Origin of the sequence: Bremerella sp. P1, from assembly GCF_028748185.1 — a bacterium.
In the GTDB taxonomy this organism is placed as follows: Bacteria; Planctomycetota; Planctomycetia; order Pirellulales; family Pirellulaceae; genus Bremerella.
The window spans coordinates 4,669,407-4,727,077 of record NZ_CP118164.1 but is presented as its reverse complement, the minus strand read 5'-3'; the positions used below and the strand labels follow the sequence as shown (position 1 = coordinate 4,727,077).

Annotated in this window: 51 protein-coding genes and 1 tRNA gene (2 of these 52 cut by a window edge); 29 read left to right on the top strand and 23 right to left on the bottom strand. The window is 56.6% G+C overall.

All coding sequences use genetic code 11. The features are described from left to right. The 3 genes in view from PSR63_RS19825 to PSR63_RS19815 are tightly spaced (at most 25 nt apart) and all read left to right on the top strand, a layout consistent with a single transcriptional unit that may run on beyond the window. A protein-coding gene (locus PSR63_RS19825) for an FAD binding domain-containing protein (protein WP_274327415.1) crosses the window boundary here: on the top strand, positions 1 to 296 show its 3' end. 595 nt of this gene lie to the left of the window's left edge; 296 of the gene's 891 nt are visible here — the last part of the coding sequence; the start codon falls outside the window, past its left edge; it ends in the stop codon at positions 294 to 296. A 25-nt stretch (positions 297 to 321) separates the two neighbouring features. Continuing rightward, complete coding sequence (locus PSR63_RS19820) at positions 322 to 876, top strand: (2Fe-2S)-binding protein (RefSeq protein ID WP_274327414.1); 555 nt, start codon at positions 322 to 324, stop codon at positions 874 to 876. Positions 877 to 888: 12 nt separating this feature from the next. Next, the gene (locus PSR63_RS19815) at positions 889 to 3,156 is read left to right on the top strand and encodes a xanthine dehydrogenase family protein molybdopterin-binding subunit (RefSeq protein WP_274327413.1); all 2,268 of its coding nucleotides are present in this window, start codon (positions 889 to 891) and stop codon (positions 3,154 to 3,156) included. A gap of 13 nt (positions 3,157 to 3,169) precedes the next feature. On the opposite strand, the gene PSR63_RS19810 is transcribed toward PSR63_RS19815, so the two are convergent. Continuing rightward, positions 3,170 to 5,149, bottom strand: coding sequence for a vWA domain-containing protein (locus PSR63_RS19810; RefSeq protein ID WP_274327412.1), 1,980 nt, complete (start codon positions 5,147 to 5,149; stop codon positions 3,170 to 3,172). 217 nt (positions 5,150 to 5,366) lie between these two features. Here PSR63_RS19810 and PSR63_RS19805 point away from each other — a divergent pair, with 217 nt between their 5' ends. Continuing rightward, positions 5,367 to 6,956 (top strand): hypothetical protein, encoded by a 1,590-nt coding sequence (locus PSR63_RS19805; protein WP_274327411.1) that lies wholly within the window; start codon positions 5,367 to 5,369, stop codon positions 6,954 to 6,956. Here PSR63_RS19805 and PSR63_RS19800 read toward each other — a convergent pair. Next, a complete protein-coding gene (locus PSR63_RS19800; protein ID WP_274327410.1) occupies positions 6,953 to 7,912 on the bottom strand; it encodes an ornithine cyclodeaminase family protein in 960 nt (319 codons plus the stop codon). The two genes, PSR63_RS19805 and PSR63_RS19800, sit on opposite strands and share 4 nt — an antisense overlap. A 24-nt stretch (positions 7,913 to 7,936) precedes the next feature. After that, entirely contained in the window at positions 7,937 to 9,409 is a 1,473-nt protein-coding gene (xylB, locus tag PSR63_RS19795; protein WP_443111101.1) for a xylulokinase, read from the bottom strand. A gap of 440 nt (positions 9,410 to 9,849) precedes the next feature. Here xylB and PSR63_RS19790 point away from each other — a divergent pair, with 440 nt between their 5' ends. After that, positions 9,850 to 10,986 carry a glycosyltransferase family 4 protein gene (locus PSR63_RS19790; protein WP_274327408.1) on the top strand — a complete coding sequence of 379 codons (1,137 nt, stop codon included), beginning with the start codon at positions 9,850 to 9,852 and terminating at the stop codon, positions 10,984 to 10,986. A gap of 435 nt (positions 10,987 to 11,421) precedes the next feature. Further along, on the top strand, positions 11,422 to 12,006 hold the full coding sequence (locus PSR63_RS19785) for a hypothetical protein (RefSeq protein ID WP_274327407.1): 585 nt from the start codon (positions 11,422 to 11,424) through the stop codon (positions 12,004 to 12,006). Here the strand turns inward: PSR63_RS19785 and hemG are convergent. Further along, positions 11,992 to 13,407: a protoporphyrinogen oxidase gene (hemG, locus tag PSR63_RS19780; protein WP_274327406.1), complete on the bottom strand. Its 1,416-nt coding sequence runs from the start codon at positions 13,405 to 13,407 to the stop codon at positions 11,992 to 11,994. The two genes, PSR63_RS19785 and hemG, sit on opposite strands and share 15 nt — an antisense overlap. 103 nt (positions 13,408 to 13,510) lie before the next feature. Here hemG and fhcD point away from each other — a divergent pair, with 103 nt between their 5' ends. After that, positions 13,511 to 14,458 (top strand): formylmethanofuran--tetrahydromethanopterin N-formyltransferase, encoded by a 948-nt coding sequence (gene fhcD / locus PSR63_RS19775; RefSeq protein ID WP_443111100.1) that lies wholly within the window; start codon positions 13,511 to 13,513, stop codon positions 14,456 to 14,458. Positions 14,459 to 14,544: 86 nt separating this feature from the next. Here the strand turns inward: fhcD and PSR63_RS19770 are convergent, their stop codons facing one another. Together PSR63_RS19770 and PSR63_RS19765 are read right to left on the bottom strand one after the other, a co-directional pair. Then, positions 14,545 to 14,928: a hypothetical protein gene (locus tag PSR63_RS19770; protein ID WP_274327404.1), complete on the bottom strand. Its 384-nt coding sequence runs from the start codon at positions 14,926 to 14,928 to the stop codon at positions 14,545 to 14,547. Between the two features lie 673 nt (positions 14,929 to 15,601). Further along, complete coding sequence (locus tag PSR63_RS19765) at positions 15,602 to 16,231, bottom strand: glycosyltransferase family 2 protein (protein ID WP_274327403.1); 630 nt, start codon at positions 16,229 to 16,231, stop codon at positions 15,602 to 15,604. Between the two features lie 432 nt (positions 16,232 to 16,663). On the opposite strand from PSR63_RS19765, the gene PSR63_RS19760 reads away from it, so the two are divergent. From PSR63_RS19760 to PSR63_RS19740, 5 genes are all read left to right on the top strand, one after another. Continuing rightward, positions 16,664 to 17,503, top strand: a complete 840-nt coding sequence (locus PSR63_RS19760; RefSeq protein WP_274327402.1) for a hypothetical protein — start codon at positions 16,664 to 16,666, stop codon at positions 17,501 to 17,503. A gap of 363 nt (positions 17,504 to 17,866) precedes the next feature. Further along, on the top strand, positions 17,867 to 18,256 hold the full coding sequence (gene hisI, locus PSR63_RS19755; protein ID WP_274327401.1) for a phosphoribosyl-AMP cyclohydrolase: 390 nt from the start codon (positions 17,867 to 17,869) through the stop codon (positions 18,254 to 18,256). A gap of 64 nt (positions 18,257 to 18,320) precedes the next feature. Continuing rightward, on the top strand, positions 18,321 to 18,785 hold the full coding sequence (locus PSR63_RS19750) for a RidA family protein (RefSeq protein ID WP_274327400.1): 465 nt from the start codon (positions 18,321 to 18,323) through the stop codon (positions 18,783 to 18,785). Positions 18,786 to 18,949: 164 nt separating this feature from the next. Next, positions 18,950 to 20,060 (top strand): peptide chain release factor 2 gene (gene prfB, locus PSR63_RS19745; RefSeq protein WP_338000652.1). Its coding sequence is split into 2 segments (ribosomal slippage): positions 18,950 to 19,018 and positions 19,020 to 20,060, totalling 1,110 coding nucleotides; the frame shifts between segments, so codons are not numbered across the junction. Positions 20,061 to 20,078: 18 nt separating this feature from the next. Beyond that, complete coding sequence (locus PSR63_RS19740) at positions 20,079 to 20,672, top strand: hypothetical protein (RefSeq protein WP_274327399.1); 594 nt, start codon at positions 20,079 to 20,081, stop codon at positions 20,670 to 20,672. 3 nt (positions 20,673 to 20,675) lie between these two features. Here PSR63_RS19740 and PSR63_RS19735 read toward each other — a convergent pair whose 3' ends face one another. Continuing rightward, a complete protein-coding gene (locus PSR63_RS19735; RefSeq protein ID WP_274327398.1) occupies positions 20,676 to 22,313 on the bottom strand; it encodes a diguanylate cyclase in 1,638 nt (545 codons plus the stop codon). A 352-nt stretch (positions 22,314 to 22,665) separates the two neighbouring features. On the opposite strand from PSR63_RS19735, the gene PSR63_RS19730 reads away from it, so the two are divergent. The 3 genes from PSR63_RS19730 (at position 22,666) to PSR63_RS19720 (ending at position 27,916) form a co-directional block, all read left to right on the top strand. Next, a complete protein-coding gene (locus PSR63_RS19730; protein WP_274327397.1) occupies positions 22,666 to 24,588 on the top strand; it encodes a tetratricopeptide repeat protein in 1,923 nt (640 codons plus the stop codon). Positions 24,589 to 24,609: 21 nt separating this feature from the next. Further along, on the top strand, positions 24,610 to 25,740 hold the full coding sequence (locus PSR63_RS19725) for a polysaccharide biosynthesis/export family protein (RefSeq protein WP_274327396.1): 1,131 nt from the start codon (positions 24,610 to 24,612) through the stop codon (positions 25,738 to 25,740). 181 nt (positions 25,741 to 25,921) lie between these two features. Beyond that, positions 25,922 to 27,916 (top strand): redoxin domain-containing protein, encoded by a 1,995-nt coding sequence (locus PSR63_RS19720; RefSeq protein ID WP_274327395.1) that lies wholly within the window; start codon positions 25,922 to 25,924, stop codon positions 27,914 to 27,916. A 51-nt stretch (positions 27,917 to 27,967) separates the two neighbouring features. Here PSR63_RS19720 and PSR63_RS19715 read toward each other — a convergent pair whose 3' ends face one another. Together PSR63_RS19715 and PSR63_RS19710 are read right to left on the bottom strand one after the other, a co-directional pair. Next, the gene (locus tag PSR63_RS19715; protein ID WP_274327394.1) at positions 27,968 to 28,408 is read right to left on the bottom strand and encodes a hypothetical protein; all 441 of its coding nucleotides are present in this window, start codon (positions 28,406 to 28,408) and stop codon (positions 27,968 to 27,970) included. Between the two features lie 250 nt (positions 28,409 to 28,658). After that, positions 28,659 to 29,768 carry a hypothetical protein gene (locus PSR63_RS19710; protein ID WP_274327393.1) on the bottom strand — a complete coding sequence of 370 codons (1,110 nt, stop codon included), beginning with the start codon at positions 29,766 to 29,768 and terminating at the stop codon, positions 28,659 to 28,661. A 253-nt stretch (positions 29,769 to 30,021) separates the two neighbouring features. Here PSR63_RS19710 and PSR63_RS19705 point away from each other — a divergent pair. The 4 genes from PSR63_RS19705 to PSR63_RS19690 all read left to right on the top strand — a co-directional run bounded on the left by PSR63_RS19705 (position 30,022) and on the right by PSR63_RS19690 (position 34,000). Beyond that, positions 30,022 to 30,092 (top strand) — tRNA-Gly (locus PSR63_RS19705). A gap of 124 nt (positions 30,093 to 30,216) precedes the next feature. Next, entirely contained in the window at positions 30,217 to 31,137 is a 921-nt protein-coding gene (locus PSR63_RS19700) for a sialate O-acetylesterase (protein ID WP_274327392.1), read from the top strand. A gap of 208 nt (positions 31,138 to 31,345) precedes the next feature. Next, positions 31,346 to 33,376 (top strand): ABC transporter ATP-binding protein, encoded by a 2,031-nt coding sequence (locus PSR63_RS19695; RefSeq protein WP_274327391.1) that lies wholly within the window; start codon positions 31,346 to 31,348, stop codon positions 33,374 to 33,376. 147 nt (positions 33,377 to 33,523) lie between these two features. After that, the gene (locus tag PSR63_RS19690; RefSeq protein ID WP_274327390.1) at positions 33,524 to 34,000 is read left to right on the top strand and encodes a carboxypeptidase-like regulatory domain-containing protein; all 477 of its coding nucleotides are present in this window, start codon (positions 33,524 to 33,526) and stop codon (positions 33,998 to 34,000) included. Positions 34,001 to 34,088: 88 nt separating this feature from the next. Here PSR63_RS19690 and PSR63_RS19685 read toward each other — a convergent pair whose 3' ends face one another. The 3 genes from PSR63_RS19685 to PSR63_RS19675 all read right to left on the bottom strand — a co-directional run bounded on the left by PSR63_RS19685 (position 34,089) and on the right by PSR63_RS19675 (position 36,341). Then, the gene (locus tag PSR63_RS19685) at positions 34,089 to 35,174 is read right to left on the bottom strand and encodes a DUF1559 domain-containing protein (protein WP_274327389.1); all 1,086 of its coding nucleotides are present in this window, start codon (positions 35,172 to 35,174) and stop codon (positions 34,089 to 34,091) included. A gap of 272 nt (positions 35,175 to 35,446) precedes the next feature. Next, a complete protein-coding gene (locus PSR63_RS19680; protein ID WP_274327388.1) occupies positions 35,447 to 35,815 on the bottom strand; it encodes a hypothetical protein in 369 nt (122 codons plus the stop codon). 46 nt (positions 35,816 to 35,861) lie between these two features. Continuing rightward, the gene (locus PSR63_RS19675) at positions 35,862 to 36,341 is read right to left on the bottom strand and encodes a thiol-disulfide oxidoreductase DCC family protein (protein ID WP_274327387.1); all 480 of its coding nucleotides are present in this window, start codon (positions 36,339 to 36,341) and stop codon (positions 35,862 to 35,864) included. 281 nt (positions 36,342 to 36,622) lie between these two features. Here PSR63_RS19675 and PSR63_RS19670 point away from each other — a divergent pair, with 281 nt between their 5' ends. Continuing rightward, a complete protein-coding gene (locus PSR63_RS19670) occupies positions 36,623 to 38,287 on the top strand; it encodes a hypothetical protein (protein ID WP_274327386.1) in 1,665 nt (554 codons plus the stop codon). Positions 38,288 to 38,385: 98 nt separating this feature from the next. Here the strand turns inward: PSR63_RS19670 and PSR63_RS19665 are convergent, their stop codons facing one another. The 6 genes from PSR63_RS19665 to PSR63_RS19640 form a co-directional block, all read right to left on the bottom strand. After that, complete coding sequence (locus PSR63_RS19665) at positions 38,386 to 38,589, bottom strand: hypothetical protein (protein ID WP_274327385.1); 204 nt, start codon at positions 38,587 to 38,589, stop codon at positions 38,386 to 38,388. Between the two features lie 184 nt (positions 38,590 to 38,773). Then, on the bottom strand, positions 38,774 to 38,944 hold the full coding sequence (locus PSR63_RS19660; protein WP_274327384.1) for a hypothetical protein: 171 nt from the start codon (positions 38,942 to 38,944) through the stop codon (positions 38,774 to 38,776). A gap of 15 nt (positions 38,945 to 38,959) precedes the next feature. Further along, positions 38,960 to 39,979 (bottom strand): 2-oxoacid:ferredoxin oxidoreductase subunit beta, encoded by a 1,020-nt coding sequence (locus tag PSR63_RS19655; protein ID WP_274327383.1) that lies wholly within the window; start codon positions 39,977 to 39,979, stop codon positions 38,960 to 38,962. Between the two features lie 98 nt (positions 39,980 to 40,077). Beyond that, on the bottom strand, positions 40,078 to 41,943 hold the full coding sequence (locus tag PSR63_RS19650) for a 2-oxoacid:acceptor oxidoreductase subunit alpha (RefSeq protein ID WP_274327382.1): 1,866 nt from the start codon (positions 41,941 to 41,943) through the stop codon (positions 40,078 to 40,080). A gap of 807 nt (positions 41,944 to 42,750) precedes the next feature. Continuing rightward, positions 42,751 to 43,632: a hypothetical protein gene (locus PSR63_RS19645; RefSeq protein WP_274327381.1), complete on the bottom strand. Its 882-nt coding sequence runs from the start codon at positions 43,630 to 43,632 to the stop codon at positions 42,751 to 42,753. Positions 43,633 to 43,691: 59 nt separating this feature from the next. Continuing rightward, positions 43,692 to 44,507: an alpha/beta hydrolase gene (locus tag PSR63_RS19640; RefSeq protein WP_274327380.1), complete on the bottom strand. Its 816-nt coding sequence runs from the start codon at positions 44,505 to 44,507 to the stop codon at positions 43,692 to 43,694. 175 nt (positions 44,508 to 44,682) lie between these two features. Between PSR63_RS19640 and ribA the strand changes: the two genes are divergently transcribed. Then, positions 44,683 to 45,888, top strand: a complete 1,206-nt coding sequence (ribA, locus tag PSR63_RS19635) for a GTP cyclohydrolase II (protein ID WP_274327379.1) — start codon at positions 44,683 to 44,685, stop codon at positions 45,886 to 45,888. A gap of 3 nt (positions 45,889 to 45,891) precedes the next feature. On the opposite strand, the gene PSR63_RS19630 is transcribed toward ribA, so the two are convergent. Genes PSR63_RS19630 through PSR63_RS19620 form a run of 3 tightly spaced genes read right to left on the bottom strand, consistent with a single transcriptional unit; the run spans position 45,892 to position 47,432 of the window. Beyond that, on the bottom strand, positions 45,892 to 46,167 hold the full coding sequence (locus tag PSR63_RS19630) for a hypothetical protein (RefSeq protein ID WP_274327378.1): 276 nt from the start codon (positions 46,165 to 46,167) through the stop codon (positions 45,892 to 45,894). Positions 46,168 to 46,178: 11 nt separating this feature from the next. After that, on the bottom strand, positions 46,179 to 46,607 hold the full coding sequence (locus tag PSR63_RS19625; protein ID WP_274327377.1) for an RrF2 family transcriptional regulator: 429 nt from the start codon (positions 46,605 to 46,607) through the stop codon (positions 46,179 to 46,181). 6 nt (positions 46,608 to 46,613) lie between these two features. Further along, positions 46,614 to 47,432 carry a phosphoadenylyl-sulfate reductase gene (locus PSR63_RS19620; RefSeq protein WP_274327376.1) on the bottom strand — a complete coding sequence of 273 codons (819 nt, stop codon included), beginning with the start codon at positions 47,430 to 47,432 and terminating at the stop codon, positions 46,614 to 46,616. Positions 47,433 to 47,716: 284 nt separating this feature from the next. On the opposite strand from PSR63_RS19620, the gene PSR63_RS19615 reads away from it, so the two are divergent. Next, entirely contained in the window at positions 47,717 to 48,574 is an 858-nt protein-coding gene (locus PSR63_RS19615) for a hypothetical protein (RefSeq protein ID WP_274327375.1), read from the top strand. A 73-nt stretch (positions 48,575 to 48,647) separates the two neighbouring features. Here the strand turns inward: PSR63_RS19615 and PSR63_RS19610 are convergent, their stop codons facing one another. Continuing rightward, entirely contained in the window at positions 48,648 to 50,282 is a 1,635-nt protein-coding gene (locus tag PSR63_RS19610; protein WP_274327374.1) for a cation:proton antiporter, read from the bottom strand. 277 nt (positions 50,283 to 50,559) lie between these two features. Between PSR63_RS19610 and PSR63_RS19605 the strand changes: the two genes are divergently transcribed. Beyond that, a complete protein-coding gene (locus PSR63_RS19605; RefSeq protein WP_274327373.1) occupies positions 50,560 to 52,056 on the top strand; it encodes a rhamnulokinase in 1,497 nt (498 codons plus the stop codon). Between the two features lie 5 nt (positions 52,057 to 52,061). On the opposite strand, the gene PSR63_RS19600 is transcribed toward PSR63_RS19605, so the two are convergent. Next, complete coding sequence (locus PSR63_RS19600; protein WP_274327372.1) at positions 52,062 to 52,655, bottom strand: GNAT family N-acetyltransferase; 594 nt, start codon at positions 52,653 to 52,655, stop codon at positions 52,062 to 52,064. 186 nt (positions 52,656 to 52,841) lie between these two features. Here PSR63_RS19600 and PSR63_RS19595 point away from each other — a divergent pair, with 186 nt between their 5' ends. The 6 genes from PSR63_RS19595 to groL form a co-directional block, all read left to right on the top strand. Next, positions 52,842 to 53,885 (top strand): Gfo/Idh/MocA family protein, encoded by a 1,044-nt coding sequence (locus PSR63_RS19595; RefSeq protein WP_274327371.1) that lies wholly within the window; start codon positions 52,842 to 52,844, stop codon positions 53,883 to 53,885. Positions 53,886 to 53,956: 71 nt separating this feature from the next. Further along, positions 53,957 to 54,331, top strand: coding sequence for a hypothetical protein (locus PSR63_RS19590; RefSeq protein WP_274327370.1), 375 nt, complete (start codon positions 53,957 to 53,959; stop codon positions 54,329 to 54,331). A 126-nt stretch (positions 54,332 to 54,457) separates the two neighbouring features. Next, a complete protein-coding gene (locus tag PSR63_RS19585; RefSeq protein WP_274327369.1) occupies positions 54,458 to 54,766 on the top strand; it encodes a hypothetical protein in 309 nt (102 codons plus the stop codon). A 375-nt stretch (positions 54,767 to 55,141) separates the two neighbouring features. Continuing rightward, the gene (locus tag PSR63_RS19580) at positions 55,142 to 55,438 is read left to right on the top strand and encodes a hypothetical protein (RefSeq protein WP_274327368.1); all 297 of its coding nucleotides are present in this window, start codon (positions 55,142 to 55,144) and stop codon (positions 55,436 to 55,438) included. Between the two features lie 343 nt (positions 55,439 to 55,781). Then, complete coding sequence (locus PSR63_RS19575) at positions 55,782 to 56,114, top strand: co-chaperone GroES (protein WP_274327367.1); 333 nt, start codon at positions 55,782 to 55,784, stop codon at positions 56,112 to 56,114. Positions 56,115 to 56,184: 70 nt separating this feature from the next. Next, a protein-coding gene (groL, locus tag PSR63_RS19570) for a chaperonin GroEL (protein WP_274327366.1) crosses the window boundary here: on the top strand, positions 56,185 to 57,671 show its 5' portion. It continues 127 nt past the right edge of the window; the window shows 1,487 of its 1,614 coding nt (coding positions 1-1,487); it begins with the start codon at positions 56,185 to 56,187; its stop codon lies off the right edge, out of view.

The following is a 57,671-nucleotide window of genomic DNA, read 5'->3' as shown; positions in this document are numbered from 1 at the left end:
CTTACATCGAACTGGCAGATAACGGCACCATCAGCCAAGCACGCATCGCATTGGGTGCTGTGGGTCCCAAGGCAATTCTGGCAACCGAAGTAGCCGAGGGTTTAAAGGGTCAAACGCCCAGCGACGACTTAATCGAAGACGTTGCTCGCCAGGCCGCTACGTTGGCAACGCCGATCAACGACATGCGTGGCACGATCGAATTCCGCCAGCAGTTGGCCTACGTCCTTGTCAAACGAACGCTCCACACGGCCCTGCTTCGAGCCGCCGGCCAGGTCGTCGCCACTCATCCAAGCTGATTCACAACTCCGGGAAAGCCCAACCATGTCAGGTAAAGCCCCAGCGAAAATGGCCATCTCGACCACCATCAATGGCCAATCCTATGACTTCCTCTGCGAGCCGCGACAGAGCTTGCTGGAAGTCTTGCGGGACGTCGTGCAATTAACCGGCGCCAAAGAAGGCTGTAACAACGGCAACTGTGGCGCGTGCACGGTCCTTCTCGATGGCGAGCCGGTCAACAGTTGTATTGTCTTGGCCGTCGAAGTGCAGGGACGCGAGCTCACCACCATCGAAGGCATCGCCGACAAAGGTGCCCTGCATCCGATTCAACAATGCTTCCTGGAAGGTGCGGCGCTGCAGTGTGGCATCTGCACGCCTGGTTTCATCGTGGCGGCGAAGGCCCTGCTCGATAAGAAACCGAATCCCAGCGAAGAGGAAATTCGCTTTGCCCTGGCTGGCAATCTCTGCCGCTGCACCGGGTACGACAAGATCGTTCGTAGCGTTCAAGCCGCAGCCGAACGCATGAGCGCCGGCGATGCCCCCAAGCAGAATCCGCAGCCATCGCAAACCAGTCAACAGCAAGCCCAGCAGCAACAATAGGAAAGCCCTGCTATGAATGGATCTCCGATTTCCTATAGCGACAAGAAGTACAAGGTGCTGGGCACGCGACCGATCCGGCATGACGGAACCGACAAAGTCACCGGACGGGCCATCTACACCAACGACGTCCACTTTCCGGACATGGTGCACGGTAAGATCCTCCGTAGCCCGCACGCGCATGCCAAGATCAAATCGATCGATACGTCGGCAGCCCAGGCACTCGACGGCGTGGTCGCCGTCATCACCGGCAAAGACTGGCCACACTTGAAGGACAAGGTCGCCAATCTCGGCGAAGGTTCGGTGCACCTGTCAGACCTCAGCGAAAACTGCATGGCCATCGATAAGGCACTGTACAAAGGGCATGCAATCGCGGCCGTTGCCGCTCGCAACGTTCACATCGCCGAAGAAGCGTTGGCCTTGATTCGCGTCGAGTACGAAGTCCTGCCGTCGGTCCTGTGGGTGCAAGATGCGATGCAGGACGATGCTCCGATTCTGCACGAAGAGCTTCGCACCGATCACATGGGTACGAGGGGAGACAAACCGACCAACATCGCCAAGCATCTTCACTTCGAGCAAGGGGACGTCGACGCGGCCATGGCTTCCGCTGATGTCGTGATCGAGCGCGAGTTCAAAACGGCCACCGTCCACCAAGGCTACATTGAACCGCACAACTCGATCTCCCACTGGAACGAAGATGGCAAGCTCAAGGTCTGGACCTCGACGCAAGGTTCCTTTACCTGCCGCCAACAAGTAGCCGAGCTTCTGCAAATCCCTCTTTCTCGCGTCACCGTCACCCCATGTGAAATCGGCGGTGGCTTTGGCGGGAAGATTGCTGTCTACCTGGAACCGGTCGCGGCGTTGTTGAGCCGAAAGTGTGGCCGCCCGGTGAAGATGGTCATGCAGCGTGACGAGGTTTTAGAAGCTACCGGCCCGACGCCTGGTTCGTACATTCGCGTCAAAATCGGAGCCACGAAAGAAGGCAGACTCGTTGCGGGCGACGCTTACCTGGCGTACGACGCCGGCGCTTACCGCGACGGGGTGATTGGTCCTGGCTGCATGTGCATGTTCAGCTGCGTCGACTTACCCAATGCTCGGGTTCATGGATACGACGTCTGCCTGAACAAACCGAAAACCCAAGCGTACCGTGCTCCTGGAGCAACCCAGGCCGCGTTCGCCTTCGAGTCGGTCATGAGCGAATTGGCCGACCAGCTCGGCATCTGCCCGCTCGAACTGCGCCTGAAGAACGCAGCCAAGGAAGGAACGCGTCGGGTCGATGGCCCGGTCTATCCGCGGGTAGGGCTCGTCGAGTGCCTGGAAGCGGCCAAGCAGAGCGACCACTGGAACACGCCGCTAGAAGGGAAGAATCGTGGCCGCGGCATTGCCGCTGGCTTCTGGTTCAACATTGGCCTGAAGTCGAGTGTCTCGGCCACGGTCAACTCTGACGGAACGATCAACCTGCTGGAAGGATCGACCGACATCGGCGGTACCCGCACATCGATTGCCATGCAGCTTGCCGAAACTCTGGGCATCGCCGCCGAAGACGTGCACCCGAAAGTGGTCGATACCGACAGCGTGGGCTACACCGACGTCACCGGCGGCAGCCGCACCACATTCGCCACTGGCCTTGCGGCCTACGAAGTGGGACTCGATCTGCGAAAACAGCTCTGCGAACGTGCGGCCGTTCTGTGGGAGTGCGACGCGGAGGAAGTTCGCTTCGATAGCGGTACATTCCTTAGCGGCGACAAGACGATCACCTTTCGCGAACTTGCTGAAAAGCTGCCTGAGATCGGTCAGCCGGTCGTTGGACGGGCCTCGATCTCGAAGGATGTTTCCACCAATGGCTTCGGCGTGCACATCTGCGATGTCGAAGTCGATCCGGAAACAGGCAAGGTTCGCGTCCTGCGTTACACGGCCATCCAAGATGCCGGCAAAGCCATTCATCCCAGCTATGTCGAAGGACAGCTGCAAGGCGGAGCCGTCCAAGGGATCGGCTGGGCCCTCAACGAAGAATACTACTACCGCGACGACGCCACGATGGCCAACGCCTCGCTGCTGGACTATCGTATGCCCACGTGTTACGACCTGCCGATGATCGATACGATCATTGTCGAGGTCCCTAATCCGGATCATCCGTATGGCGTTCGTGGGGTGGGCGAAACACCGATCGTCCCGCCACCGGCGGCGGTGCAATCGGCGATCTATCATGCCTGCGGCGCACGGATGTTCGAGCTTCCCATGTCGCCACCGAAGCTGTGGAAGGCGATCTCGCAGCTAAGCTGATCTAAGCGCGTAATTAGAGTTTTGGAATCTGCACCGGCATCCGCGGTGGTCCGCCGGGTCCGACTGGCCGCGGTCGATTGATTCGACGCGTGTCGAAAAAGATCGGTTCGAGCTTCACCCCGAAGCCGCGTTTGATCTCCCAGCTGGCTCGCGTGGCCCACGGGGTGCCTTCGTGTTCTTGCATCACGAACTGCAGCACATCCCGCGAGAGGGAGATGTCGTCTTCGGTCTTGTCCGGGGCCGATAGCTCGTCGGCCGTATTCAGCCGCCAACCGCGGAATTCCATGTAGCCAGGCATTTGTGGTGGCACCGGAGGATTCTCGGCGAAGTTGGTCAGGTAGGCACCGTACTCATAGGCACGAGCCCGGTAGGCCAGCAGTTGACCGTACAGCAAGTCGTAGTTGGCATTCCAACGCAGCGAGTTCGATTCGTCTCGCAGATGCCGATTATCTTCCGCGGCTTGGATCGCTCGGTCCAGGTACGTGATGTAGGTGATCATCTTGGCTTGCTGCTGCCGGACCTGCTGGCGAAATCGCTGCAAGTCGTTGCTGAAGACCTGCTGAATCTCGATCACGTCGGCAACGCTTTCCTCGTATGGATTCAAATCGTAGATGATCTTGGTGACGAGGGTCTTGAGCGGATCGCTTTTGACTTCGCCGACCTGCTGCATACGCGAACTCAGGTTCGGCCGATACATGTCCATCGTCTTTGGTTCGTAGCGGCGATCGATCGCGTTGTTGATGTTCGCCTCTTCACCAGGCAGCATGAAGAAGATGCCGCCGGTCTCTTTCGCCATCCGGACTTGCTCGAACGGACCAAAGCCACTGGTCAGTGCATCGGTCCGTTTGCCGAACCCATCGGTCTGCAGTTGTTCGACCAGGGCAGCCTCCGGACCGCGGTCGACCGGCAACAAGTGAATCGTTCCTTCTTCGGGATGCATCCACTGCACATGGGCGAAGGGATAACCAAAGATCGCTTCACGCCCCAGGATGAAAACTCGCGTGTCGGTGGCCCTGGCGATCGAGATCGCTTTCTCAAGTCGTCCTTCGTTGTCTTGCGTGTTGCCACTCTCGTCGGTCACGACAATCAGTGCGACCTTACGATCGGCGATCTTGGCGTAGCGGCGATGTAGCGTCAGCACTTCGGCCACGGCCGAGCTGAACATCTCTTCGCCGGATGGATCGACCGGCACCGCGGCGATGGCCTCGTCGACTTCTTGAGGGTCAGCCGTTGGCGCCCTGGTATGCAGTTGAAAGCCTTGCCCGAAGCTGGCCACGCCGGTCGTCAGAGCATCTCCCTTGGCATGCTCGCTGAGCCCGACCTCGGCGTAGATTCGATGAATGCGCTGACGAATCTTCGCTTGATCGTCCTTCATGCTCTCCGACTGATCGAACAGCCAGATAACCAGGACCTTGTTCTTGGAAAGCATCCAGATCAACTCTTGCGAGATCTGGTCCATTGCTTCCTGGTAGTCTCCGACGACTGCCTGGACCGAGCCGACCGTACCGATCGGCATGTCTTCGATCAGCGAATCGACATCCTTGGTCAGCAGGGCTTCCGCTTGCAGGGCCACCAGCGGAGCGTTGGCAAACTCCGTGGGAGGCATCTCCAGCTGCGGAGCTTTGAGCGAGGCCTCGACCATCCCGTCCAGTCCTTGCTCGGTCGTGGTCAGATTCGCGAGCGTCATTTCCTTGGCGATTTTGTCCGACTCGTCGAGTTCGACTTCCAGCGGTCGGTCGCGGTCTTCGACGTCCGGCTCGAGCACGATCAATTCAATCTTCCGATCAGGCGGATCGATGATCGTGAACATCGCCATCGCCATGACCAGCGAGAAATGAACGATCAACGAAACCATGAACGATGCCGAGTTCTGGATCGTTTCAAAGCGAAGCCATCGGCCTGAGCCGCCGTGTTCTGCATGCTCTGCTAGCGCACCATCCCCGTCAGGCTGTTGTGGCGAAGACCAGTCGGCGGTAGGGGCAGGTCGATCCATGCTTACCGGTCAGCAAGGGAGGAATGGATTTCGTTGACTACTTAATCCTAGAAGAAGATCCCATTTACCGCCATGGATTTTCTCGGCCCTGGGCAGGCTCGTCCGAATTTGCTGGCATTTTCTCCCCCAACTGGTCTGGATGCATTTCCGCGGATTTGATACAGCACAACCAACTTGCGCAATTTTTTCGATAAAACTCGCTCCAGCCGAGGATGCCGTGTCCGTACTTCGTAATCTTTTGATCGTGGGACTCTTAGTCTGTGTTGCGTACAACGGGTACGTAATCTACCGCAATCAGATGGCCTCTTCGCCTTCCGAAGAATCTATGGCTGCTGAAGAAGCGCCGTTGTTTTCCGAGGAAGCTTTTACGGAACTGGCCGAGAATCGAAGCCAGGTAGCCGTGCAGCAAGTGCCCACGGTGCTAACGTCTGAACAAGCGACTCCGAAGGACGAGTTCGTCGCGAACCCGGTCCTCGAGAATCGCCCCGGTTCCACGCCAGTGATTCCGGTCTCGGCCAGCGGCCCAACCACCAAGCCGGCAAGCCGCTTCTCGGCAGACACCGTGGCGCACGAAGAGCCTCAGCCAGCTCCGGAAGAAGAATCGCTGGAAATTGAAGACATTACGCCCAAGGTCCTTTCCTTTGACGATGCCTGGGCTGAAATTGAACAATCCGAAGCTGCATTTACCTGGGCTACCGCGCTAGAGCAGATCCAGCGTCTGGCCTACCGAGAAGACCTTACCGACGAGCAGCGCGAGCAGGTTCTGGCCAAAGGGGACGAGCTTGCCAAAACGGTGATTTTCTCTGCCAACAAGCACTTAGCGAAGCCTGCGATGACGTTTCTGCCGGGCATGAACCTGGAAGAGGTTGCCCTGGATCATGAGATCCCGGAAAGCTTCCTACGTTCGATCAACGACTGGGCCGATGACCACAATCCGACGCCTGGCGATTCAATCAAAGTCCTGCAAGGTCCGATCAAGCTGCATGTCGACCTGCCGTCGAAAACGATTCGCGTGGCCATTGGCGATCTTTACGCCGGTCACATCGCGATTGGGCAGCATTCCATCGAGATTCCAGAAGAATGTACGCTTTCGGCCGACACCATCAATGAGATCACGCTGCTCTCCTTGGGTGAGGTTGCCGTGGTGATCGATACCGAAAACCAGATTCCCGACGCCAACTCGCTACTGGTTACGGCCGAAGATTGGGTACGGCTGCGAGCCCTCGCCGGCGAATCGGTCAAGGTTTCCTGGACCGATATTGTCGCTCCTACCGCACCGACTGTCGCCGCGACCGACCCAGTTCAAGAACAAATGCAAACGCCGGTTGCTGCCGAAGAACCGCTTGAGCCTGTCGATGCGTTGAAGATGGAGATCTTCACGCCGTCGGCCATCGCCATCCAAGGCAAACCGGTCCAGTACGGCATCGAAATCACCAACCTGAGCGATAAACCCAGCGACCTGGTGCAAGCCGTGGTCAATCTTTCCGAAGGGATCGAACCGATCAAAGTCGAAGGTCACACCGGCCGGATCGCCCCAGGCCAAGCCCTGTTCGATCCGCTGACCATCGACGCCGGCAAGAGCATTCGCTTGACCGTGACCATTGAAACGAAAGAAGCTGGACAGTTCCTGATCCGTCCTGAGCTGCAATGTGGTCGACCGGAAACACGCTATGCGACCGAAGTTCAGCTTCGCGTTGCCGCGGCCGAATCGATTTCCGCCGAAGCCGAAAAGAACGAAGTCGAGGCGACTCAGCCGAAACAGTCGATCGCGGAAGCCCCACAGAATCCAGCCAAAGAGATCCGCTAAAACGGCAGATCGATCCCGATCCCCGGATTCTCGGCGGCTCGCTGCAGAAACTTAGTGCCTAGCGCGACATCTTGAATCGCCAAGCCAACCGTTTTGTACACGACGATGCTGTCGGTATTGTTTCTGCCAATGACCGTACCGGCGATAACATCTGATAAGGAGACGGCGACGTCCCAGTCGAAGTAGCCTTCCTCTTGGGCGAGCAAGTAGTCGCCTGCCTCGCCCTGGCATGCTTCGATCGAGTCGCAAACCCAATTATCGGCGCGGCGAATGGTCACCACGTCGACTTCCCGCTTGAACGCCCAGTTCCCACCCATCGCGCAGACCAGGGCTCCCTCGGCAAGCAGATTGCCATCGAAGACGGGGTGTTTGCTGGTCGTGGCCGTGATCACCAGCGGAAGATCTTCCACGGCATCCTTGGGATCGTGAACCGGTACGATTTCAATCTGGCACTTGTCGGCCATTCGCTCGGCGAACGACTCTCGCTTCTCCTGATCACGCGAGTAAACAAATGCCTGGGTCAGGGGAAACTCGGTCGCCATGGCTTCCAGCTGGGATTCGGCCTGCCAGCCGGTACCAAAGAGCCCTAGCTGCGTGACCGGCTTTTTGGCGAGGTAACGAGCACCCACGGCGGAGGAAGCGGCGGTACGCATCTGACCGAGCTTATCGGCCTCGATCAACGCGACCATTTGCCCACTGTCGATATCGTAGATACCGACCATGAACTTGGCCCCGATCCGCGTGGTGCTGTACATCTTCCAGCCGGCGGTTCCCAGGTATTCCGCCGAAGCGTGCATGCCGTGCAGCACAAACCCTGGGGCACGGGCACGATGCCGAGGAACGTTTTCGGCGCCACCGGTACCGAGTTGCCGAAAACTTTCGTCAACCACTTCAATGGCTGTCGCCATATCGAGCAGTTGGTTCACTTCCTGCTCACGGTAAAATCGGCACGTCATGTCGCCACCTCATTTCAAATGAGATCAGTCGCTGAGGCTCCCCAGCTTCTTGAAGTCGTCTTTGAGCGACTGATACAAATCTTGATACACCGGGAATGCTTTATCGTAGTACTTCTTGGCCGCGCGATCAGGCTTCGTTTCTGCCACTTCGCTAATCGTTGCGGCACAGGCCTCTTGAATATTCTTATAAGCCCCAGCACCGGTCGCCGCCAACAAGGCAACACCAAACGCTGGTCCTTGCTCTGCATTCAGCTTAACAACCTTTTTGCCAAACACATCAGCCTGCATCTGTCGCCAGAACGGACTCTTGGCACCACCGCCACCTGCGCGAACCTGGCGAACGGGAATATTCATCTGGTCGAGCACTTCCAGACTTTCCCGCAACGAGTAGGTCACCCCTTCCATGATCGCTCGCGTCAGATGAGCACGCTCGTGCTTCAGCGTGATTCCGATAAAGCAGCCGCGAGCATCCGGGTCGGCATGCGGGGTACGCTCGCCGGCCAGGTACGGCAGGACCATCAAGCCTTCGCTTCCCGCAGGGACGGCTTCGGCCTGCTTCATCAGCGTCGAGTAAGGATCGCTCTTGCCGCGTGGACCACGCATCTCGGCGCACAGTTTCTGGACGAACCATTCCAGCGTACCAGCAGCACACAGCGTGACACCCATCATGTGCCATTTGCCACGAACCGCATGGCAGAAGGTATGCAGACGTCCTTCCGGGTCGGCGGCCATTTCGTCGCTATGCACGAACATCACGCCGCTGGTCCCCAGGCTGCTGGCCAGGATCCCTTTCTTGACGACCCCGTTGCCCAAGGCATTGGCCGCACAGTCCCCTGCCCCACCAACCACGACGCACTCGGTGGTCAGACCCAACTGCTTGGCAGCCTTCTTGGTCAGGTTGCCGGTGACATCTTCCGATTCGTAAACTTTGCCCAGCAGATCGGTGTCGAGTTCCAACTTGGAGAGTAGTTCCGTCGACCAGGCCCGCTTCGAGACATCCAACAGCAGCATGCCGCTCGCATCGCTGACTTCGGTCGCGTACTCGCCGGTCAGACGGCGTCGGATTTCGTCCTTGGGAAGGAGCACTTTCTTGAGACGCTCGAAGTTCTTTGGCTCGTTGTTGCGTAGCCATAGAATTTTGGGAGCCGTGAATCCCGTCAGGGCCGGGTTGGCAACCATCTTGATCAGTTTCTTCCGACCGCCGGCACGCGATTCGATCTCCGCGCATTCGGCAGCGGTACGCTGGTCATTCCAGAGCAACGCTGGACGGATCACCTCGTCGTTCTCATCGAGAAAGACCGATCCATGCATCTGCCCCGATAGACCGATTGCCTTCACGTCCTCAGGCTTCGCCTTGGCTAGCTGAACCACCTTCTTCACCGTCTTGACGGTTGCCTTCCACCATAGCTCCGGATCTTGCTCGCTCCAAAGGGGTTTGGGGTGCGATGCGGGGTAGCTAGCAGAGGCTTCAGCCAAGATCGAACCATCTTCGGACATGGCGATGGTCTTGGTGCCGGAAGTTCCGATATCGATTCCCAGGTAAATATTCACAGGGGCTAATCCTCAAGAGAGCTTGATGTAGGGGCGTCTTTACGGGAATTAGGACGAGTAGAAGGTCCTATTTTGCCCTATTTTCCCTACAGAACCAAGCCGATGGGGGTCTCATATGGCTCAGGTTGTTAACTTCTTACGCTAGTTGTGATTGCAGTCGGGTACTGCGGGTTCTACGGGCAAATAACTCTTATCTCAGATCGGTATTCCATGGCACCGATGAAACAGGTAGTCTCTCGTCGTCTGGGAGCTTCGCTTTCATCAACATTTATTGATACTGCAACTCCTTTTCCAGACATTGAGACTGCCAGCTGTGAAGGAAGCCAGCGCTGCTATCTCAAGGAAGAACGAACGACTCAGGCCGTCGTTCCCAATAACGCGACTCCATGCTCAATCCACCTCCACGTATCGTCCTCGATCTCGAGAAGTCTCGGAACGGCTGTTCCGGGCTGGGGCAATTTGCCCGCAATCTCGGACGTGCTCTGACCACAGAAATGAGCACTCGCGGCCTGCGACCGATTCCCTTTGTCACCGCAGCTCAGGCGAATGACTTCGGTACGTCAGATGCCATCGAGGCAAAGCCCTGGCGAAAAGAGATCTTCCAACGCTGGTATCGCTGGACCCAAATGGGACGTACGCCTGACTATGCGTTGTGGCATGCGACACACCAACAAGCGAAGTACCTGCCGCTGAATCCCAAGACGCGCGTCTTGTTGACGATTCACGACCTGAACTACTTGCGCGAGAAGAAGGGCGCCAAAATCGATCGCGAGCATCGTCGCGTCGCTCGACTAATCCGCCGCGCGGATGCCATCACGGTCATCTCAAAATTCGTGGCTGGGGAAGTGAAGTCGCATTTCGACCTACACAACAAGCCGTTGCAGGTGATTTACAATGGCCGGCCCGACGTAAATCAGTTCGTCGCTCATCAGCCAACATGGCTCAATGCAAGCCGCCCTTACCTGTTCAGCATTGGCATTATCGACCGGAAGAAAAACTTCCACGTCCTGCTCGATCTCATTGAGCGATTACCCAATCATCAGTTGGTGATTGCGGGCCAGAACCATTCCGAATACGCCATGGAGATGCGACAGATCATCCAGGAGCGTAACCTGGCCGATCGCGTTTGCCTGCCGGGACCGATTAGCGACGAAGAGCGGCAGTGGCTTTATGAAAACTGCGAGTCGTTCGTATTCCCGTCTTTGACAGAAGGGTTCGGACTGCCTCCGATCGAAGCCATGACGGTCGGTAAGCCCGTTTTCCTCGCCCGACGTACAAGCCTGCCTGAGATAGGCGGCCAGAGAGCTTTCTATTGGGACAACTTCACGCCGGATCACATGGCCGATGTTTATCATCGCGGCATGAGCGTCTTTAACGCGTCCCCCGAGTACCCTCAACTTCTACAGCAAGCCGCTGCACGATTCAGCTGGGAAGATGCCGCTCGACAATATGTCGACCTTTACCGCAGCATCCTGCAGCTGGAAAAAGTGGAATGCTTCCAGCCGACACTGGTTGCAGCGTAAAGAATTCTACCCCTAATTTGATGTAATGCCGTCCGGGGCGTCATTGCTACACCATTTTAGGGGATTTCCCTTGACTCCGCTCAAGTTGGGGGGTAATCTGCACGATAAGCAAGATATCACATTGGATGACTTCGAGTTTCAAGCTCATCGGATTGGCTTATCCAAGCCTGCCTGTGGCAACTCGTCTTATGAAACATAGAATTTGTTCCCATTACCTAGTCATAACCTCATTCTGGGGCAGGGTATCCTGAGATACCAGCTGGAGGTCGGATTGCTAAGCGATCGTAGGTAATGGGAACTTTTTCTTCTTCTTGACCACCCTGGTCCCCGCGTAACGTTTCTCCCCTCGCAAACCCTCTAATCGTTAAAGTCGGCACATCTGCCGAGTCGATACATCAAGAGACGGGGGGCTGTCACTACTGCAGGAATGCGCGGATGAATATTGCAACCGCTTTACCACTAGGGATCGGTGCGGCGTCGATGGCCGCCGGAGCGGCCAAGCAACTTTCCGAAGGGGTCTTCTCGCTGCTTCAAGGAGAAGCGGAACCGAGCCAGGAAACCACCTTGACCGATGCCGCCTCTCTCGAATCGTTCCTCGCTGCCAGTGGCCTTCTCGGTGGCAATGCCGGCGAGCTCCAAGATCAACTCGGGCGTTCGCTGGAAGATCTCGAAGACCTGCTGCGCCGCACGTTCCATCAAGCCGGACAAGACCTGCCTGATTCGTTCCAACTGCGAATCGATCCCAATGGGCAAATCGCGGTCGATGGAGCCGACTCCTTCGCGCAGCAAGCCAAAGCGCTTCTGCAACAGTCTGAAGAAGCCCAGCAGTTGCTCGCTCAAATCGCCGCGCAGACGTCCGCGATTCAAGCGGCCACCAACCAGCAAGCGTTTGCCCAACAGTACAACGACGACCCCGAAGCAGCGCTGACGGCGCTACAGAAAGCACGAGAAGAACACGCGGGTCTCGATCTCACCTTCTTGGAAGGCCAAGTCGCGAGCATCAACCTAGCGGCTGCTTAGATAATCCAACACGCGCTTCGCCGCCTGTTCGCCGCTTTGAATACACTGCGGAACGCCCACGCCTCGATAGGCATTGCCGGCCAGTTCGAAACCAGGCAGCCGGGCCGCTTCTTCCTCGAGCGTTGCGACCCGATCGAGATGCCCGAGATGATACTGCGGCATCTTTCCCATCCAACGCGTGACGAGGAACTTCTCAGGCTCACCATTCAGGCCAATCAACTCGCCGAGTTCTTTCATGACGACTTGCTTCATTTCGTCATCGGAAAGATCGGCCAGTTCAGGATGACAGGCGCCACCCACGAACACGCGGATGATCACCTTTCCTTCAGGAGCACGCCCCGGAAACTTGGCACTGGAAAAACTGCCGGCCAGGATCTTGCGGTTTTCGATCTCTGGCACCACGAACCCAAACCCAGCGACCGGTCGACCGATCTGCTTTTCATCCACCGCCAAGATCGCCACGCTGCATCCCGCGTAAGGAATGGCCGCGAGGTTCTCAGTAAGAACGGGAAACGCACCGAGGACTTTCGACGCGTGAGGAGCCGGCAGCGCCATGATGACCGCATCGAACGCGTACTTCTCGTCAGGCGTTTGCACAGTCCAATGATCGTCGGTCTTTTCGACGGCCGAGACCGGTGTGTTTAAGTGAATCGCTTGTCCTGACAGCCGCTCCTGGAGCCGTTGGATCACGTCTCCCATGCCCTGCTTCGGTGCAACGAACATCGAGTAGCGGGCACCACTCTCATTCTTTTTACCAGCGGCTTCCTTGCGTTGCGCAGCCTTAATCAAGCTGCCGTGCTTCTGCTCCATCTCCACGAACTGCCGCAAGGTTGCCTGGATGCTTAGCTTGGTTGGATCGGCCGTATAGATCCCGCCGATCAACGGCTGCACGAGCCTTTCGTACGCTTCCTTGCCGAGACGTCGCGTCACGAACGACTCCAGGCATTCGTCGGAAGTCTCCTCACGTATGGGAACGAAGTACTCCTTCGCTAGTCGCAGCTTTCCAGCCCAGCTCAAGATCGGAGTCGTAATCACCGACCACATCTTGCTGGGGGCCATCAGCACAAAACCGTCCGGTACCGGAAACAGCTTGCCATTGCGCACGACATACGCCTTGCGCAACGCTTCGTTGGTCGGCAGCAGTTCTTCTTCCATTCCCAGCCGGCGACATAGATCGAGGGCGTACGGAATATTGGTAATGAAGTTGTCCGCGCTGTTTTCCAGCAGATATCCATCGTCGGTCTTCGAGGTTTGCAGAACACCACCCAGGCGACTGTCCGCTTCAAACAGATGAATGTCGCACTCCGAGTTCAGTTCCAGCAGCCGATGCGCAGCGGAAAGTCCGGAAATACCACCACCGATAACCGCAACTCGGGGCCTGGGCGCTTGTTCGTCCATCATTCAATCGGAAAATCTGCGAGGGAGGGAATTCAACACGTATCCTCTATTGTAGATCGCGGACATGGATTTGGTTACCCAGGCCAAACGTAGTGCGGGGTTGGCAATGCTCTTTGGGCGGGGGAAGATAGAAGGTCTTGATCTCTTTCCGAACCCGGGGAATGCACCTGTGCAGATTGGCAACACGCAGATCGTTGATACCTTCGCCGAAGCGTTTGGCATGGTCTACACGCGGCTGATTATCACCGCCTTCGACGACCACTGGCTACGTGCGGCGACCACCGAAGTAAGTGGCTACGGCAGCAGCGTGATTGCCTGCGATGCTGAAGTGGGCGTCGAGCGACTGCTTTCCGCGGAAGAATCCCCCGACGGTCGACCGGGTGCTATGGTTCTGGCCTTCGGCTTCTCGGCTGATGCGCTCGCCAAGGCGATCACCAAGCGGGTTGGCCAATGCGTGATGACCTGCGCCTCGACGGCCGTCTTTGATGGAATTCCCGAGGCCGAAAAGCGCATGCCGCTGGGTAAGTCGCTTCGCTACTTCGGTGACGGATTCCAGAAAAGCAAGGTCATCGACGGCACACGCTACTGGCGAATCCCCGTGATGGACGGAGAATTTTTCTGCGTCGAATCGCTCGGCATCGAGAAAGGCGTGGCCGGCGGAAACATTATCTTTCAGGCCGTCGATCAGCAGGCCGCCCTGACCGCGGCCCGCCAAGCCGTCGAAGCGCTCGCTCCGCTGGCCAATGTCATCGCTCCCTTTCCTGGGGGCGTGGCTCGCAGTGGCAGCAAGGTCGGCTCGAAATATAAGAGCCTGATGGCTTCGACCTCCGATACCAACTGCCCTACCCTACGTGGCCGCGTCGAGTCGCAGGTCGTCGAAGGAGCGAACTGCGTGCTGGAAATTGTCTTAGATGGCACCAGCGAAGAAGCCGTCGCCGAAGGTATGAAAACGGCCATGCATGCCGCAGCCACTGATGGGGTACTCGTCATTTCGGCCGGTAACTACGGTGGAAAACTGGGCAAGTTCCACTTCCACCTGAAGGACCTGGTCTAGCTCAGGCAAGAAAGTAACGAACCCAGGCCGCATCCGAGCAGCCTGGGTACCAGGGGAAAGTTCGTTGTCCGAAGCGCGATTGAAACTTAGTCTCGCATCGCACCGACAATGGAATCACAGGAAATGCGCCGTTCGGCGATCTGACCAAGATCGTTCAACGAACGACGCTGGCCTACATTGTTCCAGGCATTGATGTCAGCCAGTTCCGGCATCAAGTCGACCAGCTGATCGACCAGCACCTCGGCCAGAATTCCAATGTTGGCTTCCTGGGTCCGTTCGGAAATGGCTTTGACCGTTTTCATAATCCGCACCAGCTTGGCACGCTCACGAATCGGCGACGAAAGATTGTTCTGGGGTTCTTCCAGAAGGTCCGCGATCGGCACATCCAGGATGTCGGCCCATTGCGAGAGTTGCGAGACCAAAAGGTCGGTGTCAGGCTTCTCTTCTTCACGCACCTGAGAAGCGGGCATGCCCAACTTTCTGGAGGCCGTGCGAAGCGAAACACCTTGTTGCTTGCGAAGTTCGCGGATGCGATGCAACTTACGAGGGGACCTGTTGCCCATCTCGGAAGGCGCGTACGCGTAAACCGCGGGGTCCATAGTAAATGGAACCGTTGCCATTAGAAGTCCTCCCTTGTTCCGGAGGCTCAACCGACTGCCGCAGGGCCATAGTCGATAGCAACGTAGAGACAGCACCACAGTGATCTCACTCGATAGCGCATGCGCCGAGAGTAAGTCTTCAATGGGAATGCTTCTTGTCTGTTCCGTTTACTGCGATCTAAGGCCGATTAGCTGGGGTGCCTAATCCCGTCTGCTAAGCCTGTGTTTTGAAGTCTAGCAACGCCCTCGAGGAGAAACAGGACGCGACCGAACTTCGTGATAAGTGTGCCTGAAAACGCTCCAAGCATCGGAATGATTCCGAAGCTGCCGTGGGGTCCCTCGCCAGCGATCAATGCCGGAAAGTTCACCATGGTTGGAAAATGAGGAAAATATCGCCTGAAACATTTTGAAGGCACTGGCTGATTCTATCGAATGGTTCCGATCGAATCAAGAGTTTGCAACTTTTATCGGAAAATAATTCGCCGCAACTCTAACGGTAAGGGGCAGCATCTGGACGAACCGCAAACCCTTCTCAAATTGCCTGTTATTCGCCGGTCGCGAATTCCTGGATGCGTCGTAAGAACCGAGGCATTTTCAGACGGGGTGCTGGCGGCTGAACCGCTTCGCTCGACGCCGCAGAGGCTGTTTCTTCGGGCACCGAAACTTCCGTAAGCGATTCCAGCTCGGCGATGTCCGCACCCCAACTCGACAATCGCGATAGCAGATCTTGCTCTAGCGGCTGCGGGTCGCCTGGCAGCAGCGGCTTGGCCGGCTGTGGCTTCGCAGGCTGAGCAATTGGCTGCTGCGGCATGACACCTGCGTGAGCAGCCGAAGCGTCGATATGCATCGCCCACAGCGATTGAATATCTTCGGTCGTCAACTTGCGATCCATATCCTGAATCATCACGACCTCGCCAGCGGCGGCGGCCAGTCCCAGATCGATCGCCGTTGCTTTACCTTGCTGGGGCGAATATCGACGCGAACGTACCTGCGGATAGCGGCACGAGATTTCATACAGGACTTCTTCAGTCCCGTCGGTCGAACCGTCGTCCACGATCATCAATTCAAAATCGGTTGTCAGATCGGCAACGATCTCCAACAAACGATCCACCTCGGCAACGATGCTCGACTGAACATTGTGGACCGGAATGACAATACTTAGTGACTTCTTCACGACGGAACCTCAGCAGGACATGGGGGGATCAACGATAGCTGGTGATGGGTGGTCCCAAAACGCCGCAGGGCGACCCAACAGTTATCGATTCGGCATCCTGCTTCCATTGACTACACCGCTAGCGAACACAGTCCGAATGTGCGGGGTCTTCTGGTCAGACCGATTGATCACGGCAGGCCAGATCTGCCGTTTGCATGGTGCTTTCGCGTGAGAGAGGACCAACCACGGATTTCACCGATGGTCACGGATAGAAAGTAGGGCCCGCGCCAGCGCGGGTCGCGAAGTGGGTACCAGGGTTCCGACTACAAAAAACTTCTCGCGCGCACTATCTCACTGAAGCACTCCGCTGATAGATTGCACGTACACCCAACGAAGCAATCTTGCTTCTTGGGCGTGCGAACTCGTAACCAATCATCAACACACAAATACGTCATGTCCCATCACCACGTCGCACAACTTGAAACGCACGGAGCAGGCTCAACTGAGCACGCTCCGCAGGTTGCCGTGCGCGATGGGAACCGGCTTCTGTGTCCCTGCTGCGGCGAAGTGTTGATGCATCTTGCGGTCGAAGAACCTTGTGAAGAACCCTCGCCGACGCCGGAACCGGCTTACCCTAAGCCGCCCGGCATGCGACCTTCCCCGTGGGAGGCAATCGCGCGTCGGCAAGACGCACTCAAAGAAGCAGCGTGGGAGGCGTTCCAACAGGCCGAGCGAGCCAAACAGGAAGCACGTCATGCCCAGTTTCTTGCGTCTGACGATCCTGGTTTCTGCGCCGACTACCTGACGGTGCCGATCGATCCCCATGTCGCGGCCTACGACTTCCCCGAGGAAGATCCACCGCAGTTGCCCAGTCCGAAGAGGACGAAACAAAATCGCGACGAAGACTCACCAACACGCCGCAAGCGGCCAAAACGCTGGAAGGATCTTCCCCTCGAACAGCCGTACACGTACCAAGAGAAACGGTACCTGGCGTGGTCCTTCTACCGGCTGAAGCTGCAAGATTTGGAACTGCAAGAGAAGATCCATACGAAGCAGACCAAGATTGAGTGCCTGCGTCGTGAGCTGGGCGCTTCGCACGAAGTGCCTGAGTACGAACCGTACTTACCCAGCGAAGACGTGCCGAAGGTTTGCCCTCATGTCGAGGTCGTGGAGTTCGATCTGCTGTACTGGATTGACCAGGTAAGCGTCGCACAACACGCCCAAGCAGACTTGGGCGTGGCACCCGGTCTGGCGCTCAACGAGAATCAACCCAACGAACGCGGCCCGCCATGAAGCTCTTGTCCCCTCTCCCTCGCAGAGCCAGGGTGAGGGTTTCCTGAGCGCCCCTTCACCAACATCGCCAGACATAAGTTCCGAACCGATCGGAACCCGGCTTGGGCATGCGCTGTCAACAAGCAATTTGCCCCCTCACCCTAACCCTCTCCCCATAGGGGCGAGGGGACCGGAGAATCTGGGTGCCACGCCCAAGTCTGCTTGGGCGTGCGGGCAAAGTTCGCGCATGCGCTCATCTTCTTGAGCGGCAACGACTAGCGTGTTGTTGTCGCTGGCTCCCCGGTTGCCGATTCACGCAGAAACAGCCACACTTAACCGAATTGATTCCCTTTTACTCGGCCCATTGTTGAAGAGTACCCTGCGATGTCCATCTCCCTCCCCCGCGAGCCCGACTTTGAAAAGGCCGGCGGTCTGGTGCCTGCGATCGCGCAAGATGCCGACAATGGCGAGGTGTTGATGATGGCCTGGATGAACCGCGAGGCCTTCCAGGAAACGCTCGCCACCGGCCGGGCAGTCTACTTCAGTCGCAGCCGCGGCAAACTGTGGCGTAAAGGGGAAGAGAGTGGCCATCAACAGCAGGTCCGCCAGATCCTGGTCGACTGCGATGCCGATACGGTTCTGTTGAAGGTCGAACAAAAAGGGGCTGCCTGTCACGAAGGTTACCGAACCTGTTTCTTTCGGGAAGTAGGCCCCAGCGAAACCAAGATCGTCGGACAACGTCTGGTGAACCCAGACGACGTTTATAAGAAATAACCATCCTGTTACCTCTGCCCACAGAGGCGAGGGGACAGGAACCTTTTAAACCGAAAGAATCATCATGAGCTTTGATGCCAACCTGGAAGCTTTGAACGTCGAACTGCCGCCAGCCCCGAAGGCCATGGGTCTTTACAAGCCAGCGGTCACGGTTGGGAACATGGTTTACCTCTCGGGACATGGCCCCTTGAGCCCGGACGGCACGCTTCAATTGGGCAAGGTGGGCGTCGATGTCGATCAGGAAGTAGGCTACGCCGCCGCACGCCAAACCGGCCTGGCCATGCTCGCAACCCTGAAGGCGCACCTCGGCAGCCTCGACAAGATCAAGCGCCTGGTGAAGACGTTCGGCATGGTCAACTGCGAAGATGGCTTCACCCAGCAACCGGCCGTGATCAATGGCTTCAGTGAACTGATGAAAGAGGTCTTCGGCGAAGATTGCGGCATCGCCGCTCGTAGTGCCATCGGCGTGAACGCCTTGCCGGCTGGCATGACCGTGGAAGTCGAAGCCATCTTCGAATTGAACGACTAGTTCCAAACCAGTCCCCTCTCCCTTCCCAAGGGAGAGGGCTAGGGTGAGGGTTGGAGAGCTGGTACCAGGTTCGCCCCCTCACCCTAACCCTCTCCCCGCAGGGGCGAGGGGAGCAAGAATTGCAGTAATCGATTTATCCCCCACGAACCTTTCTCGGATCCACTATGGAACGCGAGTTTTACGATCGAGCAGAAAGCATCCGACAGCGACTCCTTCAGTTAAAGGACTCTCTTTGACTACGCTGCCAAGCAGCAGCAGCTGAAGGATATTGAGCAGCGGATGTCCGCCCCTGACTTTTGGGACAATCAAGAGAAAGCCCAAGAGACGGTCGGGCAAATGAAGTCGCTCAAGAGCCTGGTCGAACCGTTGGACGCGTGCCTGTCCGGTATCGAAGATCTGGATGTGATGCTCGAGATGGCCGAGGAAGATGATTCCCTGGCCGACGAGGTCCCGGGCACGATCGAGAAGCTCGAGTCCGATCTCGAGACGCTGGAGCTGAAAGCCCTGCTCGACGGACCGTACGACAACTGTGGTGCGATCGTCACGATCAATGCTCGCGACGGGGGTACCGACGCCAATGACTGGGCAGAAATGATGCTCACGATGTATGGCCGCTGGGCGGACCAGAACGAGTACGACGTCGAACTGATCGATCGCACCGACAACGAAGAGGCCGGCATCAACAACGCCACCTTTGTCGTTCGTGGTCCGATGGCTTACGGCTACCTCAAAGGGGAAACGGGCATGCATCGCCTGGTGCGTATCAGCCCGTTCAACTCGGAAGGAAAACGCCAGACCAGCTTCGCGGCGGTCGATGTCTCGCCGGAAATTCCCGATAGCGAAGAAGTCGACATCGACGAAGAAGACGTCCGCGTCGATACGTACCGCGCCAGCGGTGCAGGTGGTCAGCACGTGAATAAGACCGATAGCGCGATCCGCCTGACGCACGTCCCCACCGGCATCGTGGTGCAGTGTCAGCAGGAACGAAGTCAGCATAAGAACCGGGCCCAAGCCTGGAAGATGTTGCGTTCGCGCATTGCTCGCGTCGAGGAAGAGCGCCGCGAAAGCCAGCAGGCCGAAAAGTACAAGACCCAAGCCAAGGTCGGTTTCGGCTCGCAGATTCGCAACTACTTCCTGCACCCCGATCAACGTGTGAAGGATGCCCGCACCGGCTTTTACATGGGCAGCTTCCATAGCGTGATGAACGGCGAAATCCAAGGCTTCCTCGACGCCTACCTGCGGTGGCGCGTCGGCCAGGAATCGCCGCAAAACTAGCAATCAGGAATACCATTCGTGTCAGAACCCTCACCTAACGCCGAGGCCTTTTTCGTGGAATCGATTCGCGAGGATGGCGTCGGTCTGTTCGTCAACTTCGTGAAGCAGAAGGACCGCTTCGGTCACATTATCGCGCTGGTCCAAGGGGAAGAGTGCATCCCGCTGTTCGTTTCGATCGAAGGAAACGACGAGGAGCCTTGGCCCGAGAGTCCTCCTTTCCAGGAGATTCACCTGGAAGAACGTAAGGTCGGCACGATTGCCCTGCTGGTCGGCATGGCAGGCGATAGCCACTGGTCGGCCGCCGTCGAGCCGATGGAAGAACCGGGCGGAATTCACTTTTCGGTCGCTTGCCGCATGAAGGATTACCCGATGCGGATCTGCAGCCATTATGGGTGCGCGATGGAAGAGATGATCGATCCCAAATTAGAACGGGACGGTCCCTGGGTGTGGAACATCAACGGCAGCGAAGTGTGTGTCGACGTGATTGCCCAGGAACAATTTCCGACGCCGGAAGTCCCAGCATCGGCCAGTGGGTTTGAGGTGAACGCGTCGCTCGATGGGGAACCTTTTCCCAAGACCATCCAGTGGCTGTATAAGATTTGGGTTCGCTAACGCTTAGAGTTCGGTCGCACCGAACGCAGCCCCAAGAGCCGTTGCTCCGCGACAGGTATCGGAACCGCCGCGTACGGCTTCCAACAGATCGGTCATCAGATCCTGCATCTTCGAGACCGTACCAATCACCATCGCGGCGTGTTCATCTTCCGAACGCACTTCGACGTCATTGGTAAGCTGGCGTGAGGTTTCGGACAGCAGCTTGGCGGCCACTTCCAGTCGCTTGGACGATCCGTTGGCGGTATCGCCTTCCAAGCCAGGGATTCCGTTGTGCTTCCACGTGGTGTTGGCGAGCCAACGGAGGATGCTTTGTCGGCTGAGAACCCCGAGCGTTTTGCCGTTTTCGGAAATCAAGACCGTACGAATCGAAACACGATTCAGGAATTCCCAAACGACACGCAGTGGAATGTTCGGCGGGTAACAGATTAGGTTCTTTCGCATCACTTCGCCGATGGTAATCTCGTGAGGATTCGGTCGGCAGGCAACCGACATGAGATCCTTCTCCGAGACGATACCCACCAGGTTGCCATCGTTATCGACGACCGGTGCGGATGGAATGCGATAGTTCAAGAAGAACTGACTGATTTCCACGACACTTGAATCAGGCGTCACCGTACTGACCACAGGGGTCATCGCGTCCGCGGAAACGGCACCACCAAAGACTAAGTCGAGGTGCCCTGTCGAGTCGCTGTTGATCGACTCTTGCAGTTTATTGAAGGAAACAACCTGGTTGCGGCCTTTTTGCTTAGCTTCGATCAGGCATTGATCGGCGATCTCGACCAGGTCGTCCAGTTCTTCCATTTCCGCCATCGCCTCGGCGACACCGAAACTGGAAGTCACATTCACCACGGCCGAGTCGAGAATGATTTCGGTTTCCGCGATTCGCTTACGCAGGTTCTCGGCCCAGATGCACGCTTGGGAGGAAGACGTTTCCGGCAAAACGGCACAGAACTCTTCGCCACCGTAACGGCAAATGATATCGGACTTACGAACTGAATCGGCGAACACCCGTCCGACTTCGCGTAAGACCTGGTCGCCGGAGGCATGACCATGAACGTCATTGATTCGTTTGAAGTAGTCGATATCGAAGATCACGCACGAAAGTGGCAATCGATAACGACGAGCACGGCTCCATTCCTTGGCGACCATGTCTTCAAACACGCGTCGCGTTGGCAGACCGGTTAATAGATCGCTATTGGCCAGGTGCGTCAGTCGCGTTTCCAAGGCCAGAATTCGCTGACCCGACCGCATACGGGCAACCAGTTCGCCGCGATCGATTGGCTTGGCCAGGAAGTCGTCGGCCCCGGCGTTGAGTGCCTGGGTCAGGTTCTCACGATTGCCGTGAGACGTGGCCATCACAATGTACATGTAGTGCGAGCTGACAACGTGTCGCACGTGTCGGATCAGATCAATCCCTGAACCATCGGGCAATTCCCAGTCGGTCACCAGGAACTTGAACTCGTGCTTTTCCTCTTCCAGCACTTCCAACGCTTCACGGCAATTCTCGGCGGTGACCACTTCGTACCCTTCACGCGTCAGAAACTCGCGAATGAGAGTTCGAATCAGCCTATCGTCGTCCACAACCAGAACTTGGCTGCGAGTCGCATCAGCATCGGGTTGAATTGCGGTGCCGGGTGTCAATGTAATGCTCTTTCACACGCTTTCAATGAAGCCGCTGAGTTGTTCAGCTCACCCAAAGGTAGATTACTTTTAAGGACGTGGGAAAAATTAAATACTATGAAAACCATATTCGCTTTTGCGGCCCCTTTCGGAAATCAACATGCAGGCCGAATTCACCTGTAACGATTATCCGGAACGTTCTCCTCCTAAGGCATGTATCAGGTATGACCTCGCACCCTTCGACGAGCATCGCTCACGTGCGTGGTTTGAGTGATTGCATTGAAATCAATTGGTCGATTTCGTGTTTAGGAATCGATGCGCCACTGCACGGATGGCAATGCGCTGCATCTCTTGACACTTCATGGATGGACCGATGGATCGACCTCTGCCCTCAACGAGCCGAGTTGGGATTGCACTGAGTTTGACGATGTTAATGATCGTCGGCTGTGGGCGCAATTCGAAAGTGGCCAACCATACCGACGAGAAGCCGGCGGCTAGCGCACCCAATCGCTTTCATGCGCCCGAAGACATTCGTCCCATGGCCCAGTTGGCCGCTCATCTGGAAATCAGTGAAGCGCACGAGAACATCGTTAACAACCCATACGCCAATCCCAAGCGTCTTCCGCCGGTTGCCAAACCCAAGTCCTCGGACAAGCCAACTTCGCTCGACTCGATTCGCTTTCCGCTGAAAATCGAAAAATCGAAACCATCGGAAAAGTCGCCACAGGCCACACCGCCCGCAAACCCGGCACCACCCAAACCACAAAAACCGGAAGAGCTTTTGCTCGAACCACCGGCACACATTCCGGCTCCGAAGAAAAGCATTGCCGAGTCCAAGCCGACACCGAAAGTGCCCGCAGTCGTCTCGCCTCCTGCGGCGAAGCCACTTGTCGAGAAGCCCGTCGCCAGGAAGCCGGAACCCACTCGCTCTGTGCTAGAACCTTCGAAGCCAATTGCTCCGAGTAAACAGCTCGAACCACTCGCGCTCAATCCACCGCAGATCGAAGCGCCGCGAAATGCACCGGCTCCGCAAGTGAAGCTTCCGCCTCCGCCAACGAAGATGCCTGTGGCCAGTGCACGACCGGATCTCCAACTTTTACCCAAGGTCGAAGACGAACACACCCCCGTCCCGACGATGCGTAAGATTCCGCAGTCGCCAGCCGTGCCCAATCTGGTGAACAACTCGACTCGCAAGACCGAGATGCCGTCGATCGCTGAGCAACTTGAACCACCGGCAGGTCCGCCGTCCAAGTTCGTGAGTCTCGCACCGAAGGCACCTCGGGAAGAAAGCTCGCTGAACCCGGCCAAGCAAGATGTCGTTGACGTCGCCGATATGCCGCTGCAGTCGCGCACCGGCACACCTCGCTCGGTCCTGATGACTCCGAACATGGTGGCTGGTCCGCCACGACCTGCCCAGATCGACCATGCCCTGCTGGCCGTTCGTGGACGCATGGCCAGCCTGGTCGACCATGGCTTGATTCTCGCTCAGCGAGGTGCCTATTACTCGGCACGTGCTGAATTCATTCAAGCTCTTCGCCTGGCCACACAAACGCTGGACACCGCCGAGAAGTCGCATCGTCACAGCGAAGCCCTCGCCGACGCGATCGCCGCCCTCGACGAAGCGGGCGAGTTCATTCCTGCCGGGGCCCAGCTGGAAGCCAATGTCGACCTGAACCTGGTCGTCGACTCGCACCGCACGCCGGTCCTCAAGGGAAAGAACCTGGAGTACGAAACGGCCCTTACCGCGGCTCAGGCGTACTTCTCCTACGCTCAAGAACGTCTGAACGTCGCATGCGGCGGCATGCCGGAAACGGCTCGGGCGCTCGTTGGCCTGGGGCGCATTCAGCAGTACCTCAACAACACCACCGGCGACAACCGCACCCTGGTTGGTCCGCGTTCGATCGCCTTGTTCCAAACTGCTCTGGCCGTTGACGGATCGAACTACGAAGCGGCCAACGAACTGGGCGTTTTGCTCGCTCGCTACGGACAACTGGAAGACGCGAAGCAGGCACTGCTGCAAGGGGTCAAGGCCTCGCCGCGTCCGGAAATCTGGCAGAACCTGGCCTCGGTGCACCAAACGCTGGGGGAAGTCGAAATGGCTCGACGTGCTTCCATCGAAGCCGAAGCTGCCCAGCAGTTCGCCAACATGAATGCCGGGCTGGACGCGGTTCGCTGGGTTTCCCCGGAACAGATGGCACAACACGGACGTGGAGACGCAGGCCTGAAGCAGTCGCAACCGCAAGACGTTGGACAGCCGGTTGCTCAGCGCCGCTCACCCTCTCGATCGACTCGATAGCTTGGTCAAGGATTCGACCTGATGCGAAACTATAAACTGATTCTCTGCGGCTTGATTGTTGCCTGCTTGACCTCGTCGGCCTGGGCACAAATGATGGCCCCGACCTGCAGCCCCCACGACCGACAAGTCCTGGTGGGTGTCGACTCCACCGATCCGGTCTGCGAAGGCGAACCCCATTGGGACGCACGCCGACCGATCCCCTGGCAGGTCTTTGCTCAAGGAGAATACGTCGGTCCCGCACGAACGGCTCATGTTCCTGAGTATCGTCTGCGTGTCGGCGACGACCTCGACTTCGTCTATCGCCTGACGCGACAAGAGACGACTCGTCCTTACCGCTTGGAAGTGGGCGACAAGGTCAGCATTGAATCGCTTACCGACCCGAATCTCGATCGCGACCTGGTCATCCAGCCCGACGGCACCATCACCGTTTTGCTGCTGGGCCAAGTCCATGCCGCTCGTCGTACGGTCGAGGAACTTCGAGCTGCCCTCGAAGAAAAGTACAAAGAGTTCTACAAGGTCCCCGCCATTACCGTAACGCCGCTGCAGGTCAACACCAAGCTGGAAGACCTTCGTGCGACGGTCGATGCCCGGGCTGGTACCGGTGGTCAAGGTCGTAGCAGCCGCGTGACGCCCGAAGGCACCGTTCAGCTTCCCGCCATCGGCAACGTGCCTGCCCAAGGGATGACGCTCGACGAACTGAAGCGTGAGATCGATCAGCGTTACGCCCAGGAAATCGAAGGGATCGAAGTCACTCCGGTCCTGGTCAACCGCGCCCCACGTTATATCTACGTGCTGGGCGAAGTCCCCAACCCAGGCCGCTACGAGTTGACCGGTCCCACGACCGCGATTCAAAGCATCGCCATGGCTGGCGGCTGGAACGTGGGTGCCAACCTGCGTGAGGTCGTCGTGTTCCGCCGCGCCGAAGACTGGCGTCTGGTGGCCACCAAGCTCGATCTGAAGGGTGCCCTGTACGGCAAACGCCCTGCCCCGTCGGACGAACTTTGGATTCGTGATGCCGACATCGTGATCGTGCCCAAGAGCCCGGTCCTGTGGGCGGACGAGTTCATCGAACTGGTCTTCACACGCGGGATTTACGGCGTGGTTCCGTTCCAAGGGGTTAACATCAGCGTCAACCGCCTGAGCAACTTCTAAGGCCCACCCGAGTCGACTAGTCCGTTTCCCGCGGACTAGGGCGACAATCTATCAGACAAGCGTTCTCATTGGCACGAAAAACCTGAAAATTTTAAGCTAGGCGAAACTTCTGGCTGTCCACTACAGTTTATGAAGTAGGAATTCGCTCGCCTGGCTTTGGGTTTTCTGGAGTGTTCACGCCGTGTATCGCCTTATCCTTGTCTTTTCGCTCAGTTGCCTACTGGTTTCCCCCGTCTGGGCACGGGAATCGAAGATCGAACCTCAACCGATCGGTAAGAAGATCGAAGGGTTCGAGCTGAAGGACTTCCGCGGCAAGACGCACAAGCTTTCGGACTACGCCGAAAGTGACGTCGTCGTCCTGGCGTTCATCGGCTGCGAGTGCCCCGTTGCCAAGCGGTATTCGGTAACGCTTCAGCAATTGGCCGGCGAGTTCAAAGATCGGAAAGTCTCGATCCTGGCAGTCGATGCCAACCAGCATGACTCGATCACCGAGATGGCTTCGTTTGCCCGAGTGCACTCCCTGGAGATCCCTTTCCTGAAAGACCTGGCCAATCGCCTGGCCGACGAGGTCGGTGCTCGGCGAACGCCAGAAGTCGTGCTGCTCGACAAGGAACGAACCATTCGCTATCGCGGTCGCATCGACGACCACTTCCTGGTGGGCAACATTCGCGACGACGCCACGCGCGACGACTTGAAGATCGCGATCCAGGAAGTCTTGGCTGGTAAAAAGGTGAGCGTGCCGGAGACCGACCCGGTCGGTTGCCACATCGGACGCATTCTCGAAGCGGATGAAACCTCGGAAGTGACTTACTCGAATCAGATCGCGCGCATCTTCCAGAAGCGCTGCGTCGAATGCCATCGCGAAAGCCAGATCGCTCCGTTCGCGTTGACCGACTACGACGAGGTAGTCGGCTGGGCCGAGATGATCGCCGAAGTGGTGGAAGACCAGCGAATGCCTCCCTGGCATGCCGATCCCAAGTACGGTCACTTCTCCAACGATCGACATCTTACCAAACAAGAGAAAGACACGATCCTCAAGTGGGTCGAAGCAGGTGCCCCGGAAGGGGATTCCAAGAAGCTGCCGGAGCCGGTCAAGTATGTCGAAGGCTGGACGCTTCCCGAGAAGCCAGAGCTCATCCTTGATATCACGGAAGAGCCGTACCAGGTCCCGGCCGAAGGGGAAGTGAAGTACAAGTACTTCGTCACCGACCCAGGCTTCACCGAAGACAAGTGGATCAAGGGTGCCGAACTCAAGGCCGGCAACTTACAAGTCGTCCACCACATCCTCTGCTTCGCATTGCCTCCGGGGCGTGATGGTCGCGAACTGGGCGGAGGTGCTCGCGGTTTCCTGGTCGGTTACGTGCCTGGCAAGATCGCGCGAAACTATCCGGAAGGAATGGCCAAACGCATTCCCGCTGGCTCGCGACTCGTCTTCCAGATGCACTACACGCCGATCGGTTCGCCGCAGGAAGACCTCAGTCAAATTGGCTTCAACTTCATGGACCCGAAGGACGTGAAGTACGAGGTCAAGACGACCAGCGCGGTCAATCCTCGCATCAAAATTCCGCCAGGCGATAAAAACCACAAAGAGGAAGCCAAGTCGGATCCCGCGCCCAACGACGACACAATGATCCTCAGCTTCATGCCGCATATGCATCTCCGCGGCAAGTCGTTTCGGTATATAGGTGTTTCGCCAAATGGGGAAGAAGAGATCCTGGTTGATATCCCTGCTTACGACTTCAATTGGCAGACGGCCTACGAACTGGCCGAGCCGAAGAAGATGCCCAAGGGTTCGTACGTGCGGGCCATCGCTCACTACGACAACTCGGAAGGGAATCTCTTCAATCCCGATCCGACCAAGACGGTCCGGTGGGGTGATCAGACCTGGGACGAAATGATGATTGGCTACTTCGACGTCGCCATTCCGGTCGATCCGAAGACCTTGGTCCAGAAGTCGAAGCCAGGCGAAGCATCGCAAGAGGTTCTCGACAAGGCAAACGAGCTGATCACCAAGTTCGATGCCAACCTGGATGGTGAAGTGGCCCGCGACGAAGTGCCTGAGAAAGGACACAACGTCTTCGATCGCCTCGACACCAACTCCGACAAAAAGGTCACCCGCCAGGAACTGATCAAGATCTTCCAGACCTACCCAGCCGTGATGCGGATGATTCGATAAGCATCATCCGGATGGCCCAGCATGTCGTTGCTGGGCCACCGAATGACCAGGTTAGCAAGGGCCGTTTTGCGCTAAGACATGCAGGAAACGGCCTCCGTTGTCATACCAGCCTTGCCGTGTGAATCGAGTCCACAGCAGGTCGGTCACCACCGAGGCACGGGCACCATCTTCCGCTTCCAGCGTCAGAATCACGCGTCGATACGGAACCGGCTCTTGATGGAAGAAGTCGATTCCGCGTTCGGTGATATTCTTTCCCACGACCACCGTCGATAGCTCGTTGAGCGGCTCGCCCGACGCATCGATCGGAGTGAGATACATCAAGTGCGGATAGGGATAGCGAAAATCCTTCCGCCGCTCGTTGGTGATCTTCTTGGGCAGAATCCGGCTGATGAGCTGACCTACCGTTGCACGCACTTTGGCTTCGCTCTCGTCAGAGCAATTGGGAACCGTCGTGAATGCAAATTCGGATGGGGTCAAAGCGCAACTTGCCATGGATTCAACCTGAAGAATTTGGGTCAGAAAAGAAACGAGGCCCGTGAAACAGATGGTTCACGAGGATATACGCGGAAAAGGAGGACGTTCAGAAGAGCAATTGTGGGCCGCACAAACGGAATAACCGATCCGCGCGGACCTTCCTCACAAAGCTTGCCCCGGAACTAATTAAATAGATAGGTCATGATTCGTCGATGGGCAAACGAAAACGGGCATTGCCCACGAGAATCGTTCGAGCTCCACGTGAGGACTAGCCTGCGGTGAGCTGGCGATACTGGCGACGCAGTTGAGCGACCGTCAGTGGATCGTCTTCATGGGCCGAGATGGCCAGACGCAACGCGTTCTTGGCTTCATACCAATCGCCGCGACTTGCCGCGTCTTGGATCCACTTCTGGTAAAGCGAACGAACTGTGTGACGACTGGACGTCAGATCGTCTTGCGTCTGAAGCAGACGTAAAGCCTCGGAGAATCGCCCTTGGTGGCACCACTGATCGATCACGGCATCGACGATCTTACTGCGGTTCAACTCCAGGTCGGGGTCATGAGGGCGTTGGTTTTCCATCCGCTTCAGGATATCGAGCGCCGTCTGGCAATCCTTCTGTCCGATACAGGCCACGGCCCAGTTATTCAAAATGGCACTTCGGTTGCGCATCGCGGCCGCATCTTGCGGATCGAGCGACAGAGCGAAGTTCAGATATTCGATCGCACCGGGGTAATCCCCTTGGGCAGCTGCCAGGCTGGCTTTGTTGTAGGGAATCTTCGCGGCCAAGCCACGAGTCGAAAGGGTTCGTGCCTCGTCCGCGGCTTGGACTGCTGGCGACTGACCTTGATCATGCGGTTCGAGCAGAAACCAGGTCGGACAGGTTGTTTCGACGTCGAGTTCCGGTCGACTCAGTAGACGGCACCAAACATGTCCGCGCGTTTGCATCGCGACGGTGGGCAAGCCTGCCCGGTCGGTCAGAATCTGGTACAGAATGGTCGCCGAAACGCAGTTGTAATTCCCTTCGAGCAGGGCCTTGCTGAGTGCGTTCTGGTTTTCGTCGTACTCGCCGAAGAGCAAGTGTTCGTGCATCGACTGAAAGACCCAAGCGGCACGTTCTTCGATCGAGTAACGTCCCCATTGCCGAGGAAGGTTCTCTTCCATCCAAGCCAGGTGCTTGGTCAGACGTTGGTGGGCGGCGGTCCGATCGTCTTCACTTAGGTTCCCTTCGGCGGCCCACGCCATTTCCAGCAGCGTTGCCGGGCGACTGGCCGCAGCCGAGCGCTGCAAGGTGGGCAGCGCGGCGACCGTCATGATCACCAGGTAAAACAGGATCAGCATCCAAAGGACGCGATCAGATTCCTTCCAAATTCGAAGCATACCGTCACCGGCCGGGATTTGGTTCTCGGGAGAGTTTCCCAATTGTGCGCGCTGGCTGGTGACAAGCGTCTTGCGCCGTTGTTTTTTTCTCACACGCAGCCATTGCCTAAACCTCAGAGGCCAGGAAACCGGTACGACCCGATCGCACTGCCCCAAGCGAACGATCAAAAGTTAGCCGCTTACCAGAATTCAAATTCAACGTGGCCAATCCTTGCTCGCCATCGTTGCCGGGTTATATTTAGAAGTACGTCACGCGGGTGTAGCTCAATGGTAGAGCCCTAGCTTCCCAAGCTAGTTACGAGGGTTCGATTCCCTTCACCCGCTCTGAAAGCCGAAACGCCGCGAAGGTTGCTCCTTTCGCGGCGTTCTTTGTTTCGAAGGCGTTTCCCAGGTACCATGGGAACATTCTGCCAATCCCACCCTTTGAACTTTTCACCGGTGAACTGCCATGCTCGTACGTATGCCTGCCCTGCTCCTTTTCGCCTTCGTGTTGTTTGCATCTTCGATTGCGACTGCTCAGGAAGCGGTTGACGTCTATATCCTTTCGGGACAGTCGAACATGGCAGGCAGCGGCAACAAGTCGCAGCTTCCCGAGCAATGGAAGACGACGTTGCCATCGGTCCAGTACTGGGATGGCAAGCAGTTTGCCGATTTCGATCCGATGGCATTGAATCTCAACGGCGGTGGTCGCTTTGGGCCGGAAGTCGGTTTCTCCGGCACGATGGCATCGCTGCACCCAGGCAAGAAGATCTACGTCGTCAAGTTCGCGCTCAGCGGTCAGCCACTGCATGCCGGCTTTAACGGAGCGAAGTGGATGGGAGAAGAACCGGGTCCCAACCGCAACACCTTCTATCCCGGGACCTCGCCAGAAGACCCCAACATGGGGAATCATTACAGACGTCTGCGAGATCAATTCACCAAGGCCTTCACCGCGCTGAAAGAGGCGGGCCTGAAGCCGGAGCTGAAGGGAATTGCCTGGATGCAAGGAGAAGCGGATGCCAAGCAGGAAATCTCAGCCACGACCTACGATCAGTCGATCGCCCTGCTCAAATCGCGAATGGAAGAAGACTGCCAAAGCGGTCCGGTTCCCTTTGCCATGGGTCAGGTCCTGCCCCATGTTCCGTGGATGGAACGCTTCACCCACCGTGCCGAGATCCGCCAGGCCCAGGACGACGCCGACATGCGAAACGGATCCGAGCGGGCAATCCTGGGCGTGTGGAACGTCCCTACCGACGGCATGCCGCTGCTAGCAGATACGGTTCACTACGACACGACCGGGCAACTGATGCTCGGGACTTCCTTCGCATTGGGGGTCTTGGAAGCGGCAAACCAGATGAAGATGGTCGCCGCGAAAGATGATCCCGAATAATCGATGCTAGCACCCCGCGGAATTCCATTCTGCCGACCCGACTGATATTGCTGGCAACAGCGAATCGTTGTAGCTTTCTTCGGTTCCTAATTCGCCGTAATGCTATTGCGCAAAGGATGTGCGTTTGCGACGGCGAGATTCCCAAGGGCACACCCAGTGGCCAACGGCCGCAAGGCGTGCTGCTTACCGAGATTGCACGACTCAAAGCATGAATTATCTGCTGCTCGCGATTCGCCACTGTGTTTCCCGTTACCGCTGGTCCATCATCGGTTCTGTCATCTGCTCGTTGATGGTGGGTTTTCTCTGGGGTGCGAATATTGGTGCCGTCTATCCGTTCGCCGAAATCATTTTCGACGGGCAAAGTCTGCACCAATGGGCCGAACGTGAAACGGTTAACTGCCAGGAACAGATTGCTCGGCTCCGCAAGAACATCGACGGCTACGACGAAGAACTCACCCGAACCGAAGATCCCGCCAAACGAGCCGAAATCAACCGGCAATTACGCCGCGACGACAGCGCGATGAACGGTTGGGAAGACAAGTTGGCTAACATCGAGAAGTCGCAGCCGTGGATCGACGCGTATGCGCCCGATAGCCCGTTCAATACGCTGCTTCTGATGGTCGGTTTCTTGATGGTTGGCACCTTGGTAAAAGGGGTGTTCCTTTCCATGAGCATGATGCTCGTTGCCCGGGCAACGCAGCTGACGACGCTCGACCTGAAGCACCAGGTCTTCGACAAACTGCTCGATATCCGTCTAGGCAAATCGAACATCACGACCGGCGACTCGACCACCCGCATGAACGGCGACGTCGGTTCGATCGGTGCGGCGCTCGAAATTCTATTCGGCAAGTCGATTCGCGAACCGGTGAAGATGATTGCCTGCCTGACCGGTGCGGCGTACATCAACTGGCGGCTGTTGATTCTCTCGCTATTGATCGCCCCAGTCGCGGCCTTCGTGCTGTATAAGCTGGCCCGTACGATCAAGAACCTGAGCAAATCCTCGATCAAAATCCAGGCACGGATCACTGGTTTCTTTCTACAAATCATGACCGGTTACTACGTGGTCAAAGCGTACGGAACCGAAGACTACGAGCGGAAACGCTTCGAGGCGAAGTCGCGCGAAGCCTACTGGGAACGGGTTAAGATCCAGTTCTTCAACTCGTTGGTACGTGTCAACAACGAAGTGCTCGGCCTGGGCATGGTCTGCCTGTCGATGATCGCTGGCGGCTACCTGGTGCTGAACCAGGAAACGCACATCTTCGGTATTCCCCTGGCGGATAAGCCAATGGAACTGGGCTCGATCCTGGCGTTTTACGCCTTCCTGATTGGCTGCACCGATCCCCTGCGAAAGCTGGGCGACGTGTTCGGTTCGATCCAAGCCGGTATCGCCGCTTCGGAAATGGTTTATCCGCTGCTGCAGCAAGAAGACCCGATTCAAGATCCTCAACACCCGGTCGCTATCGACAGCGTCGGCCGTGACATCACCTTCAACGAGGTTCAGTTCTGCTACGTTGAAAAGACGCCGGTACTGAAGGACCTCGACCTGACCATCAAGCAAGGTGAGACCGTCGCGATCGTCGGCCCCAATGGGTGCGGCAAGAGTACGCTGATCAACCTGCTGATGCGTTTCTACGACCCGGATCTCGGTACGGTCGAATTGGGCGGAACCGATATTCGCCAGTTCAAGCAACACGACCTGCGATCGCAGATTGCCTTGGTCACGCAGTCGACCGTTTTGTTCGACGAATCCATCCTCGAGAACATTCGCTACAGCCGCATGGACGCTACCGATGAAGAGGTCATCGAAGCGGCCAAGCTCGCGTACGTCGACCAGTTCGTGCAGACGCACATGAGCGACGGGTACGATACCATTTGCGGCGATGCCGGCTCGAACCTTTCGGGCGGCCAGCGTCAGCGGATCTCGATCGCCCGGGCACTTTTGCGTGACCCCGATATCATCATCATGGACGAGGCGACCAGCCAGATCGACCTGGATAGTGAACGTCTGATCCATGAGAGCCTGAAGAACTGCATCGCCGGACGTACGGCCATTCTGATCACGCATCGCGCCAGCACGCTTCAACTGGCCGACCGCATCGTGGTGATGAATCACGGCCACGTCGAAGCCACCGGCACCCACGACGAACTACTACAGACCAGCAAGACCTACTGCCGACTCTACGTCGAAGCAGAGCTGGAAGACTCGGAAGAAAACACCGACAAGCGTTCGGCTGCTTAACGATTCGCTTCCCGGGTTTTGGAGAAAGCGACGGTTAACAAACTCGCTTTTTTTGACATCCGCGATCTTTTTTTGCCTCGGCCACAGTAAACTAGAGGAATCCCCTTCCAAGGATTCCCACCTTTACTGCACTCCCGAGGTAAACCCATGCATTCCCACCTTTATGCGAAGACTCTCCTGCTTCTTGTCGCCTGCTCTCTTGCCACGTCGCTTGGCTGTAACAGCGAACCGCCCGACGATCGCCCTGCCCGGGCCAAGGTGACCGGAACGGTCACGTTAGCAGGCTCGCCGGTCGCAGAAGCTCGTATCCAATTCCATGCGGTCAACAAGTCGCAAGGCGCCATCGGCAAGACGAAGACGGACGGCACCTACACCCTGACCACGTATGAAGCAGGCGACGGAGCGCTGCCGGGCGACTACGTCGTTACGATCAGCAAGACCGAAGTCGCGAGCGGCCTGACCGAGGAAGAGAAACTGAAGATGCAGGAGATGGGGCGTCCTGTCCCTTCGCCGAAAACATCGGAGCTTATGCCGAAAGCATACACCAAGAGCGCCTCTTCACCGCTCAAAGTCACGGTCACGGCCGACGGAGATAACCACTTCGACTTTGACGTTAAGAAGTAGGAAGAATCACCCAACTCGGTCCAACAAAAAAGGCCTCTCGCTCACCGAGAGGCCTTTTTTCATTCTGTTTTCAGTCGATGCAACCCGCTTACGGGATCTGAACCGATTCGCCACCGTCTCGGCTACCCAATGCACCCCAAACACCGTAGGGGCTTGGACCGCTATTAACCGGAGCAGCCCCGGTGTTGCCGGTATCGATCGTTTCAGCAACGAAGCTCACCGAAGCGTCACCAAAGGCAACCAGGACGCCGCCTGGGTGCTGGCTCGAAGGAGGCAAAACGGCGTCGGTCGCATTGTCGTTGCCGTCGTTACCGCATGCCGGAGCGTTCGGTGGAAGCACGGTATTGAAACCGATGTGCGACGCCGAGCCGTGGTCGTAACGACCAGCCCAGTTGGTGACCGTTGCCGAGGAATCAAACTGTCGGCGATTGTTCGGATCGACGGCGTTGTAGCAGTCGTTCGGAGCGGTCATCGGATCGTAGCCAGGCGAGGCAACACCACGGCCAATCAACTGCTTGTTGGTGCCACCGTAGAGACGCTCGGAAAGCATCGCGGTGTTCGACGTTCCGTCGGTGATGCTGGCGAACGTGATCTTCGCGCCCAGGTTACCGAAGATACCACGCGATTCGTTGACGTCATTCACGCCACGGGTACCGCCGCTATTGATTGAGTCGCCGACGCTGAACATGTAGTTCGTCGCACCACGACCTGTCGCCGAACTGGCATCGCCGTCGGAAGGACACTTCAGGGAATCAAGCTGAACCGAATACGGCGTGTAGTTACCAGCGGTACCATCCCACGGGCATGGCCCCCAGGCAGGATAGCTCGTGCTGTTAAAAGTCGATGCGGACGACCATTGATCGTAGAGAGCGTTCTGTTCGAAGAACGGCAGCAAACGCATCCAGCCAGATCCGAACGCACCATTCTTCACGGTGCAGTCCGCGCCTTGGGTCGTACCAGCACGTTTGGGCGGGAAGGCCAGGTTGATGTCGGCGTAGTTGTGAACTGCCAACGCCATTTGCTTCAAGTTGTTGGTGCACTGCATTCGGCGAGCTGCTTCGCGAGCCTGTTGAACGGCCGGCAGAAGCAAGGCAATCAACACACCGATAATCGCGATCACAACCAACAGCTCGACCAGGGTGAATGCGCGCGCATTCGCACGATGGAATTTCATGTGCAGGGGTTCCTTGAAAGTGGGAGGGAGGGTTCCAAGGCAGAGGATCTGCATTGGGCGGGGACAAATGCACCTTGTGGGGTTGGGTGCAAGGAGGGAGCAATAATGCTTAAATCAATCCATCAAGTATAACTGATGCAAAGATTTTGCACATTGATATGAATTATTTCTCAAAAGAAATGTCCCACTCTAGCGATAACAGCACCCCCCTTGGGGTGCCATGGTGGGCCATTACTCTGCGGCTGAGCCATTCCCCAGGAATAGGTCAGTCGCTAGGCACTTTTTCGGTGCTTCTCTTGCAACTTCTTAGCGGCTCGCTGACGCTTCAAGCTGGAAAGAATGCTGGCGATCGGCGAGGGGTTCTGGCCGTACTTGTATTCCAGCTTCTGAATTTCCGCATGGGCAGCCGCACGGGCTGACTTCTCGGTGAGAAAGCCGGTCATGTATGACTGGAGCAAAGGCTCGCCACCGTCGACGCGGACACTGAAGAGAATACGCGACGAGATCGGGCTGGCCGGTCGCTGCGTGATTTCAATCTGATATTCGAGGTACGTCTCGACCGTCGGCTTTTGCATACCAGCGCGTCGAATGGACTTCGGTTTCCCAGTTCCGTGGGCGTTGTGCTTGCGGAGATCGAACATTGCCAGGACTCCTTTTCCTGAAACCAACGATCAAAGTGCGTTGAGTCTACGTTTCCGAATTCTTCTTCGGTCCAAAATGAATCGCACAGGCGTCGCCGCAGTCTTCGCCGGTATTCTTACCGAATCGATAACGTGCCGCGGCAACTTTTTGATAGAGCCAACTCCACAGCGGAAGCGAGCCAGGGATATGCAACAGCGGCATCACCGGCCACAACATCGCAATCCGACGCGTGAGATACCGAAACGCCCCAGCACCACTGTGCTGCCGTCCTTGAACGTCCACGACCCACATTTCTTCCATCATCTGGTCGTGCGTCAAATTTGGAGCGACCTCAGCAACCTTCGCGTCATGCAGCGAGAGGAAGGAAAGTCGGCGACCCAGATCGAGCCGATATAGAATCCGCACACCACCAGTACAGATTCGGCAGTGACCGTCGTAAATCACGACATCGGTCTCGGGCCGATCTTCCGGGCTGGGCAGGCTCTTCTTTTCTTTTCGAGCTTGGGTTTGCGTTTGGGTACTCATGACTTGCTATTTCCAGGCTGCCTGAAGGGCCTGACTCAAGAATCCACCAAGCCGGCGAATTCGTCTTATCAGGCGTAGGCAACACTACGGTGTTTCTATATTACCCGTAAATTCCAGTGTAATACCACTGCAACTTGAACGCCTAAATACTACGTTTTCCCGAGAAAATAAGTGGTATTTCCGGGCCGATTTCCGGTACACTTAACGATGAACTGATCTACGCAGCGAAGTACCGGTGTCGTTCCGCCCCGCGTGCGTCCATATCAAAAGGACTTGGTCCCATGGAAACTCTTCAGAAGCACATTCGTAAAGCCCAGTGGCGCATGATCTTACAGCAATTCGTCGGTAGGCTGATCATCTGCCTGTCGGTTACGTTGACGCTGGCTGCCATTGCGGTGATTCTGCCGAAAATCTGGCCAATGGGGCTGGATAAAAGCGTCTGGATGTGGAGCTGGATTGGTGGTGGGGCCGCGGTTGGGCTGATTGCATCGATCGTCTGGACCTACCTGAGCCACGCTTCTGCCTTGGCGGCTGCCATCGAGCTGGACATCCGCTTCGGTCTGAAAGAACGCGTTTCCAGCTCGCTCTCGATGGACGACGAGTCGCGGCAGACCGAGTGGGGTCAGGCCCTGATGCAAGACGCCACACGGCAAGTCGAACGCATCGACGTCAACGATCGCTTCCCAGTCCGCAGCGGCTGGAACGGGCTGGCTCCTGTGGCCATCATCGTGGGTGCGTTGCTGATCGCCCTGTTCGTGCCCGATGCGGTGCTGGATCCTAACACGGCCGAAGCCAATCCGACTCAGCTCGATCCAGAACAGACCAAGGTCGTGAAGAAGACGGCCGACGAGCTTCGCAAAGAGCTCAAAGAACGCAAAGAGAAAGCGGAAGAGAAAGGTCTGAAGGAAGCGGAAGACCTGTTCAAGAAGCTGGAAGAAGGCACCAAGGATATCGCCAAGAAGGACAAGGTTGACCAGAAGCAAACCTTGCTCGAACTAAACGACCTGGCCAAAGAACTGAAGAAACGCCGCGACGAGTTGGCTTCCAGCGAAGAGTTCAAAAAGAAGCTCGAGATGCTCAAGGACCTGCTCAAGGGCGGTCTCGCCGAAGAACTGGCCAAAGCGATGCAGAAGGGTGATCTGCAAAAGGCCCTGGACGCCATGAAGAACCTGCAGAACAAGCTGAACAAGGGCGACCTCACCGATCAAGAACGGGAAGCGTTGGCCAAGCAATTGGAAGAGATGGGCAAGAAGATGGAAGACATCGCCAAGGCCCACGAAAACGCGAAGAACGCTCTGAAGGAGCAGATCAAGCAAGCCCAACAAGCCGGCAACCAGGCCGAAGCGGAACGGCTTCAAAAGCAGCTCGACCAGATGGGCATGCAGGACGCTCAGATGCAGCGAATGCAGCAGATGGGTAACCAACTGTCAAAGGCTTCCGATGCCCTGAAGAACGGTCAGCAGCAGCAAGCGGCTGATCAGCTGAACCAAATGGCCAACGAGATGCAGGACCTTCAAGCCCAGCTGGACGAGCTGGAAATGCTGGACGAAGCCATGGACCAAATGGAGATGGCTCGCAACCAGATGTGCAAAGCCTGCCAGGGCGGCAAGAACGGAATGATGGGCCAGATGGGCCAAATGGGTCAGATGGGCCAGCAACAAGGCAACGGCCTTGGTAAGGGCCAAGGCCAAGGCGATCGTCCTGAAGAAGAAAACGAGACCGGCTCGTACGAATCGCAAGTTCGTGCCGACCCCAAGACGGGCCGCGGTGTGATCGTCGATTACGTCGACGGTAAGAACCGAGCTGGTCAGACGCTGATTGAAATCAAGTCCGCCATGGAATCGGAGTCGTCTCTCAGCAGCGATGCTCTGACCGAAACGCGTCTGTCGAAGGACCACCAGGAGAACGCTCAGGAATACTTTGATATGGTCCGTGAAGGACGATAATTCCTGCGTTTATCCCAAGTGAAAACAACGACGGCGACTGAATTTCAGTCGCCGTTTTTTATGCGCGTGGTTCCATTCGATCGAACGATGGAGCCGCGTTAACCGTTCATCCGCTTCGGGATGGTAAAGCTGTACAGAATGACAATGGCTCCGCTGGCCATCATGCTCCAGGGTGCCCATTCAGGAGGCGTAAATGCCTTAGGGCCTCCCTCCGCGGCCATCATGGCCGAGTCAACGATCAGGCACTCTGCCCCAACGATGATCAACGTGATGCCAACTGCCAAAAATAGCGACCGCCACATGGCAAATTCCTTCTATCCTCCGTGCCTATCACTTCAGTCTGAAATACGTCAGACCGTGGCGCGATGGTGCGCCCGAATGGTTCGTTGTCTCTCTTATCGGACAGCTACGGGGGTATAGCTAGCGTGAAAGTCGCGTCGGAGTTGGAATCGTTAAAACCGACAGAGAGTTACACGTTGGCAGAAATCAGATAATCAGCCAGATCGTATAGAAGAAACCAATTGCTAGTGCGATGAGCAGAAGAACTTGCCCAAAAGCCGATACCAGCTTGCCATAGATACCAGACAGCGGCACAAGTGCCGCCGTCAGATAAAACACAAATCCAATTAACGCAATAAGTATCGCAGGCAGATACATTGCAGTCCTGGGACTTTACTCGACAACCCAGGTATCGCCTGAGTTGAACAGTTTGTCGAGGCTGGCTTCGCCCTTGGCTTCCTTGGCCTGCTGCACCTGGTAGTTGATGGCGTCGTCGTAACAAGGAGCGTCGATATCACGCAGCACGCCGATCGGTTCGGGGAACTCGGGGTGCGAGATCCGGGTAAGCAAGTAGGCCAGCGTTGGATCGGTCGTCTTTTCGTCGTGGAAAAGAAGATCGTCTTCGCTGATTCCCTTGCCCAGCTCAACCACTTCCGGGGTCATGCCGTTCAGGCGAATACCCTTGTCGCGATTCTTACCGAAGATGAGCGGCTTGCCGTGTTCCAGTTCGAGCACGGTGTCGGCCTTGGTGTCCTTGTCGGTCGCCCACTTGTAAGCGCCGTCGTTGAACACGTTGCAGTTCTGGTAAACCTCGACGAACGAAACACCCTTGTGAGCCACGGCGCGTTCGAGCGTCTCGGCCAGGTGCTTGATATGGACGTCGATCGAGCGAGCCACAAACGTCGCTTCGCACGAGATGGCCACCGAAAGTGGGTGAATCGGGTTATCGATCGCGCCCATCGGGGTACTCTTGGTGATCTTCCCCTTTTCGGAAGTCGGCGAGTACTGCCCCTTGGTCAGGCCGTAGATGCGATTGTTGAACAAGATGATGTTCAAGTTCACATTACGACGCAGCACGTGCATCAGGTGATTACCACCGATCGACAGCGCGTCGCCGTCGCCCGTGATGACGAAGACCGTCAGGTCCTGTCGCGAGGACTTCAGCCCGGTTGCGAACGCCGGAGCACGACCGTGCACGCTGTGCATGCCGTAGGTGTTCATGTAGTACGGGAAGCGGCTACTGCAACCGATACCGCTGACGAAGACGGTATCTTCGCGGCTCATGTTGAGGTTCGACATGACCTTTTTCATTTGGGCCAAAATCGAGTAGTCACCGCACCCCGGGCACCAACGCACGTCCTGGTCGGTGCCGTAGTCCGCGGGCTTCAGTACAGGCAGTTCTGCGGATGCCATGGTGGATCTTTTCTCTATCATTGGAGTATTTGCAATCAAGTGTGTGGGGTGTTTTGCTCGTGTGTCTTCACGCCGCATGGGCACAAGGACTTATTGATTTAGTCCAACATCGACTCGATCTTTTCGACGATCTCGGTCGTAGTGAAAGGCTTCCCTTGCACCTTGTTCAGACCGACGGCGTCGACCAGGTACTTGTCGCGAAGCAACAGACGCAGCTGTCCCAGATTCAATTCTGGAACCAGCACTTTGTCGAAGCTCGAAAGCAACTCGCCCAGGTTTCGTGGGAATGGATTGAGGTATCGCAGGTGAGCGTGGCTGACCGACTTGCCTTGGGCTTGCAGCCGAGCAACCGCCGTGCGGCACGAACCATAGGTACCGCCCCAGCTGACGACCAACACCTTGCCACTTTCGCTGCCCATCACTTCCTGTGGTGGAACGGCCTCGGCAATGTTGGAAACCTTCTTGGCACGGGTCATCACCATGTGATGGTGGTTTTGCGGATCGTAACTGACGTTACCGGTACCATCCTGCTTTTCGAGACCACCGACGCGGTGCATCAAGCCAGGCGTACCAGGAATGGCCCAAGGACGAGCCAGTTCTTCGTTTCGGTCGTAGGCCAAAAACGGCGGATCATCTTCGTTACGCGGACCAGGATGAGTGACTTCGATCTTGGGAAGATCAGCCATCTTCGGAATCCGCCACGGTTCGCTACCGTTGGCGATGTAACCGTCGGTCAGGATGACGATCGGCGTCATGAATCGCGTTGCAAGTCGCCATGCTTCGATGGCGACGTCGAAGCAGTCGGCAGGACTGCGAGCCGCGATGATCGGCAGCGGCGATTCACCGTTACGGCCAAACATGGCCTGCAACAGGTCAGCCTGTTCAGTCTTAGTCGGCAGACCGGTGCTCGGACCACCACGCTGAACGTCAACGATCACCAGCGGTAGTTCCAGCATCATGGCCAGGCCCATGGCTTCTCCCTTGAGTGCCATGCCGGGACCACTGGTCGTGGTGAGTGCCATTTCGCCGCCATAGGCAGCACCAATCGCGGCACAGACGGCAGCGATTTCGTCTTCGGCCTGGAAGGTCAGCACGTTGTAATGCTTGAACTTGCTCAGCTCGTGCAGAATGTCACTCGCTGGCGTGATCGGGTACGAACCGAGGAACAGTTTCTTCTCGCTCAGCTTGGCAGCACTAATCAGGCCCCAAGCCAAGGCCTGGTTGCCGGTCATGTTGCGATAGGTACCTGGCGGCAGCTTGGCCTTTTCGACCGTATAGCTACTGCGGAACGCATCGGTCGTTTCGCCGAAGTTGTAACCGGCCTTCAAAGCACGGCGGTTCGCTTCGGCAATGGCTGGCAACTTCGAGAACTTAGCTTCGATGAATCGCAAGGTCGGCTCCATCGAGCGACCGTATAGCCAGAAGACCAGGCCCATCGCGAAGAAGTTACGGCAACGATCCGATTCCTTCACGCTCAGGTCGAGTCCATCGACAGCACCGCGTGTCATGCTGGTCATCGGAACCGAGAAGACCTGGTATCCGCTCAGCGAATCGTCTTCGATCGGGTTGGCTTCGTAACCGGCCTGACCAAGGGCTTTCTTATCGAACGCGTTGCTGTTGACGATCAGCACGCCATTCTTCTTCAGGTCGGCCAGGTTGGTCTTGAGAGCCGCGGGATTCATCGCAACCAATGCGTCGACCGTTTCACCCGGGGTGAAAATGTCGTGCGAAGCGAAGTGAATCTGGAAACCACTCACACCGGCTAGCGTTCCACGCGGTGCACGGATTTCGGCCGGGAAGTCGGGGAAGGTCGCAATGTCGTTACCGGCCAAAGCCGAGGTATTCGAGAACTGCGTACCGGCCAATTGCATACCGTCGCCAGAGTCGCCGCAGAAGCGAACGGTCGCTTCTTCCAAGGGCTGAATCTCTTTTACGACAGTCGTTTCATCAGTTGTGGTAGACATGGTTTATCGGGCAATCCGAGCAACAACAGGGTTTCTATGGGAATTATGGAAAAGCGCGTCCTTACGGCAAATCTCGCGTGGCTCGCTGCTTTCGGTCAGGTTGGTTGTGCGTTGACAGACTCTGCATGAACGATTCGAAATTGTGTGATCTACTACTCAACCAAATGTTATCAATGTCTGCCACGCAATTTGGGCTTGCCATCCTCCCGAAACGGGAAGTCAGCTGGCGGGAGAGAGGCTGTTTCCCCGATTCAGACGAATTCACACCAATCGGCTGGGGATCGCCTGCAAATCGGGTTCGCTGGAGGAAGTCGACGAAGTCGGTGGTCCACCGATACGTCGGGATCGGGGCTGTCTCAAGCGGCCGGATGCTGACGGTTGCTAGTGGGGCTGCAAACGTGTCAGCTTGCCTGGGCCGAACGGACTTTGCTTCGTGCTTCATAGCCTTCGGGGCAAAAGCCGATTGATCGCTGCTATCACTGGCAGCGATCCGCCTTCAATCTTTCTGGGATTTCCGAACTTCCAATAGCCTCGCAACACTGCGTAACTAATTGAAATTTCGACGGTAACCCCTTTTTTTATGAGGCAATTTTGCCGGTTATGCCGATTTTTCGGGGTTCGCGTAACCGTATAGTCTAACAATGTCCCCCAATCGGTAGAACAAGACGACCTGCGAAACCTGGGTAAAACCGGGAGAAATTACCGCAATTTACCCCAAATCGGACAACGTTGTCCATTTTATAGCTCGTCCCATCAGAAGGAAATACCAAGACTGCCAGCAAACAAGAAATTCCGAGCGATTTTTCCCTACTCGTCGAAGTCGCCAAACGCTGGCGGGCGGCCTTCTTTTTCGTAGAACTTCGACAGGTCGATCCCCCCTCGATTCTCTTCCTCCAGCAGCTTGATCCGCGCTTCCAGACGCTCCATTCGCCGCATCATTTGAGGAAGCAGGAACTGCTCTTCTTCCAACTTCTTTTTCGACGGCACCTTCGGATAGCCAAGCTGTCGCTGCAAGGCAGAAAACAGCAGCAGCGGATCTCGCTTCCGATTGGCCAGGGCAATGCGTCCCTCACGCTCGCCAAACAGCGGCGGGAAGTCCGAACCAGGCAGCTTGCCGCCACGGCGAATCTGCTGCGTGATGTAATGCTCGCTGCGGACGTAGATCATGTCAGCAATGTCGATCAGGCCAATCCGCCGTCGATTGACCTCCAAAAAACGCCGCCAGTGCTCGTCGTACATCGGGTCCGTGGCCATCGCCGCGAAGCCGCTATCGTACTTCAACCGATGCCGACAGATCGTTTCAAACTGATAAAGAAACAGGCTCGTCGGAGTCGCGTGGTCGGCTCTCAGCTTGACTTCGTACTTCAAGATCTCGAGGCCTGTCTGAAAGTCGAACTTCCCGCGATCGTCTTCCGATGACTCGACAATGAATGTTTGAAAGCCGGTGAAGTAATGCGACAGGCGTTTCATCGCCGGGTGAAACTGGCCGCTGTGCCGGAGTTCGGCCGCCAGAAAATCGATCGCCATCGGCAGCTTGGTCGTCACGAGAATCTCGTCGCGAACGCTCTTCAAGATCTCCTGCATCGGGCGATTATCGGCCAGTCCCGCTTGAAGCCCTTCGAAGAAGTGCCGCTGCTCGACATATTCCTCGGCTTCTAATTCAGGGGATGGCTGCGCCTCGTCACTCATGCTGTTGCCGACACTTTCTCGCTGAGGGATGCCCCGCTTCCCTCGGGAAGTGGGTGAAGTTACGACTTCCCGAGTTTGAGATGTCCGTCGAGGAATTTCAATGCCTCTCGCTTGGCCTGGGGATCGATGAACGTGCCCAGGTGCCCGCGTCCTTCGGCTTTGTAGAATGTTGTCGGGATGCCCAATGAGGACAATTTGTCATGCATGACCTCGGCATTCCGCAGTGGAACGACACCATCATTGGTGCCATGAAAAAAGAAAATAGGAGGACACTTGGCCGTCACATGCGTGAGTGGCGAGGCGTCTTCGTAGGTGCCAGGCACATCGGCACGCGAGCCTCCGAGGAAGAATTTCAGCCGTTCGCTTTGTGGTGGTTCCTTAGTGAAATCACACGGAGCACCACCCGCGACGACTGCTCTCAGCTGAGGTGCACCAGGGCCTTTTTCGGCTTCCACGGCCGCCACAAGACAGGCCAAGTGGCCACCGGCCGAGTAGCCCCAGCCGCCCACGCGCTGGGTATCGATTTTGAACTCTTCCGCGTTATCGACCAGCCAATTCAACGCTGCCTGACAGTCTTCCAGTTGAGCCGGAAAAATGTGATTCGGTGCAAAACGATACGTAATTGCCGCGACCGCGTAGCCGTTGTTCGCAAGGTAGATCGCGTGCGTCGCCATATGACTGCGCGACCCGCCGACCCACGCTCCGCCGTGTATCATGAGGATCGCCGGGAACGGTCCTTCGCCTGGAGGCAGGTACACATCGGCCTTAAGCGTCTTGTCTTCTCGCTCGGCGAAGATCTGATTGGGCACCATCCGAACGGATGGTTTTTCCGCTACCGCAGGGCCGGCTAAGACCGCGAAAGCAAAAATCGCCACGAATATTGTTTTCCAGACAGCCACAACGGACTCCGTCAAGGTGAACTATGCCGCAAAGTAGCGGGTCCTATAATGAGTTATTCCGCCGACGTTGCCCAATATTAACCCCGAGGATCATGCAGGGCATCCCTTTTTCCATCGGCGATGCCCCGTGTATTTCAGGAGAGTGCTTCCCGTGAGCCACCGATTTTCCACCGTCCAAGCGGCCGTCGATGCGATCAAAGCTGGCAAAGTTATCATTGTTGTCGATGCCGAAGATCGGGAAAACGAAGGGGATTTCGTCGCTGCGGCAGAAAAAACGACCCCCGAAGTGGTGAATTTCATGATCACCCAGGGACGCGGTCTTCTGTGTGCGGCCTGCCTGCCGGATGTCTGCGAACGGCTCGAACTGGCACCACTGGTCGAAAACAACAACGCTCCACTCCGTACGGCCTTCACGACCCCAATCGACCACAAGAACGCCAAGACGGGTATCACGGCCAAGGAACGCTCCGAAACGATTATGGCCATGGTCGACGAAAACTCGTCCGCCGATGACTTCGTGCGGCCGGGACACGTCTACCCACTGCTGGCCAAAGAAGGGGGTGTGCTGCGTCGAGCAGGGCACACCGAAGCATCGGTCGACTTGGCTCGTATGGCAGGCCTAACGCCGGCCGGCTCCCTGTGCGAGATCCTTAACGAAGAAGGGGATCGGGCTTCGCGAGAAGAGCTGATCGAAATCGCGGAGAAGTACGACCTCGAGATCATCTCGATCGAGCAGCTCATTTCGCATCGCCGCGTGAACGAGAAGCTGGTCGAACGCGGAGCGGAAGCCAAGCTGCCGACCACCTTCGGCGAGTTCGACATCATCGTCTACGACGTGAAATACGAATCGCAGGAACCAGTGGCTATCGCCATGGGTGACCTCTCTTCGGTCGAAGCTCCGCTGGTGCGTCTGCACAGTAGCTGCTTCACCGGCGACCTGATCAACTCGCTGCGCTGCGACTGCGGCGATCAGCTGAAGATGGCCCTACAACGAATCAGCGAAGAAGGGGTCGGTGCACTGATCTACCTACCGCAAGAAGGACGTGGTATTGGGCTGAAAGCAAAGATCCGAGCGTATGCCCTACAAGACCAAGGTCTCGATACGGTCGAAGCGAACCACGCGTTGGGCTTTAAGAGCGACATGCGTGACTACGGGGTTGGTATCCAGATCTTGAAGGACCTGGGCCTATCGAAGATTCGCCTGCTGACGAACAACCCCAAGAAGACCGACGCGTTCATCTACGGCGGCTTCGACCTGGAAGTGGTTGACCAGGTTCCGATTCACCCGGAACCGAACCCGCACAACCAGAAGTATCTGGATACGAAGCGGGACAAGATGGGGCACCGACTGCCGTAGCCGTTAGTTGCGCACCATGCACATGCTGTCGATGAGCTGTCCATCACGTACAATCGCCAGGCCGGCATTGCCGCGGTTGTTGGCCCAATCTTCACTGGGTGACGAATAGTTCCACAGTTCATCCCCCGGCTGCATCTGCTGAAACAGCGGGGCTGCCTGATTGAGGTAGTGACTGGCGACCGCCGCCACTTGCGGATCTTCGTTGTTGCACGTGGCCATGATCTCTTGCAACGTGGTTGGCGCGGTGAGCCACTCTTTGGGGACGGATTGCGAGTCCATCGAGACCCCTCCTAGATGTAGAACATTTCGTCGGGTTGTTCGGCAACGCGTGCCGCCAGGTTAGCCAGTGTAACCTCTTCCAGAATTTTTGTGCGTGCCTGGCAAATTTGCCCCCACACACCGCACAATGCTTCGGTCGCTGGCGTAGGCTTCTGTAGGTTCGACTCGGTCTGGTCGCCGTTGCCTTCGATGACCTGAAAGATATCAGCCAGGCTGATGCGATCGGGGGCTTGGGCTAACCGATAGCCGCCGGCGGCACCGCGCGAGGTCAGCACCAGTCCGGCCGCTTTGAGCTGAGCCATGATCTGCACGAGAAACGGCTGGGGAATACCTTGGGCCTCGACGATCTCGCGCAGTCGAGCCGGCTGTCCCGATTCATATCGGGCAGCGAGTTCGATCATCGCGATGCACGCGTATTCGGTTTTCGCCGAGACTGTCATGGCTGCCTACGCGTTGGGGCTATCGTCTTCCATCGTGTGCAAACCGCACTCGGTCTTGGCCGTACCGCTCCAGCGACCAGCACGTTCATCTTCGCCGGCGAGCACCGCACGAGTGCACGGCCAGCAGCCGACGCTGGTGTAGCCTTGGTCGTGCAGCACGTTGTACGGAACACCATGTTCGGTGATCATTCGCCAGACCCACGCCTTGGTCTGGTTGGCCAGCGGGTTGATCTTCACCAGGCCGAACTTCTTATCCCAGCCGACAATGCTGGCCTTGGCTCGGTCTTCGCTTTGATCGCGGCGAATCGCACTGATCCAGGCATGCTTGCCTTCAGCACCGCGCTTGAGGACTTTGATCTTGCGATCGAAGCAGCACTGTGTGGGATTCGTTTTGTAGAGCGGGCCTCCGTGGATCTGCTCGTACTCTTCGACCGTGTGTTCCGGCTTCAGCAGCTCGACGTCGATGCCGAACTTCTCGCGAATCTGGTCACGAACGTCGAGCGTTTCCTGGAACTGGTAGCCCGTATCGAGGTTGAAAACCGGGGTCTTGGGGGCAACCTGGGAAAGGAGGTAAAGAATTACACACCCTTCCGGCCCGAAGGCGGTTCCCATGGTGAGTTTGAGGCCGAAGCGTTCGGCTCCCCACCGGATGATCTCTTCCGGGGTGGCCGTTTCCAGCCGTGCCGAGGCCTCAGCCAACTCGGCCATGAGCTCTGGCGTGGGCTGAAGCATTTCGGAAGTTGTTTGCTGTTCTGGAGTTACTTCACCGGCCGACATGGCATTCACTTCAATCGGGACCACCGAGGTAAGGCTAGTTACTGACATAGGTTATGCGTCCTATGGGTTCATTGTTAACTATCATGACCAACTTAGTCAACAATGGGTTCGATGCTGAAAGATTTCATCGGTTACGCCACGACGCGAACTTCAGGTCGATTTGTAACGGTTATGCGGATGGTGGCAGAGTTTGAAGATTTCGCCCTTTCTTTTTCATTCATAGCGGCAGGGTTCGTGAAAAGGCATTCCTGTTACGCTAGACCAGCGACAAACGTTTCACCCGCCGTGAATCGACGAACTTTGACGACCGATCACCGCAGCCTGTGCAATCAATGCCAAGACCTAATTTTCCTTTCATCGTGCTGGGATGCCTTTGCTTTCTGTTCCTGCTCTCGCCAATTCAGGCAGAAACGATAGACGATCCCGTACTAGGATTCACGCTTGAGCTTCCCCCGGAGTTCATCGAGCGGCCCGAGATCTTCAAATCCAGGCCGGATGTTGCGTACGCGTTCCAATACGGTGAGGTGGCCGAAGGGGAACGCCCCGTATTTCTAGTTATCAAGAAGTTCCACGGCACCATCAGTCCTGAGGGCATCCAAGAAAAGGACTTACCCGAGGGGTTTAGGGGGAAGTTATTCGAAACGAAGTGGCAAGGTTTCGATGTCGCTGGGTCGGAGGTGTCCGAGAACCTCAATGGCGTCGACACGATCACCTACAATGTTCCGATCCCACTCAAAGTCAGAGCGATTCAGGTCAAACTGTTTGGTCCGGCGGATCGAACCGAAGAGTTGAATACGCTCTTGCCTGAGATCCTGGACAACTTGAAAGGTGAAAGCAACTGGTCCTCCTCCGAAGCAATCTCCACTCAGTTGTTTCCTGACAGTTACGCGACCGTCTTACTGGTCATGGCCATCGTTGGCGTGGTGCTTAGTCTGGTCTTTCTGTGGTTCGCCTCGACGCGTACACCCAAGGGAACCGTGTTGATCGTCGCAGTTGCCCTGTATGCCAGTAGTTGGCAATTCGATGACGTGCCGGTGCGTGAGATGCACTTAGTCATCGGCATGATGCGGATGATTGGCTTCGCTGGAGGAATCCTCGGCCTGATCGACCTGATCCGCAGAAGCAAAACCAAACAAGAAGAAGAAAAAGAACCAATCCCACCCGAACCAGAGTCAGAAACAGGAAGCTAAACTCGCTTCGTTCTTCACTGAAAACTGACCACTGAAAACTTCGAACTACGTCAGGCCACCGTAGGCCTGAGGTTTAAAACGACTCGCTCTCGGCCAGCTTTTCAATCATCCCGATCAGTTGCAGGGCCGTTTGCGATTCTTCGTCGGTGACGTAGTCGGCCCCCACCAGGTGCAGACGTTCGCGATTGCGTTGGTACCGGCAACGAGCCAGGATCGTGCAGTGGCGGTTCATTGCGCGGATCGATTTGACGATCTGCACCGAAGCTTCATCGTCCGGCACGGCAACCAATGCCAGGTTGGCGTGGGCGATTTCAGCTTCTTCCAGCGTTTTGCGTTTGGTCGCATCACCGGTAACAGCTCGGAAGCCAGCTTGTACCAAGGGATAGGTATTCACCGAGTTCAGGTCGATAAAACGCACATCAGCCCCGGAAGTCTCAATCCGCGAAGCGACCTGCCGGGCAACCGGTCCCACGCCGATGATGACCGCCTCGCGAATTTGTTCACGGGCTTCGATCGGCTTCTCTTCCTTCTTGACGTGCAGGGCCGTTTCGTCCCTTAGCTTGCGCACGCCCCACTTGATTAGGCCGGGGGTCAGAATCATCGTACCGATCGCCAGGACCAGCATCTGGTTGTAATGTGTCTCGTCGATGAGTTCCGCTTCCATCCCTTCCGACAAAAGCAGGAAGCTCAATTCACCCACCTGCGACAGGCCCAACCCCATCAGCAAGGCAACCTTCCAATTCATGCCGGAAAGCTTCAACGCGAGACCAGCCCCAATCGTTTTCACGGCGATGATCAATGGGAAACCGATCAGCACCAACATGGGATCGCGGAGCAGCGCTTGAATGTCGAGCAAGCCACCCAATGAGATAAAGAACACCGCCGCAAAACTTTCGCGAAACGGCAGCGTCAGAGCATCGACCTGCTGCGTGAAGCGATTTCCACCGAGGATCAGCCCGGCCCCAAATGCCCCAAACGCGGCCGGAAGTCCCAGCATGTGGGCCACGAAGCAGCCGCCACCCAGCAGGGCCAACGCGAATAGCAGCAGCAACTCACGACTGCGAAGCATCGAGAACAGCGGCAACGCGAAGCGATGGGTCACGAACGCCAGAACCGGGATCGTCGTCACGAATAACAGCGACACGATCGCCAGACGGATGAACTCGTAGCTGGAGTTCTCGCCGGTAGCGGCCAAAAGCGGCACGGCTAACATCAAGGGGACGATTGCCATATCTTGAAACAGCAGGATCCCCACGCTGCGAATACCAGCCGGCGCGGAAGCCACGTTCAACTCGTGCAGGGCTCGGAAGACGAGCACCGTCGAACTGAGCGCCACGGCCGCCCCCAGAAGCGCGGCTCCTTGCCAGGGAATGCCAATCATGGCGAATAAAAAGCTGGCCGGCACACTGACAGCGATCAGCTGGATAAAGCCGGCAATCAAGATCCACGGCCCGACGTGCTTCAGCTCTTCCCACGAGATTTCCGTCCCGATCGAAAACAGGAGGAACAGGGCCCCCATTTCCGCCAAGTGCTTCAGGTCGTGGTTCTCGGTATGCAGGATCTGCAGTCCGCCGTCGCCGATGATAGCACCAGCGACCAGGTAACCAACGATCGTCGAAAGGTGGTAATACCGACAAAACGCACCCGACACGAAACCTGCTGCCAGGATAACGATCAGGTTCAATGCCAGAATTTCAAGCGGTTCCACAGGCAATAACCCCGGAAGCGATAGGCGAAGGTGCGTGATTCATGGTTGTTTTTTGTTTCGATCGGACAGCCATTAGTTTTAAGCGGACACACCCTTTTTAGCGATTGGGCCTGAGGGCACTTTCTTCAGAATCTCGCTGGAAAACGATGATTGTTGACGCCGCTTGTGTCTATTAAACTGCAATCCCACTTCCCTCGGAACAGGCGTTAACCTCTTGTCTGCCTGTCTCTGATAATACGGTTACCCCAATCCTGCATCTGCACAAAAAAGTTCAACTATGTCTAACAAGACCTATCTCGCCGTCGACCTGGGCGCTTCCAGTGGTCGAGTTCTCGGTGGCCGATTCGATGGTACCAAGCTGGAACTGGAAGAAATCCATCGCTTTGAGAACGGCCCCGTCGCCTTCGCTGGGCATTTGCACTGGGATCTTTTAAAGCTCTGGCAGAACATCAAGGACGGTCTGACCGCCGCCGGCACCAAGTTTGGCCGTGATATCAGCAGCATCGGGGTCGATACGTGGGGGGTCGACTTTGCCCTGTTGGGAAACAATGACGAACTGCTAGGTAACCCGTATCATTACCGCGATCCCCGCACCAACGGCATCTTCGACCGAGCATTTGCCAAGGTCAGCCGCGAAGAGATCTTTGCCGAGACAGGTCTCCAGTTCATGGAGATCAACACGCTTTACCAGTTGATCGCCATGCGGGAATCGAACAGTTCGATTCTCGACTCAGCGAAAAGTTTCCTCATGATGCCTGACATGTTCCACTGGCTGCTGACCGGGGAAAAGGGCAACGAGCTGACCAACGCCACCACGACCCAGCTATTCAACCCGGTCACCAAGCAGTGGTCGCAGAAGCTGATCGACGGCTTCAACCTGCCAGGGCACATCTTCGGAGAGATCGTCGACCCAGGCACCGTCGTCGGTCCACTGCGTGAAACGGTGCTCGAGCAAATTGGCTTGAGCGGCACGAAGGTCGTCCGTCCTGGTACGCACGATACGGCATCGGCCGTGGTGGCCGTCCCTGCGAAGAGCTCGCCCGGTCAGATGCCCAACTGGTGCTATATCTCCAGCGGTACCTGGTCGCTGATGGGGGTCGAAACGCCGCATCCGATCATCAACGACCAGTGTGCCGAGTTTAACTACACCAACGAAGGGGGCGTCTACGGGACAACGCGTCTGCTCAAGAACATTGCTGGACTGTGGCTGGTGCAGGAATGCCGCCGCATTTGGAAGCAAGGCGGACACGAGTACGGCTATTCCGACCTGGTGCGTATGTCGCAGGAAGCCACCCCATTGGCTTCGTTTGTGAACCCAGACCATCCCGACTTTGCCGCTCCGCAAGATATGCCGGCTCAGCTTCGCGACTTCTGCCAGCGAACGGGACAAACGGTCCCTGAATCGGACGGGGCCGTCATTCGCTGCGTGCTGGAAAGCCTGGCCATGCGATACCGCGTGGTGCATCGCAAGCTGCAAGATCTGACCGGCACCAAGATCGACACGATCCACATCGTCGGCGGTGGTACGCAGAATCAGTTGCTGTGCCAGATGGCTGCCGATGCCTGCAATTGCCAAGTTGTCAGCGGGCCAGTTGAAGCAACGGCAATTGGTAACCTAATGCTGCAGGCTGTCGCCGCCGGCGACATCGGTAGCTTGGCCGAGGGACGCGAAGTGATTCGCAACAGCTTCCCGGTCGTGACCTACGAGCCAAAGAACCCGACGATGTGGGACGACGCGTTCCCGCGGTTTGAGCGAGTCACCGAGGCCAATTGATGCGATCAGAAGCCGGAAGACTCGATGGGCCGCCATTCTTCGTCGAGCATCGCATAAATGAAACTGTCGGTCCAAGTGCCTTCGTCTTCGTCGTAGCCGTCATGGACAAAATGAGCCTCACGTCGCATGCCGAGACGTTCCATGAGCTTCCACGAACGCTGATTCCGGGTGTCACAAGCAGCAATAATTCGATGCTGCTCTAGCTGAAGGAATGCGAACCGAAGCGCTGCGTTAGCAGCTTCCGAGGCGAAACCCTGGCCTTGATACGCTGGGTCGAAAACGAACCCGATCGATCCTTGGCGATCAACCGGGTTTTCGATTACCAGGGTGATTATCCCAATCAACTCGCCGGATTCATGCTGCTCGACAGCAAGATAAAAAGGAACTCCTGGATCTCCGATATAGATCTCTGATTGGGACAAGATGATCTGCTCGATATCCGAAGCCCCAAAGGGACCATAAAAGTCATACTTACTGCTTTCCTCATCCCCGTAGATGGCTAGTAAGCGATCGAAGTCTCCCAATTCAATTCGTCGCAGCCGTGTGCGTGACGTTTCAAGAGGCAATTCGATCGGCGAGTTCAAGTCTTTTTGCGACATAAGATATTTAGTTCCCGCGTTTAACTGGGTTGCCACTGTCTCGGCCGTCATTCATAGTACAGCAGTCTTGCATGAAATTATTTCGCCAAATTGGTGGTGTCAAATACGGGATTTCCTTCAACGCCCCGTTAGACATCTCGCCAAGCCCCTGTTTGATAGAAGATTGATCAGAAGAGGAAAACATCCATGATCAAAGTTGGCATCGTCGGCGTCGGATTTATGAGCTGGATTCATTACCTTGCCTATCAGAAGGTGCGAGGAATGAGCGTGGCCGGCTTCTGCTCGCGCGATGCCAAGAAGCAAAAAGGGGATTGGCGAGGCATCAAAGGCAACTTCGGACCTCCAGGCGAGAAGATCGATGTCTCGAAGATGAACGTTTGTGCGACACTTGAAGAACTGTTGGCGGACGATTCGATCGACATGATCGACATTTGCCTTCCCCCTGCCCTGCACGAAGAAGCGACGATCGCGGCCCTGAATGCCGGTAAGCATGTCTTGGTGGAAAAGCCCATCGCTCTAAATCCTGCCGCCGCCAAGCGGATGCAGAAAGCGGCCGATAAGAATGGTAAGCTGCTGCTGACCGCCCATGTGCTTCCTTTCTTTGCCGAGTTCAACTTCGCCTTGGAAGCCGCACGCAGCGGTAAATATGGCAAGCTGCTGGGCGGACACTTCAAGCGACTGATCAACGATCCGGTCTGGATCAAGGACTTCTTCAACCTGGAAAAGGTGGGCGGTCCACTTTTGGACCTGCACATTCACGACGCCCACTTCATTCGCCTGATGTTCGGCATGCCAACCAGCGTGACCAGCAGCGGCCGCATGCGGGGCGACTGCGTCGAGTACTTCACCACACAGTTTGGCTTCGCCGATCAAAGCTACGTGGTGACAGCCACCAGTGGCGTGCTGCATCAAGTTGCTCGTAGCTTTACGCACGGCTTCGAGATCCACTACGAAAACGCCACGCTGCTGATGGACTTCGCCGTGATCGACGACGCCCCAGTGCTATCGATGCCGCTAACCGTGCTTCCCAAGAAGGGGAAGTCGAAGCAACCGAAGCTCAAGGGTGGCGATCCGATCGATTCGTTTGCCGCGGAACTGAAGGAAGCTCAAAAGAGCATCGAATCAGGCACCCCATCCGACATCCTGGGAGGGGAACTAGCGGTCGACGCGCTGGTGCTTTGCCAGAAGCAGGCCGATTCAGTGGCTAAGGGGAAGACGGTTCGCGTCTAACTTTGCGTTTCGCTCAAGCAACACTTGCCCTTTAGTTCTGCCCTATGCTTGAACCCGAAACGTTTGCCCGTGTGATTCAACTGTTCGGCATCGCGTTTATCGTAGTCGAATTCGGTTTGTTTCTTGGATTGCTCGGGCTGATGCAAAAGATGTTCGATCACGGCGACCATGCTTGGGGATGGGTGACCCTCGTGGTGGCGCTTGTCAGGATCGGCGATCACTGGATCGGCAAAGTCATCCCTGGCGCGGGCGTCGTCTTGGGATTCGGATCGTTGATCGGCATTCTGATTGTCTTAACCGTGGGCTGGATCCGTCATCGCAAATATGAAGCGACCTGGCGGATGATTATCCTAACGGTGCTCATTCTGGCGTATTTTGCCCTAGCCGTTGGCTTAGCCCAATTCATGGTGATGTCTCTTCCCACCGGTCCGCCGTCTGATTCGTGACCCTCTTCGGCATAGTTTTTTCGGCCAAGCTACTTGCCTGCGCACTTGCCGCAACCTAGATAGCTACAGCCGAATGCCTCAACGGGGGAGCATTCGCGACCGGTGCTCTTGGGGGAGAGACATTCGATGGAAGGTATTGCGCTAGTTCTGATGGGCCTTTGCTGGCTTTTGGGCTTCATCAACGTCATCTGCTTTATCATGGTCCTCGTGAAAATGTTTCACCACGAAGACGTCGGGCTGGCCGGCCTTACCTTGCTGCTGACCGTCTGCTCGGGCGTGGGCGTCTTCTTGGGCTTCGTCGCCGGCTGGATGAATGTTGCCAAGTACGATGCGATGCGGCTGATGGGCTTCTGGACGGCTATATCCTTTGCTCAGTTCATGTTCGCCGTGGCCTACGCGCTGATCCTTTTACAGGCCGAAGGGGTCCTCAATTAATTCTTCTATCGCAGCCAAGAATGGCATTTTGCCGCCGAATGACTACGCATAGCCAAGTCATTTAAAGGGAAATGCCATGGAAATCGTGGGGCTGCCATTCGAGCTTGGGGGCTGCCTGTTGGAGTTGTTTTTCGAACTGCTGTTCTGGGCGGTGTCGGATCGAAGTTCCCGTGGGCGATAGCAGCGCGCGAATCTATTCCGATTGAGGGGTATCTCCGACCTGAAAAGGAGCTTTCCTGTAAGTTCTTTTTAAATCCCTGGGCAAAGCTTGCGGAAAACACTTGATTGAGGCTAACTCTTGCTGGTACAACACTTTCTTAAATGACGTTTCGGGGTGAAACGTGCTTTCGTCAGTCAAGTGGGGGAGTCTACACCATGGCTTTTTTGTTTCTCGGCTTAGCCGCCATCCTAGGCATCGTAAGTCTCGTTTGTTTCATCCTGATCATTGTCAAAATGTTTCAGAATGACGATTCGACGCTCGGTATCATCTGCATCGTGACCATTTTCTGCGGTATCGGTGGTCTGATCGCGTTTGTGATGGGCTGGATTAATGCCGGCAAGTACAACGCCAGCCAGTTGATGCTGATCTGGACCGGGGCGATTGTTGGTAGCGTGATCCTGAACATCATCGGCTCCGCTTTGGGCGCCGGCGACTTGGCTCCGCCACAGTAACCAGCTCCTTAAAATCACACGAAATGACAGAAGGCCGTCCCCAAACCGGGACGGCCTTTTTTTCTGTCATAATGGCAGACGAGGCTCTGACCGCCATTTCTGAATGGCCTTCTGCGAATTCTATTACACCCAAGTCTATACCTCACAGCCACTTGCGTCTCGATAGACACTTTCTGGCACGCCAATTGCAACATTGAGCACTCACGCAATTGTTCGCGCAACAATGGCAGTCGGGCCCGGTTCAGACAAACCGCGCTCGCGAAAGCCAACCGTTCATATCCCGCATCGGCGTCTCCTGAGTCAGGAGACACAAGCCCCTAGTTTTCTGGAGGAAGGCATTAGCATGGCAACGGCTACGAAAAAGAAGGCTTCGAGCACCAAGCAACGTTTGCAGCCCCTGGGCGATCGCGTTGTCGTTCGTCGCGACGAGCTGGAAGAAAAGACCGCAGGCGGGATCTTCCTGCCAGAAACCGCCAAGAACAAGCCATCCCGCGGCGTGGTCGTGAGCGTTGGTAGCGGTCGTCTCTTGGACGACGGCAGCCGCAGCCCACTGCAAGTGAAGGAAGGCGATAAGGTTGTTTTCAGCCTGTACGCTGGTAGCGATACCTTCACCGTCGCCGACGAAGAAGTCATCCTGCTTCGCGAAGACGACATCCTGGCCGTCATCGAAGGCTAGAAATCGACCTCCGGTCATTCATTCTCGTACACATTCTCAGACGAATCGAAACATTTAGGAGATACCATCGATGGCAAAGATCATCGCCTTTGATCAGGAAGCACGCGAAGCCATCCGTCGCGGCGTATCCAAGTTGGCGAAAGCCGTCAAAACGACTCTGGGCCCCAAGGGTCGTAACGTCATTATCCAGAAGTCCTTCGGCAGCCCGACCGTCACCAAGGACGGCGTGACCGTGGCCAAGGAAATCGAACTGGAAGACGTTTACGAAAACATGGGCGCTCAGATGGTTCGCGAAGTTGCCAGCAAGACGAGTGACGTCGCTGGTGACGGTACGACGACGGCTACGCTGATGGCTGAAGCAATCTTCAACGAAGGTTTGAAGGCTGTTGTCGCTGGCGTAAACCCAGTTCAAATGAAGGCCGGTATCGAAAAGGCCGTTAACGCCATCACCGCCGAACTGAACGGCATGGCCATTCCGATCAAGAAGAAGGAAGAAATGGCCAACGTTGGCTCCATCGCTTCCAACAACGATCGCGAAATCGGCGAACTGCTTGCCGACGCGATGGAAAAGGTCGGTAAGGACGGCGTCATCACCGTCGACGAAGGTAAGTCGCTGGCTACCGAAGTCGAATGGGTTGAAGGTATGCAGTTCGATCGCGGCTACCTTTCGCCTTACTTCGTCACCAACCCGACCAGCATGCAGGTCGAATTGGAAGACGCTTACGTTCTGGTCTTTGAAAAGAAGATCAGCAACATCAAGGACCTGGTCCCTGTTCTGGAAGCTGTGGTTCAGCAGAGCAAGCCTCTGTTGATCATCGCGGAAGACGTTGACGGCGAAGCTCTGGCCACCTTGGTCATCAACCGTCTACGTGGCACGTTCGTTTGTGCTGCCGTCAAGGCTCCTGGCTACGGCGACCGTCGTAAGGCCATGATGGAAGACATTGCCATCCTGACCGGTGGTACCGCCATCTTCGAGAGCCTGGGCATTAAGCTCGAAAACCTCGGTTTGGCCGAACTCGGTCGCGCCAAGAAGGTGATCATCGACAAGGACAACACGACGATCATCGAAGGTGCTGGCGATACCCAGAACATCAAGGATCGTATCGCTCAGATCCGTCGCGAAATCGACAACTCGACCAGCGATTACGACAAGGAAAAGCTGGAAGAACGCCTGGCGAAGCTCGCCGGTGGTGTCGCCAAGGTCAACGTTGGTGCTGCGACCGAAAGCGAAATGAAGGAAAAGAAGGCCCGCGTTGAAGACGCTCTGCACGCTACCCGTGCTGCTGCTGCCGAAGGCATTCTGCCAGGTGGTGGTGTTGCTCTTCTGCGTGCTTCCTCGAAGGTCAAGTCGGACGACTTGTCGCATGACGAAGAAATCGGCTTCAACATCGTTATCCGCGCTTGCCGTGCTCCGATCACCACGATCGCCACCAACGCTGGTAAAGATGGCAGCATCATCTGCGAAAAGATCTTGGACTCGAAGGGCAACCAGGGCTACAACGCTCTGACCGACACCTACGAAGACCTGGTCAAGTCGGGCGTCATCGACCCAGCCAA

Coding starts and splice junctions, on each gene's coding strand:
- PSR63_RS19625 (WP_274327377.1), bottom strand. CDS start 46,607: ATGACAGTCTCGGCGAAAACCGAATACGCGTGCATCGCGATGATCGAA.
- PSR63_RS19665 (WP_274327385.1), bottom strand. CDS start 38,589: ATGTGGCGGTCGCTATTTTTGGCAGTTGGCATCACGTTGATCATCGTT.
- PSR63_RS19620 (WP_274327376.1), bottom strand. CDS start 47,432: ATGTCAGTAACTAGCCTTACCTCGGTGGTCCCGATTGAAGTGAATGCC.
- PSR63_RS19770 (WP_274327404.1), bottom strand. CDS start 14,928: ATGCCCGCTTCTCAGGTGCGTGAAGAAGAGAAGCCTGACACCGACCTT.
- PSR63_RS19685 (WP_274327389.1), bottom strand. CDS start 35,174: ATGAAATTCCATCGTGCGAATGCGCGCGCATTCACCCTGGTCGAGCTG.
- hisI (WP_274327401.1), top strand. CDS start 17,867: ATGTCCATCTCCCTCCCCCGCGAGCCCGACTTTGAAAAGGCCGGCGGT.
- PSR63_RS19600 (WP_274327372.1), bottom strand. CDS start 52,655: ATGTCGCAAAAAGACTTGAACTCGCCGATCGAATTGCCTCTTGAAACG.
- PSR63_RS19800 (WP_274327410.1), bottom strand. CDS start 7,912: ATGACGTGCCGATTTTACCGTGAGCAGGAAGTGAACCAACTGCTCGAT.
- PSR63_RS19710 (WP_274327393.1), bottom strand. CDS start 29,768: ATGCTTCGAATTTGGAAGGAATCTGATCGCGTCCTTTGGATGCTGATC.
- PSR63_RS19615 (WP_274327375.1), top strand. CDS start 47,717: ATGCCAAGACCTAATTTTCCTTTCATCGTGCTGGGATGCCTTTGCTTT.
- PSR63_RS19750 (WP_274327400.1), top strand. CDS start 18,321: ATGAGCTTTGATGCCAACCTGGAAGCTTTGAACGTCGAACTGCCGCCA.
- PSR63_RS19605 (WP_274327373.1), top strand. CDS start 50,560: ATGTCTAACAAGACCTATCTCGCCGTCGACCTGGGCGCTTCCAGTGGT.
- PSR63_RS19700 (WP_274327392.1), top strand. CDS start 30,217: ATGCTCGTACGTATGCCTGCCCTGCTCCTTTTCGCCTTCGTGTTGTTT.
- PSR63_RS19725 (WP_274327396.1), top strand. CDS start 24,610: ATGCGAAACTATAAACTGATTCTCTGCGGCTTGATTGTTGCCTGCTTG.
- PSR63_RS19715 (WP_274327394.1), bottom strand. CDS start 28,408: ATGGCAAGTTGCGCTTTGACCCCATCCGAATTTGCATTCACGACGGTT.
- PSR63_RS19815 (WP_274327413.1), top strand. CDS start 889: ATGAATGGATCTCCGATTTCCTATAGCGACAAGAAGTACAAGGTGCTG.
- xylB (WP_443111101.1), bottom strand. CDS start 9,409: ATGTCCGAAGATGGTTCGATCTTGGCTGAAGCCTCTGCTAGCTACCCC.
- PSR63_RS19690 (WP_274327390.1), top strand. CDS start 33,524: ATGCATTCCCACCTTTATGCGAAGACTCTCCTGCTTCTTGTCGCCTGC.
- PSR63_RS19680 (WP_274327388.1), bottom strand. CDS start 35,815: ATGTTCGATCTCCGCAAGCACAACGCCCACGGAACTGGGAAACCGAAG.
- PSR63_RS19630 (WP_274327378.1), bottom strand. CDS start 46,167: ATGGACTCGCAATCCGTCCCCAAAGAGTGGCTCACCGCGCCAACCACG.
- PSR63_RS19790 (WP_274327408.1), top strand. CDS start 9,850: ATGCTCAATCCACCTCCACGTATCGTCCTCGATCTCGAGAAGTCTCGG.
- PSR63_RS19585 (WP_274327369.1), top strand. CDS start 54,458: ATGGAAGGTATTGCGCTAGTTCTGATGGGCCTTTGCTGGCTTTTGGGC.
- PSR63_RS19650 (WP_274327382.1), bottom strand. CDS start 41,943: ATGTCTACCACAACTGATGAAACGACTGTCGTAAAAGAGATTCAGCCC.
- PSR63_RS19575 (WP_274327367.1), top strand. CDS start 55,782: ATGGCAACGGCTACGAAAAAGAAGGCTTCGAGCACCAAGCAACGTTTG.
- PSR63_RS19595 (WP_274327371.1), top strand. CDS start 52,842: ATGATCAAAGTTGGCATCGTCGGCGTCGGATTTATGAGCTGGATTCAT.
- PSR63_RS19785 (WP_274327407.1), top strand. CDS start 11,422: ATGAATATTGCAACCGCTTTACCACTAGGGATCGGTGCGGCGTCGATG.
- PSR63_RS19730 (WP_274327397.1), top strand. CDS start 22,666: ATGGATCGACCTCTGCCCTCAACGAGCCGAGTTGGGATTGCACTGAGT.
- PSR63_RS19695 (WP_274327391.1), top strand. CDS start 31,346: ATGAATTATCTGCTGCTCGCGATTCGCCACTGTGTTTCCCGTTACCGC.
- PSR63_RS19810 (WP_274327412.1), bottom strand. CDS start 5,149: ATGGATCGACCTGCCCCTACCGCCGACTGGTCTTCGCCACAACAGCCT.
- PSR63_RS19675 (WP_274327387.1), bottom strand. CDS start 36,341: ATGAGTACCCAAACGCAAACCCAAGCTCGAAAAGAAAAGAAGAGCCTG.
- PSR63_RS19645 (WP_274327381.1), bottom strand. CDS start 43,632: ATGAGTGACGAGGCGCAGCCATCCCCTGAATTAGAAGCCGAGGAATAT.
- PSR63_RS19655 (WP_274327383.1), bottom strand. CDS start 39,979: ATGGCATCCGCAGAACTGCCTGTACTGAAGCCCGCGGACTACGGCACC.
- PSR63_RS19760 (WP_274327402.1), top strand. CDS start 16,664: ATGTCCCATCACCACGTCGCACAACTTGAAACGCACGGAGCAGGCTCA.
- PSR63_RS19670 (WP_274327386.1), top strand. CDS start 36,623: ATGGAAACTCTTCAGAAGCACATTCGTAAAGCCCAGTGGCGCATGATC.
- PSR63_RS19820 (WP_274327414.1), top strand. CDS start 322: ATGTCAGGTAAAGCCCCAGCGAAAATGGCCATCTCGACCACCATCAAT.
- fhcD (WP_443111100.1), top strand. CDS start 13,511: ATGCTCTTTGGGCGGGGGAAGATAGAAGGTCTTGATCTCTTTCCGAAC.
- PSR63_RS19580 (WP_274327368.1), top strand. CDS start 55,142: ATGGCTTTTTTGTTTCTCGGCTTAGCCGCCATCCTAGGCATCGTAAGT.
- hemG (WP_274327406.1), bottom strand. CDS start 13,407: ATGATGGACGAACAAGCGCCCAGGCCCCGAGTTGCGGTTATCGGTGGT.
- PSR63_RS19660 (WP_274327384.1), bottom strand. CDS start 38,944: ATGTATCTGCCTGCGATACTTATTGCGTTAATTGGATTTGTGTTTTAT.